The organism is Scytonema sp. UIC 10036 (assembly GCF_009725235.1).
Map to the genome: position 1 here is coordinate 1 of NZ_WJFC01000048.1, position 57,671 is coordinate 57,671.

Annotated in this window: 48 protein-coding genes, 1 pseudogene and 2 riboswitches (1 of these 51 running past the window's edge); of the genes and pseudogenes, 21 read left to right on the forward strand and 28 right to left on the reverse strand. The window is 42.0% G+C overall.

What is annotated here, in order from left to right; translation table 11 throughout:
- Positions 1–153: 153 nt before the first annotated feature.
- Positions 154–654 carry a YbjN domain-containing protein gene (locus F7734_RS22500; protein WP_155746797.1) on the reverse strand — a complete coding sequence of 167 codons (501 nt, stop codon included), beginning with the start codon at positions 652–654 and terminating at the stop codon, positions 154–156.
- A 510-nt stretch (positions 655–1,164) separates the two neighbouring features.
- On the opposite strand from F7734_RS22500, the gene F7734_RS22505 reads away from it, so the two are divergent.
- A complete protein-coding gene (locus F7734_RS22505) occupies positions 1,165–1,593 on the forward strand; it encodes a type II toxin-antitoxin system VapC family toxin (protein ID WP_243147024.1) in 429 nt (142 codons plus the stop codon).
- 165 nt (positions 1,594–1,758) lie between these two features.
- Positions 1,759–2,955 (forward strand): protein kinase, encoded by a 1,197-nt coding sequence (locus tag F7734_RS22510; protein WP_155746748.1) that lies wholly within the window; start codon positions 1,759–1,761, stop codon positions 2,953–2,955.
- Between the two features lie 64 nt (positions 2,956–3,019).
- On the opposite strand, the gene gndA is transcribed toward F7734_RS22510, so the two are convergent.
- Entirely contained in the window at positions 3,020–4,450 is a 1,431-nt protein-coding gene (gene gndA / locus F7734_RS22515) for an NADP-dependent phosphogluconate dehydrogenase (RefSeq protein ID WP_155746749.1), read from the reverse strand.
- Between the two features lie 332 nt (positions 4,451–4,782).
- Here gndA and F7734_RS22520 point away from each other — a divergent pair, with 332 nt between their 5' ends.
- Positions 4,783–5,538 (forward strand): Ycf66 family protein, encoded by a 756-nt coding sequence (locus F7734_RS22520; RefSeq protein ID WP_243147025.1) that lies wholly within the window; start codon positions 4,783–4,785, stop codon positions 5,536–5,538.
- A 321-nt stretch (positions 5,539–5,859) separates the two neighbouring features.
- On the opposite strand, the gene F7734_RS22525 is transcribed toward F7734_RS22520, so the two are convergent.
- Positions 5,860–6,732, reverse strand: coding sequence for a hypothetical protein (locus F7734_RS22525; RefSeq protein WP_166482073.1), 873 nt, complete (start codon positions 6,730–6,732; stop codon positions 5,860–5,862).
- A 616-nt stretch (positions 6,733–7,348) separates the two neighbouring features.
- Between F7734_RS22525 and F7734_RS60825 the strand changes: the two genes are divergently transcribed.
- Both F7734_RS60825 and ileS read left to right on the forward strand, forming a co-directional pair.
- Positions 7,349–7,516, forward strand: coding sequence for a hypothetical protein (locus F7734_RS60825; protein ID WP_207714176.1), 168 nt, complete (start codon positions 7,349–7,351; stop codon positions 7,514–7,516).
- 261 nt (positions 7,517–7,777) lie between these two features.
- Complete coding sequence (gene ileS, locus F7734_RS22530) at positions 7,778–10,690, forward strand: isoleucine--tRNA ligase (RefSeq protein WP_166482074.1); 2,913 nt, start codon at positions 7,778–7,780, stop codon at positions 10,688–10,690.
- Positions 10,691–10,751: 61 nt separating this feature from the next.
- On the opposite strand, the pseudogene F7734_RS22535 reads toward ileS, so the two are convergent.
- Positions 10,752–10,874, reverse strand: a pseudogene (locus tag F7734_RS22535) (type II toxin-antitoxin system RelE/ParE family toxin); the annotation flags it as partial.
- A 97-nt stretch (positions 10,875–10,971) separates the two neighbouring features.
- Positions 10,972–11,910, reverse strand: a complete 939-nt coding sequence (locus tag F7734_RS22540) for a ParA family protein (protein ID WP_155746751.1) — start codon at positions 11,908–11,910, stop codon at positions 10,972–10,974.
- A 709-nt stretch (positions 11,911–12,619) separates the two neighbouring features.
- Here F7734_RS22540 and F7734_RS22545 point away from each other — a divergent pair.
- Both F7734_RS22545 and F7734_RS22550 read left to right on the forward strand, forming a co-directional pair.
- Positions 12,620–14,629: a response regulator gene (locus F7734_RS22545; RefSeq protein ID WP_155746752.1), complete on the forward strand. Its 2,010-nt coding sequence runs from the start codon at positions 12,620–12,622 to the stop codon at positions 14,627–14,629.
- The gene (locus F7734_RS22550) at positions 14,613–15,656 is read left to right on the forward strand and encodes an LD-carboxypeptidase (protein WP_155746753.1); all 1,044 of its coding nucleotides are present in this window, start codon (positions 14,613–14,615) and stop codon (positions 15,654–15,656) included. The genes F7734_RS22545 and F7734_RS22550 overlap by 17 nt, the downstream gene beginning before the upstream one ends.
- A 73-nt stretch (positions 15,657–15,729) precedes the next feature.
- On the opposite strand, the gene F7734_RS22555 is transcribed toward F7734_RS22550, so the two are convergent.
- The 4 genes from F7734_RS22555 to F7734_RS22570 form a co-directional block, all read right to left on the reverse strand.
- The gene (locus tag F7734_RS22555) at positions 15,730–15,978 is read right to left on the reverse strand and encodes a hypothetical protein (protein WP_155746754.1); all 249 of its coding nucleotides are present in this window, start codon (positions 15,976–15,978) and stop codon (positions 15,730–15,732) included.
- Between the two features lie 54 nt (positions 15,979–16,032).
- Positions 16,033–16,230, reverse strand: a complete 198-nt coding sequence (locus F7734_RS22560; protein ID WP_155746755.1) for an NblA/ycf18 family protein — start codon at positions 16,228–16,230, stop codon at positions 16,033–16,035.
- A gap of 239 nt (positions 16,231–16,469) precedes the next feature.
- On the reverse strand, positions 16,470–16,832 hold the full coding sequence (locus F7734_RS22565; RefSeq protein ID WP_207714177.1) for a hypothetical protein: 363 nt from the start codon (positions 16,830–16,832) through the stop codon (positions 16,470–16,472).
- Positions 16,813–17,865: a hypothetical protein gene (locus F7734_RS22570; RefSeq protein ID WP_155746756.1), complete on the reverse strand. Its 1,053-nt coding sequence runs from the start codon at positions 17,863–17,865 to the stop codon at positions 16,813–16,815. Before F7734_RS22570 ends, F7734_RS22565 begins: the two co-directional genes overlap by 20 nt.
- Positions 17,866–18,348: 483 nt before the next feature.
- Between F7734_RS22570 and F7734_RS22575 the strand changes: the two genes are divergently transcribed.
- Positions 18,349–19,026, forward strand: a complete 678-nt coding sequence (locus tag F7734_RS22575) for a cadmium resistance transporter (protein ID WP_166482075.1) — start codon at positions 18,349–18,351, stop codon at positions 19,024–19,026.
- 121 nt (positions 19,027–19,147) lie between these two features.
- Here F7734_RS22575 and F7734_RS22580 read toward each other — a convergent pair whose 3' ends face one another.
- Together F7734_RS22580 and F7734_RS22585 are read right to left on the reverse strand one after the other, a co-directional pair.
- Complete coding sequence (locus F7734_RS22580) at positions 19,148–19,942, reverse strand: tetratricopeptide repeat protein (protein ID WP_155746757.1); 795 nt, start codon at positions 19,940–19,942, stop codon at positions 19,148–19,150.
- 88 nt (positions 19,943–20,030) lie between these two features.
- Positions 20,031–20,957: a ribonuclease D gene (locus F7734_RS22585; RefSeq protein WP_155746758.1), complete on the reverse strand. Its 927-nt coding sequence runs from the start codon at positions 20,955–20,957 to the stop codon at positions 20,031–20,033.
- A 239-nt stretch (positions 20,958–21,196) separates the two neighbouring features.
- Here F7734_RS22585 and F7734_RS22590 point away from each other — a divergent pair, with 239 nt between their 5' ends.
- Positions 21,197–22,909 carry an HAD-IIB family hydrolase gene (locus F7734_RS22590; protein ID WP_155746759.1) on the forward strand — a complete coding sequence of 571 codons (1,713 nt, stop codon included), beginning with the start codon at positions 21,197–21,199 and terminating at the stop codon, positions 22,907–22,909.
- 176 nt (positions 22,910–23,085) lie between these two features.
- Here the strand turns inward: F7734_RS22590 and F7734_RS22595 are convergent, their stop codons facing one another.
- A complete protein-coding gene (locus tag F7734_RS22595) occupies positions 23,086–25,707 on the reverse strand; it encodes a response regulator (RefSeq protein WP_155746760.1) in 2,622 nt (873 codons plus the stop codon).
- A 43-nt stretch (positions 25,708–25,750) separates the two neighbouring features.
- Entirely contained in the window at positions 25,751–25,945 is a 195-nt protein-coding gene (locus F7734_RS22600) for a hypothetical protein (RefSeq protein WP_207714178.1), read from the reverse strand.
- A 609-nt stretch (positions 25,946–26,554) separates the two neighbouring features.
- Between F7734_RS22600 and F7734_RS22605 the strand changes: the two genes are divergently transcribed.
- Complete coding sequence (locus tag F7734_RS22605; RefSeq protein WP_155746762.1) at positions 26,555–27,112, forward strand: SRPBCC family protein; 558 nt, start codon at positions 26,555–26,557, stop codon at positions 27,110–27,112.
- A gap of 5 nt (positions 27,113–27,117) precedes the next feature.
- Positions 27,118–27,693: a DUF924 family protein gene (locus F7734_RS22610; protein ID WP_155746763.1), complete on the forward strand. Its 576-nt coding sequence runs from the start codon at positions 27,118–27,120 to the stop codon at positions 27,691–27,693.
- Positions 27,694–27,731: 38 nt separating this feature from the next.
- Here the strand turns inward: F7734_RS22610 and F7734_RS22615 are convergent, their stop codons facing one another.
- Positions 27,732–27,992, reverse strand: a complete 261-nt coding sequence (locus F7734_RS22615) for a Nif11-like leader peptide family natural product precursor (protein ID WP_155746764.1) — start codon at positions 27,990–27,992, stop codon at positions 27,732–27,734.
- A 268-nt stretch (positions 27,993–28,260) separates the two neighbouring features.
- Positions 28,261–29,973: an FHA domain-containing serine/threonine-protein kinase gene (locus F7734_RS22620; RefSeq protein ID WP_155746765.1), complete on the reverse strand. Its 1,713-nt coding sequence runs from the start codon at positions 29,971–29,973 to the stop codon at positions 28,261–28,263.
- Between the two features lie 648 nt (positions 29,974–30,621).
- Between F7734_RS22620 and F7734_RS22625 the strand changes: the two genes are divergently transcribed.
- The 5 genes from F7734_RS22625 to F7734_RS22645 all read left to right on the forward strand — a co-directional run bounded on the left by F7734_RS22625 (position 30,622) and on the right by F7734_RS22645 (position 35,461).
- Positions 30,622–31,023 (forward strand): hypothetical protein, encoded by a 402-nt coding sequence (locus tag F7734_RS22625; RefSeq protein ID WP_155746766.1) that lies wholly within the window; start codon positions 30,622–30,624, stop codon positions 31,021–31,023.
- A gap of 196 nt (positions 31,024–31,219) precedes the next feature.
- Complete coding sequence (locus tag F7734_RS22630; protein WP_155746767.1) at positions 31,220–31,855, forward strand: IS607 family transposase; 636 nt, start codon at positions 31,220–31,222, stop codon at positions 31,853–31,855.
- Between the two features lie 61 nt (positions 31,856–31,916).
- On the forward strand, positions 31,917–33,551 hold the full coding sequence (locus F7734_RS22635; protein ID WP_155746768.1) for a transposase: 1,635 nt from the start codon (positions 31,917–31,919) through the stop codon (positions 33,549–33,551).
- 288 nt (positions 33,552–33,839) lie between these two features.
- The gene (locus F7734_RS22640) at positions 33,840–35,075 is read left to right on the forward strand and encodes a hypothetical protein (RefSeq protein ID WP_155746769.1); all 1,236 of its coding nucleotides are present in this window, start codon (positions 33,840–33,842) and stop codon (positions 35,073–35,075) included.
- Positions 35,076–35,134: 59 nt separating this feature from the next.
- Positions 35,135–35,461, forward strand: a complete 327-nt coding sequence (locus F7734_RS22645) for a class I SAM-dependent methyltransferase (protein WP_243147026.1) — start codon at positions 35,135–35,137, stop codon at positions 35,459–35,461.
- Positions 35,462–35,690: 229 nt separating this feature from the next.
- Here F7734_RS22645 and F7734_RS22650 read toward each other — a convergent pair whose 3' ends face one another.
- The 3 genes from F7734_RS22650 to F7734_RS22660 are packed head-to-tail and all read right to left on the reverse strand — an operon-like array spanning position 35,691 to position 39,163.
- The gene (locus F7734_RS22650; protein ID WP_155743525.1) at positions 35,691–37,070 is read right to left on the reverse strand and encodes a hypothetical protein; all 1,380 of its coding nucleotides are present in this window, start codon (positions 37,068–37,070) and stop codon (positions 35,691–35,693) included.
- 43 nt (positions 37,071–37,113) lie between these two features.
- Complete coding sequence (locus tag F7734_RS22655; RefSeq protein ID WP_243146673.1) at positions 37,114–37,707, reverse strand: IS607 family transposase; 594 nt, start codon at positions 37,705–37,707, stop codon at positions 37,114–37,116.
- 52 nt (positions 37,708–37,759) lie between these two features.
- The gene (locus F7734_RS22660; protein WP_155746770.1) at positions 37,760–39,163 is read right to left on the reverse strand and encodes an amidase; all 1,404 of its coding nucleotides are present in this window, start codon (positions 39,161–39,163) and stop codon (positions 37,760–37,762) included.
- Between the two features lie 90 nt (positions 39,164–39,253).
- Here F7734_RS22660 and F7734_RS22665 point away from each other — a divergent pair, with 90 nt between their 5' ends.
- Entirely contained in the window at positions 39,254–40,111 is an 858-nt protein-coding gene (locus F7734_RS22665) for an oxygenase MpaB family protein (RefSeq protein WP_155746771.1), read from the forward strand.
- Between the two features lie 46 nt (positions 40,112–40,157).
- On the opposite strand, the gene cas6 is transcribed toward F7734_RS22665, so the two are convergent.
- The 3 genes from cas6 to F7734_RS22680 all read right to left on the reverse strand — a co-directional run bounded on the left by cas6 (position 40,158) and on the right by F7734_RS22680 (position 43,417).
- Complete coding sequence (gene cas6, locus F7734_RS22670) at positions 40,158–41,273, reverse strand: CRISPR-associated endoribonuclease Cas6 (protein WP_155746772.1); 1,116 nt, start codon at positions 41,271–41,273, stop codon at positions 40,158–40,160.
- 153 nt (positions 41,274–41,426) lie between these two features.
- Positions 41,427–42,098 carry a polysaccharide deacetylase family protein gene (locus F7734_RS22675; RefSeq protein WP_155746773.1) on the reverse strand — a complete coding sequence of 224 codons (672 nt, stop codon included), beginning with the start codon at positions 42,096–42,098 and terminating at the stop codon, positions 41,427–41,429.
- A gap of 161 nt (positions 42,099–42,259) precedes the next feature.
- Positions 42,260–43,417 (reverse strand): ATP-binding protein, encoded by a 1,158-nt coding sequence (locus F7734_RS22680; RefSeq protein WP_155746774.1) that lies wholly within the window; start codon positions 43,415–43,417, stop codon positions 42,260–42,262.
- 249 nt (positions 43,418–43,666) lie between these two features.
- Between F7734_RS22680 and F7734_RS22685 the strand changes: the two genes are divergently transcribed.
- Positions 43,667–46,030: a prolyl oligopeptidase family serine peptidase gene (locus tag F7734_RS22685; protein ID WP_155746775.1), complete on the forward strand. Its 2,364-nt coding sequence runs from the start codon at positions 43,667–43,669 to the stop codon at positions 46,028–46,030.
- Positions 46,027–46,809 carry a nucleoside phosphorylase gene (locus F7734_RS22690; protein WP_155746776.1) on the forward strand — a complete coding sequence of 261 codons (783 nt, stop codon included), beginning with the start codon at positions 46,027–46,029 and terminating at the stop codon, positions 46,807–46,809. The genes F7734_RS22685 and F7734_RS22690 overlap by 4 nt, the downstream gene beginning before the upstream one ends.
- Before the next feature lie 39 nt (positions 46,810–46,848).
- Here the strand turns inward: F7734_RS22690 and F7734_RS22695 are convergent, their stop codons facing one another.
- Together F7734_RS22695 and F7734_RS22700 are read right to left on the reverse strand one after the other, a co-directional pair.
- On the reverse strand, positions 46,849–47,631 hold the full coding sequence (locus F7734_RS22695) for an MBL fold metallo-hydrolase (RefSeq protein WP_155746777.1): 783 nt from the start codon (positions 47,629–47,631) through the stop codon (positions 46,849–46,851).
- A 91-nt stretch (positions 47,632–47,722) separates the two neighbouring features.
- Positions 47,723–49,171: an RNA-guided endonuclease TnpB family protein gene (locus tag F7734_RS22700; protein WP_155746778.1), complete on the reverse strand. Its 1,449-nt coding sequence runs from the start codon at positions 49,169–49,171 to the stop codon at positions 47,723–47,725.
- Positions 49,172–49,240: 69 nt separating this feature from the next.
- On the opposite strand from F7734_RS22700, the gene tnpA reads away from it, so the two are divergent.
- Entirely contained in the window at positions 49,241–49,642 is a 402-nt protein-coding gene (tnpA, locus tag F7734_RS22705) for an IS200/IS605 family transposase (RefSeq protein WP_155746779.1), read from the forward strand.
- A 67-nt stretch (positions 49,643–49,709) separates the two neighbouring features.
- On the opposite strand, the gene F7734_RS22710 is transcribed toward tnpA, so the two are convergent.
- From F7734_RS22710 to F7734_RS22730, 5 genes are all read right to left on the reverse strand, one after another.
- Positions 49,710–50,147, reverse strand: coding sequence for a hypothetical protein (locus tag F7734_RS22710; RefSeq protein WP_155746780.1), 438 nt, complete (start codon positions 50,145–50,147; stop codon positions 49,710–49,712).
- Between the two features lie 34 nt (positions 50,148–50,181).
- Positions 50,182–51,525: an allophanate hydrolase gene (gene atzF, locus F7734_RS22715; RefSeq protein ID WP_155746781.1), complete on the reverse strand. Its 1,344-nt coding sequence runs from the start codon at positions 51,523–51,525 to the stop codon at positions 50,182–50,184.
- Positions 51,522–55,124 (reverse strand): urea carboxylase, encoded by a 3,603-nt coding sequence (uca, locus tag F7734_RS22720; RefSeq protein ID WP_155746782.1) that lies wholly within the window; start codon positions 55,122–55,124, stop codon positions 51,522–51,524. The genes atzF and uca overlap by 4 nt, the downstream gene beginning before the upstream one ends.
- Positions 55,125–55,200: 76 nt before the next feature.
- The gene (locus tag F7734_RS22725) at positions 55,201–55,842 is read right to left on the reverse strand and encodes an urea amidolyase associated protein UAAP2 (protein ID WP_155746783.1); all 642 of its coding nucleotides are present in this window, start codon (positions 55,840–55,842) and stop codon (positions 55,201–55,203) included.
- Between the two features lie 101 nt (positions 55,843–55,943).
- Positions 55,944–56,699: an urea amidolyase associated protein UAAP1 gene (locus F7734_RS22730; protein ID WP_155746784.1), complete on the reverse strand. Its 756-nt coding sequence runs from the start codon at positions 56,697–56,699 to the stop codon at positions 55,944–55,946.
- A gap of 88 nt (positions 56,700–56,787) precedes the next feature.
- Positions 56,788–56,894, reverse strand: a riboswitch (guanidine-I (ykkC/yxkD leader).
- Between the two features lie 415 nt (positions 56,895–57,309).
- A riboswitch (guanidine-I (ykkC/yxkD leader) is annotated at positions 57,310–57,416 on the forward strand.
- 99 nt (positions 57,417–57,515) lie between these two features.
- On the opposite strand from F7734_RS22730, the gene F7734_RS22735 reads away from it, so the two are divergent.
- A protein-coding gene (locus F7734_RS22735) for an ABC transporter substrate-binding protein (protein WP_155746785.1) crosses the window boundary here: on the forward strand, positions 57,516–57,671 show its 5' portion. It continues 930 nt past the right edge of the window; 156 of the gene's 1,086 nt are visible here — the first part of the coding sequence; the start codon lies at positions 57,516–57,518; the stop codon falls past the right edge of the window.

Here is a 57,671-nt window from a genome sequence, read left to right on the forward strand (position 1 = left end):
CCTTCCGCATTAGGCCTATTCCATTATCGAATTTCGAATTGGGACTGCGCGATTTTGTTCGTTGGTTTTTGGAATTGGGATTTTGGATTTGAGATTGGGGGATTTTAAGCTAACTTCCAATCTAAAATCCAAAATCTAAAATCTAAAATCTCTTTAATGACCAAACTCAGATTGTAACGCTTCGTCGTTGTTATCAGCGATCGTTGCTACCACTGTAATCAGACGGGAAACCTCACTAGGGGATAAATCTGTTAAAGTGCGGGTTCCCATAACAACCACTTGGTTTTCAATGATGGCAAAATGAGATTCAAAGGTACTCGATGCATTCATTTCCAAGAGTTGTCGCATTAACTTTGGTTCATCCTTAGCAGGCAATTTTAGCACTGCCGACCAAACCGTTATGGTATCCTCATCTGTTGTACCAGTCAGCTGGACAAAGACTTCTACACTACCATAGTTAAACTTCCAACGATAACCTCCTTCTGAAGGATGACTTACCATTGCGCTGTCATCTTGTTCTAAAGTATCGATGACGTTTTCAACGATCTCTACATAGTTGATACTCGTTGTCTCAGCGATAAATTCGTTGATGAGTTCCGCATCTGACACGGATTCAGTTACGGACTTTTCTTGCTGTGATTGGTAGCTTGTCATACAGATTTTTGCCTCAGCAGCATCATTATTACATCTAGACATACTTTATAAAGGATAAAGGATGAAGGCTAAAGCATAAAAACTGCTGACTTTATACTTCATACTTTATACTTCACGCTTTATCCTTTATACTTCATACTTCATCCTTACTTAGGTGTGAGTTTATCTACCCTGTTTACCAAGCATCTCGATTTCGAGATGCTCTTCAGCTAAATCTTAATCTCACTCACTAGTATTTGGTAGCTTCTAACAATGGGGTAAATACTCAGTTTATAGGTATAATATAATAATTAAACAAACCGTTCTTTAACTCACTTGGCGTTCCTAAATAAGAACATTTGAACTATATTGCTCCAGTTTCCGTCATTCACTCTAAAGCGCACTATTCTTATCTAATAAAAACCCGATTAATATGTAACACGGGCAGCTACATAAAATTTGCTGACGATCCTAAGTCAGTAGATGAGATGTTAGCAGAAGTTATGAAGGATAGGGCAGCACACTCACTCAATGAACGTTTTGGAAAAAGCACTACTTGACACGGATATTTTTTCTGAACTTTTAAAGGGCGTTAATCAGAGAGTTGCGGCTAGAGCTTCAGCTTACCATTCTGCACTTGGTTGCTACACAATCTCTACCATCACTGTGTTGGAAATTGTCAAAGGTTGGCATAAGCTTCAACGTGAAGACAAGATTCAGCATTTATTTTCTGAAATTATTAACGTAGAAGTGTTAGCACTTGAACTAGGTGATGCTCAATTAGCAGGACGCATTTACGCTGATTTGGAACGCACTGGGCAACCGATAGGACTCGCTGATGCTATGATTGCTGCGATCGCAGTACAAAAGAATTTAATTTTAATTAGTGGTAATTTGTCCCATTCTCAGCGAATTCAAGGGCTGGGTTACAGCTTAAAGCTGGATAATTGGCGAATATAACAGTGCCTTTGCCAATTTCTGAAAAGCTCCACTCTTCTAGAGTGACAGCATTTTGGCAAAGGTATTGTATGAAGCACCATTTTGTTTGGCATGGCAGAATAAAGATAACTGAGAGCGGACTCTAGATATAACTAAAGAAGTTCGCCACTGTAAGATCGCCTTAACATGAGCTATTGCCTAAATCCTGTTTGTCCGAACCCCCAGCATACCAATGATGGCAAGTTTTGCTTAACTTGCGGTTCAAAACTACTCCTGAAAGAACGATACCGTGCTCTCAAACCAATAGGGCAAGGAGGTTTTGGTAGAACCTTCTTAGCTGTGGATGAGGATAAACCGTCTAAACCACGTTGTGTGATTAAGCAATTTTATCCCCAAGCCCAAGGTACGAGTACGGTGGAGAAAGCGGTTGAGTTGTTCACTCAAGAAGCAATGCGCCTTGATGAGTTGGGGAAACATCCACAAATTCCAGAACTGCTTGCTTATTTTACTCAAGACGATCGCCAGTATCTTGTACAAGAATTTATTGATGGGCTAAATTTGGCTGAGGAGTTGGCGCAAAGGGGCGCTTTCAATGAAGTGGAAATTCGCCACTTACTCAACGACTTACTGCCCGTATTGCAATTTTGTCATGAAAGACAAGTCATTCACAGAGATATTAAACCAGAAAATATAATTCGGCGAAGATCGACAGCCTCAGCCATTGGGAATGTTGTTCTGGTAGACTTTGGTGCTGCAAAAGCAGCAACTTATACTGCCTTAAACAGAACTGGTACCAGTATTGGTAGCCCGGAATATGTTGCACCCGAACAAATGAGAGGAAAAGCTGTTTTTGCCAGTGACATATTTAGTTTGAGTGTAACTTGTATTCATCTCTTGACTCAGTGTTCTCCCTTTGACATATACGATACTTATAATGCGACTTGGGTTTGGCAACAACATCTCAAAACTCCCGTAAGCAATGAGTTGAGACGCATTCTTGACAAAATGTTAGAACCTACTGTTGCCCAACGCTATCAAACAGTCAATGCCGTTCTCATTGATTTGAATCACCAACAGCAAATAGCGATACGGCTTCAGCCGTTAGGTGCTTCGCCTATCGCATCACCAACACCAATCACTCCTGTCAGTACAGCGACCAATACACAGAAATCTAATTCTGTCAATACTGGGAATGACCTTATTGATAAAGAATTACAAGAAGTAAAATCAAAGCTTTTGGGGGGTAGCAGTGGTGGGAACTCAAACAATGTAAGTAAAAATACTCAATTTCAGTCTGTACAAAAACCTCAGCCATCTGGCAAAAGTATCATTGATGAGGAATTGGAGGAATTAAAAGCTAAGTATAAAAATGAGAATGGTTAGTAGGGGCGCAATGCATTGCGCCCCTACATGGTTAGTGTTTCATTCCTAAAAAACAGTTTGGAATTTAGCTGTTCTTTTCGGTAATGGGAACCCACTCAGTGTGGAAAGTACCGGGTTTGTCCAGACGTTCGTAGGTGTGTGCTCCGAAGTAGTCGCGTTGTGCTTGAGTCAGGTTTTGCGGTAGGCGATCGCGACGGTAGCTATCAAAGTAATCCAAGGAAGCGCTGAACGCTGGGACTGGGATACCTAGTTTTGCTGCGGTTGCCAAAACATCCCGCCAAGCATTCTGCCTGTCAAGAATTGTCTGTTTAAATTCAGGCGCTAAGAGCAGGTTGGGTAAAGATGGATTTTCGCCAAAGGCATTCTTAATCTTATTCAAAAATCCAGCGCGAATAATACAGCCACCCTTCCAAATCCGTGCCAATTCACCCAGTTTTAGACCCCAATTATATGTTTGGGAAGCTTTGGATAGCAAAGCCATTCCTTGAGCGTAGGAACAGATTTTTGAGCAGTAGAGAGCATCCCGAACTTTGTTGATAAACTCTTTGCTATCACCCTGATATTTACCTGTTGGACCTGTGAGGATCTTAGATGCTGCAATACGTTCTTGCTTGTAGGAAGACATGATTCGACCATTGACTGCGGCGGTAATGGTCGGAATGGCAACACCCAATTCCAAAGCAGTTTGTACTGTCCAACGTCCGGTTCCCTTTTGACCTGCTGAGTCAACAATCAAATCTACCAATGGTAAATTTGTGTCTGGGTCAATATAGGGGAAGATATTAGCAGTAATTTCAATCAAGAAAGAATTTAGTTCGTCGGTGGTATTCCACTCACTAAAAACTTGATGTAGCTGATTGTGGTCTAGCCCTGCAGCGTTTTTCAGCAAATCGTAGGCTTCTGCAATCAGCTGCATATCACCGTACTCAATGCCGTTATGCACCATCTTCACGTAGTGACCGGAACCACCGGGACCTACGTAGGTTACGCAAGCACCATCATCGACTTGAGCAGCAATTTTCGTAAAAATTGGCTCCAAATACTGGTAAGAGCTTTGTGTCCCTCCTGGCATGAGTGAAGGACCATTAAGTGCGCCTTCTTCACCACCACTAACGCCCATCCCAATGAACCGAAAACCAGCAGGTTCCAATTCTTGAGTGCGCCGATCTGTATCTTCAAACCAAGAGTTGCCACCGTCGATAATGATGTCGCCTTCGTCTAGCAAAGGTCTTAGCTGGCCAATCACTGCGTCTACAGGCTTACCAGCTTGAACCATAATCAAAATTCGTCTGGGACGTTCCAAGGCAGTTACGAACTCTTCCAGAGAAAACGCGGCTTTGACGTTTCTTCCGTTAGCACGCTCCGCCATGAATCTATCGGTCTTGTCGCGCGAGCGGTTGTAAACTGCGATTGGAAAGCCGTTTCGCTCAACGTTTAGAGCGATGTTCTCTCCCATGACGGCTAGACCAATCACACCAAAGCTTTGCTGTGTCATAAGTTTTTTGGCTAACTCTTGCAGATTCTCTTTATCTTTAGGTTAGTCCGAGATTTTCGCTTCTCTCCTAAAGAAGACATTAAGACTTCACAAAGAGAGCCAAAATACACAAAGATACAAATAATAAATTTAATTGTATCGTCTCAACCATTCGACAAATTTTGCAAAGTGGGGATGGAGGTAGGGGTAGGGGTAGGAGGTAGGGTAGCGAATAGAAAGTATAATATCTTTCCTCCAATGCCCATTATCCAATCCAGTCTAACCCTATCCCCCCTATCCCTAATCCCTAGTCACAAGAAGGATAACCACAAGATCTGGCACACGTCCTAGCGTTGACAGTCGGTCTGGGTAGTATAGCGCTTTACTTAGCAGCTTTCTTCTTCCCAGAAATCCACCGTAAGAATGATTTTATATTGAGTGGTGTAGGGCTGTTCTACGCCTTGGTTTTATGGATATTTGCACCACGCATTACTGGAGGTCTTTTGCTGGGTCATGTGGCTAGTGTCGCTCTTTTGGGGTGGTTTGGCTGGCAAACACTCTCATTGCGCCGTCAACTGACGCCTACGGCTCAACAAACCCAAATACCAAGTGCTGATGAGGTCAAAACAAACCTTCAAAGCTCAGTTTCTCAGCTGTCACTGCAAGAACGACTCGCCCCGTTGCAACAGTGGTTCAGCCGCACCTTCTCTCGTCCAAAAGATAAGGTTCAACACACTGGGGTAACAAAGACCTCCGAAACTTCAAAAGCCGCAGTATCTCCTACAGCAGCACCAACGGTTGAAATTGTTGACCAACGCAGCGCGACGCAAGAGCACCCTACCACTGACACTGAAACCGCAACTCCAACATCAGGACAACCAGCAGAAGCAGTCGCACCTGTTGATTCGGAAGCAAAAACAAAGCTAGCCACAGAACCAATTCCACCAAATCCTCCGTCTTGGCAATTGGTAGAAGCAGCTCAAGAGAGTTCAGAGGATAAAACACCGCCTCTTCCTGTAGTAGAAGTCGCTCCCGATGCTGAACTTGCTCCTCCAGCTGAAGCACCTCCCGAACAACTTCCATCAAATCCTCCAACTCAAGGTTCTTAAGTAGCAAATGTTGCTAGCTAGAGGCGATCGCATTCCTAAAAATGGCGATCGCCCCTAATTTTGTTCAGATTTTCGTAATGGAATTTTAGATCCTATTGGATTTAAACAATACTCTACTGTTAAATCTTCCCATTTCACTGCATCCACTTTATATCTCTTGTGGTCACTTTCACTTGTTGCAATTATTGTATGTTTTCCAGTTTCTAAGCTTAAAACTATTGAATGTGCTGCTAAGATAACGTCAATATCAGTATTTTTTATCTAGACTTATCAGGACGAAGGCGGATCATCTTCCTCCTGCCGTTATGAGAACACTAACATTTACGCTACGGTGTAGCCACTGACTTGAATCAACCGATAACCCTGAGCAACTAGCTGGTTGAAGGTGGCTTGATATTGTTGCGAGGTCAAACCATGTCGTGCCTGCCATGCTGAACCAGTTGACTGTTCCCAGATGGCGGCGTACCTATCTTGTCCGCCCACGCTGTAGCCACTGACTTGAATCAACCGATAACCCTGAGCAACTAGCTGATCGAAGGTGGCTTGATATTGTTGCGAGGTCAAACCATGTCGTGCCTGCCATGCTGAACCAGTTGACTGTTCCCAGATGGCGGCGTACCTATCTTGTCCGCCCACGCTGTAGCCACTGACTTGAATCAACCGATAACCCTGAGCAACTAGCTGATCGAAGGTGGCTTGATATTGTTGCGAGGTCAAACCATGTCGTGCCTGCCATGCTGAACCAGTTGACTGTTCCCAGATGGCGGCGTACCTATCTTGTCCGCCCACGCTGTAGCCACTGACTTGAATCAACCGATAACCCTGAGCAACTAGCTGATCGAAGGTGGCTTGATATTGTTGCGAGGTCAAACCATGTCGTGCCTGCCATGCTGAACCAGTTGACTGTTCCCAGATGGCGGCGTACCTATCTTGTCCGCCCACGCTGTAGCCACTGACTTGAATCAACCGATAACCCTGAGCAACTAGCTGATCGAAGGTGGCTTGATATTGTTGCGAGGTCAAACCATGTCGTGCCTGCCATGCTGAACCAGTTGACTGTTCCCAGATGGCGGCGTACCTGTCCTCCTCCTCGGTTTGGGCAAGAGTCTTACTGGCAAAATTTCCGACTGTAGCTATTGCTGTACCTGCGACCATTAGCTGACAGAACTGCCGACGTGCTAACCTCTTGTGCATATCTACAACTCCAAAATTCTGATTGACTGACAAATTCCTGGTGAACACCTTAACCTAAGTTCGGGATAAAAAGGAGAACTACCCTTGTGAAGCAGGGTGAGTTAATTGACGATGAACTATAAGTCAAAAGTCAAGTTCAAAAATTGAGCCAAAAAATGATTAGATAAGACTATTCATGTTGATTTTCCTAAAATAGATAGTTTATAATAATCGTTGAATATTAGTAATATAGTCGGTTTATGAATTTTTAGTTAAAAATAAATAATTTGAAACATTTATTGTTAAATTAAAAAAACATTCTTTTTGCTCATCATACTGAGGCTGACAACATTTCATCATGGCGGAGATGTTTAAGTCCTATAGGGCAATGGCATCAGCTTTTTTGACTATCTTTTTAGCTAGTTACCACTGATAAGCGTGGCGTTTGGTAACTATACGATGTTGAAAAAGTCAGTAAACCAAAAAGTTTTTCCCAAAGGCGATCGCCAAGAACAAGCTACGTGTATTAAGTGATTTGCGATACTTATTTTATTAGAAATACTTATCATAGTAGAAGGATGTGAAAATTTGCCCATAGAAACACAAGCAATTCATCATAATACCTATCTTTAAGGAAATGAGCATTGCTGAGCTAAAACAATACCTTTCAGCTCATAGAGATGACGATGAAGCGTTTAGCGAAGCTTTAGGAGAATTAATCACTCGTAATCGTGGTGCAGTTCGCTATCCCGCAAATTTGTCTTTGGAAGATGTGGGAAGAATTGTTCGAGAAAAGTTGAAGTAGACTACTCCTTTCCTGCTAGAAGAATACCTAATTTAATGAACCGCACCAGGCGCAGAGGACACAGAGGAAAGAGGAGAAGAAGCTCGGTAATCTTATGGCGAAAAGGGAGTAAGAGCTTTAAACTCACGCAGGTGGGTTTTGCCTGTATAGCCGTGAATTCTATTCACCTGGTCGATAAGAAATATCGGCTCTCAGTAGATGACCTGAGAAAATCTCGTTGATAATGGTGAGAATAACGTTCTATTTACTCAATTTAGCACTGTGACAGAACCTGGAAGCTACAAAGACACTGTAAATTTACCCAAGACTAACTTCGATATGCGGGCAAACGCTATCAAGCGTGAACCTGAAATTCAAAAGTTTTGGGAAGAAAATAAGATTTATGAACGCCTGTCTGAAGAAAATCCAGGCGACTTATTTATACTCCATGATGGACCACCTTATGCTAACGGTTCCCTGCATATCGGTCACGCTTTAAATAAAATTCTTAAAGACATTATTAATCGCTACCAACTGCTGCGTGGTCGTAAAGCTCGTTACGTACCGGGTTGGGACTGTCACGGCTTGCCTATTGAACTGAAAGTCTTGCAGAATATGAAGCAAGCAGAACGGCAAAACTTGACTTCTCTGCAATTGCGTCATAAAGCAAAAGAATTTGCCCTGTCTACAGTCGATGAACAACGGGACAGTTTCAAACGATACGGTGTTTGGGGTGATTGGGAACATCCCTATCTCACGCTCAAGCCAGAATATGAAGCGGCTCAAGTTGGTGTTTTCGGTCAGATGGTACTTAAGGGCTACATCTATCGGGGATTAAAACCAGTACACTGGAGTCCTAGTTCCAAAACTGCTTTGGCAGAAGCTGAGTTAGAATATCCCGAAGGTCACACTTCGCGCAGTATCTACGCTGCTTTCAAAATGACAAGTTTGTCAGAAGCTGTGAAACCAATTTTAGGTGAGTTTTTACCTGAGTTGGCTGTCGCTATCTGGACAACCACACCTTGGACAATTCCAGGTAACTTAGCTGTAGCACTCAATCCAGAACTCAATTACGCAGTGGTGGAAATATCACGCAAAGACGCCAAGACGCAAAGTGAGCTTAGCGACTTAGCGCCTTTGCGTGAGGAAAATTTCAAATATCTCATTGTTGCAACAGATTTGGTGGAACGTCTCTCTACAGTTCTGGAAGCGCAACTCACTGTAAAAGCAACAGTTACAGGAAAAGATTTAGAACATTCTACCTACCGTCATCCTCTCTTCGATCGCGAAAGTCCAATCGTCATCGGTGGAGATTATGTCACCACTGACTCCGGTACTGGATTGGTACATACCGCCCCCGGTCACGGTCAAGAAGACTACATGGTAGGTCAACGGTATGGTTTACCTATCCTCGCACCAGTAGATGATAACGGTAATTTTACCAAGGAAGCGGGAGAGTTTGCAGGGTTAAATGTTCTTGGTGATGGCAATCAGGCAATTATTGATGCGCTGACTGCGACTGGTTCCTTACTGAAAGAAGAAGCTTATGTCCACAAGTATCCCTATGATTGGCGAACAAAGAAACCTACTATTTTCCGGGCGACGGAACAGTGGTTTGCTTCGGTGGAAGGATTTAGGGATGAAGCGCTAAAAGCGATCGCCTCTGTAAAATGGATTCCAGCCCAAGGAGAAAATCGCATCACCCCCATGGTAGCGGAACGTTCTGATTGGTGTATCTCCCGTCAGCGCAGTTGGGGTGTACCGATCCCCGTATTCTACGATGAAGAAACGGGAGAACCTTTGCTCAATGAAGAAACCATTTCTCACGTCCAAGCAATCTTTGCCGAAAAAGGATCTGATGCTTGGTGGGAACTACCAGTAGAGGAGTTGTTACCAGAACAATATCGCAGCAACGGTCGGTCTTACCGGAAAGGAACTGACACTATGGATGTGTGGTTCGACTCCGGTTCTTCTTGGGCGGCTGTGGCGGAACAGCGATCGCAACTGAGCTATCCTGTTGATATGTACCTCGAAGGTTCTGACCAACATCGCGGTTGGTTTCAATCGAGTTTGCTCACAAGTGTAGCAGTTAATAATTGCGCTCCTTATAAAACTGTATTAACCCACGGTTTTGTTTTGGACGAACAAGGTCGTAAAATGAGTAAATCTCTTGGTAATGTAGTAGATCCAGCGACCGTTATCTTGGGAGGCAAAGACCAGAAGAAAGAACCAGGTTATGGTGCTGATGTTGTGCGATTGTGGGTTTCTTCTGTAGATTACTCTGCCGATGTGCGCTTGGGTAATAATATTATCAAGCAACTAGCAGATATTCGTAACAAGATTCGCAATACAGCACGGTTTTTGCTGGGCAATTTGCACGATTTTGACCCAGAAAAAGATGCAGTACCATTGGAAGAATTGCCTTCTCTCGATCGCTATATGCTGCACCGGATGACAGAAGTTTTTCAGGAAGTGACGGAAGCGTTTGACAGTTTCCAGTTTTTCCGCTTTTTCCAAACCGTGCAAAATTTTTGCGTAGTGGATTTGTCTAACTTCTACTTGGATGTCGCAAAAGACAGGCTGTATATCAGTGCGCCCAATGCATTCCGCCGCCGCAGCTGTCAGACAGTACTGAGAATTGCTTTGGAAAATTTAGCACGTGCGATCGCCCCCGTGCTGTGTCATATGGCAGAGGATATCTGGCAGTACCTCCCCTATAAAACACCTTACAGATCGGTATTTGAAGCTGGTTGGGTGGAATTAGAGGAAGGATGGAAAAATCCAGAATTAGCAGCATTATGGCAACAATTGCGACAACTCCGCAATGATGTTAATAAGGTGTTGGAAGAAGCTAGGGTAGCCAAAACGATTGGTTCTTCCTTAGAAGCCAAGGTATTGCTACACATAGTGGATGAGCAGTTGCTACTTGCTGTAAAAGCACTCAACGCTCACCAAAATGGAATAGATGAGTTACGTTACCTGTTTCTCACTTCTCAGGTGGATTTACTCGATTCGCCAGAAACAGCTCAAAGCTTGAAGTACAACCTACAGTCAGATACATGGGTTCTAGGTGTAACTGATGCAGATGGACACAAGTGCGATCGATGTTGGAACTACTCCACTCGTGTAGGGGAATTTACCGAACATCCTCTCATTTGCGAACGTTGTGTTTCCGCTTTAGCAGGGGAATTTTAAATTTACCCCCCTTAATCCCCCCTTGTTAAGGGGGGAAACTAGATTTCTTATTCCCTCCCCTTTACAAGGGGAGGGTTAGGGTGGGGTAAAAAACATCTTTCCGATGCTTACACTGCAAAATTTGTACTCTTTGATTTTCATCATCAACTTCATAGCGAACTCTATAATCACCAATCCGGATACGATACTCCTGAACAGAAACGCATAAACGGTAGCCGTCGTTTGCTCATCGCAAAAACTCCCCTACATTCTAGAGTTAGGAGAATGCAGGGGTAGGAAATTTAAGTTGTAGCAAATTGTAAGTTACCTTGTTGCTGGTTTTCCACCTTAGCTTTTTCCAGCTTCTGCAACAACTCTTGTGTGAGTTGAATAAACGCTTTTGAACCTGATGATTGAGGAGTGTGTAAGACAGCTGGCATAAAAGTATCAACAGCCTTAGCAACATTCACATCAGTTGGTATTTGTGTCTGACAAACTTTTGCTTCACCAAAATCTTGATGAACGCGTTGTATAACTTGTTTATAGTATCTACCACTGAGAAAATTAGCGTTAGACATTGTAAAGACAATTCCCAGCATTTGTATACCTAGATTTACTTCCTGTTCGTGACTTTCTTTTAGCTGGGCAATGCGCCGTTCTAACAATTGAATTCCCACTACAGATAAGGGTTCTGGTTTAGCAGGAAGTATGTAGAAGTTACTGGTAGCTAAAGCACTGCGAGTCAAAAGATTATATCCAGGAGCACAATCTAAGAGAATAAAATCATATTCTTGAAGACTAGGTTCTAAAACTTTCCCTAATAAGACTCTTTCAAAACGATTCCAAATATTTTCAAAGTCGTTTTCACCTAAGTTAACTGTTTGCTGATGCAACATTTCCGAGACAGCAAATTCATCATACAGATCGATATCTCCTGGCAATAAGTCCAATCCTGGTAGATTGCAAACCTGACGCTGAATAATATCTTGAATTGTTAATTTTGTTCTTTGTGATGGATTGATGATTTGGTCAAGCAAATACCTGAGTGTTCGTTTTTGCTTTCGGAGCTTGGCAAAGTCTATAGGCGACATTAGACTGAGTGTAGCGCTGATTTGGCTATCCAAATCCAGAACAAGCACTCGCTTACCATGGTGTTTGGTTAAGCAAGTCGCCATATTGACTGTAAGGGTGGTTTTGCCAACGCCGCCCTTCATATTTGCAGTAGCAATGACATATCCCATTTGTTTTTTCCTCTAATAGCTCATCAGCCCTATTTGTACCCGCGTCGTCTTTTGCCTTTCTATAAATCGCGCATTCTTTGCGATTTTACAGTAGTGTCAACATTTCATCATTTTTAATACAAAATTTTAATTTTTTTCACTATGGCTCTACAACCCATTTTCCAAATAAAGTAGTCAGCATTATAGCAGCCTCAGGTATGTTATTGCGCGATCGCCTAACAAACCTCATTGATTCTTTGTCATTGCTTGAGATTTCAGCTACAGTTACATTCCTTAATCTAGCTGTTATTATTCCCGTTTATCCATCTTATGAGACGTGAGTCCTCACCCGTTCTGTATAAGTGGCGGGCTGCGAGCAGCATACCACAAGAAATCTTAGGATATTGTTTGATTTGGAAGCTATCTAGCGCTCTGTCTCATCAATTTTAATGAGTAAGTTTGCTCAGATACCCAACTTTTTAAAGAGGAGAACAAAGAACTTTTAACCCCTGTTCCCCGTTAAGAGTTCCCCGTTCTCTTTTTTTCGTAACTTTACTTTTAGTTACAACATTTATTATGTATCCAAGGAAAATGTAAAAAATCGATCGCACACCCAAAATTGAAGAATAACAATTTAGGATGGAAAGTATAACTTTTAAAGTGGAGGTCACAGAGAATAATCATATTGAGCGTTGGAAATAAAAAACTATTGACAAGTGACAAATGACAAATGACAAATGACAAAGATTCTACTGATAAGGGTGCGATATTAATTGTCGATGACACACCCACTAATTTAGAAATACTGTTTGATTTGCTATCCAACTCCGGGTTTACGGTTTTAATTGCTGAAGATGGCGAGAGTGCGATCGAAAGAGCGGAGTATGCTCCACCGGATCTCATTCTCTTAGACATTCTCATGCCAGGAATGGATGGCTTTGAAACTTGCCGTCGTATAAAAGCCAATTCCTTAACAAAAGATATTCCTATAATTTTTATGACGGCACTGTCTGAAGCAATAGATAAGGTGAAAGGTTTGAGGCTTGGTGCAGTGGACTACATCACTAAACCTCTCATCCATGAGGAGGTTTTAGCCCGGATCGAACTCCACTTAAGACTTCGGAATTTAACAAAGACACTTCAGCAGCAAAATTTGCGTTTGGAAGAGGAAATTGCCGAGCGCAAACAAGCAGAACAGAAAATTCACGAACAAGCGGCTTTATTGGATATTACCACAGACGCAATTCTTGTTCGAGGTTTAAATAATGAAATTCATTATTGGAACAAAGGTGCAGAACAGTTGTATGGCTGGACAGCAGTAGAAGCAATAAGTAAAAATGCTAATGAGCTTTTGTATCAAGTAGAAAGTTTATCTCAAGTGCAAGCAATTCAAAAAAAGCTAGCTGAAAGTGGAACGTGGGAAGGTGAATTGACTCAGGTTCATAAACATGGTAAGCGCATTGTTGTTGCTAGCCGTTGGACGCTGATACGCCATAAAGATGGGCAACCCAAGTCAATTCTTGTAGTTAACACTGACATTACAGAGAAAAAACAACTAGAAAGCCAATTGTTACGCGCTCAAAGACTGGAAAGCATTGGAACACTTGCAGGTGGTATTGCCCACGACCTGAATAATATATTTACTCCCATCTTGGCTTCAGCACAACTACTACAGATTAAACTCCCGAATATTGATGAACGGAACCTGCAAGTTCTACAAATTATCGAAAATAACACCAAACGAGGTGCTGCTTTGGTTAAACAAGTGCTGCAATTTGCACGCGGAGTTGAAGGCAAGCGTACAATTGTGCAAATTAACTCTTTGTTTGTGGAAATCGAGCAGATCGTTCGAGAAACGTTTCCCAAATCTATTGAATTTTCTACAACTGTAAAACCAGACCTCTGGGCTGTTTTTGGGGATGCTACACACCTGCATCAAGTTTTGATGAACTTAATTGTAAACGCTCGTGATGCTATGCCCGACGGAGGTGTTCTGAGTCTTTACGCCGAAAATCAATTTATTGACGAACATTACGCTCGTTTTAATTTGGAAGCAAGTATTGGTCCTTACGTTGCGATCGCAGTGACTGATACAGGAATTGGGATGTCATCAGAAATTGCAGACAGAATATTTGAGCCTTTCTTTACCACAAAAGAGTTTGGCAAAGGAACAGGGCTGGGTCTTTCAACAGTCAGGGGTATCATTAAAAGTCATGGTGGTTTTGTCACTGTAGATAGCAAGGTCGGAGAAGGAACTGATTTTAAAATATTCTTGCCTGCAGTAGCAGTGACTGCAACCCCATTTGTAGAGGAAGTCGAATTACCGAAAGGAAATGGAGAATTGATTCTTGTTGTCGATGACGAAGTTAATATTCTAGAGACCACCAAAATCTCACTAGAAACTTATAATTACAAAGTGTTAACAGCTAGCAATGGAATTGATGCGATCGCAATTTATGCCCAACAGAAACATGAAATCAACTTGGTGTTAGTGGACATGATGATGCCATTGATGGATGGTGCAGTCACTATTCGCGCAATACAAAAACTGAATTCAAATGCTTTGATTGTTGCAGTCAGTGGTTTATCGGGTGATAAATTAGCAGGGATTACTGGAGTGAAAGCATTTATTTCTAAGCCTTACATGGCTGAAGAATTATTGCAAACTCTACACAACGTTCTTTGCCATAAATCGAGACACTCGATTTCATCCCAAAACTCTTATGATAGATCGCCGTAACTTTCTTATTGGACTAGCTGCAAGTTCTTCCGTATTAGCTTCTCCGTTAAAGTTGGGGAGAGCAGCTAGTCAACCACTGTTAAAACCCAAACGCTTGCAACCCGGATCTATTGTAGGAATAGTTAGCCCTGCCGGTGCTACATTTGTTCGAGAACAACTTAATATTGTTATAGATGCCGTTAAAGCTTTAGGATTAGTTCCCAAACTCGCACCTCATGTTTTAGAAAGATATGGTTATTTAGCAGGTAAAGACAAAGATCGTGCTGCTGATATCAATCAATTTTTTAACGATCCTTCTGTAGCCGCTATTTTACCAATTCGCGGTGGGTGGGGATGCAGCCGAATGTTGCCTTATCTAGATTACGATCGCATTCGCAAAAATCCCAAAATTGTCGTTGGTTTCAGCGATATCACATCATTAATTCTAGGCTTGAATGCGAAAACTAATCTTGTAACATTTCACGGTCCCAACGGGCTAAGTTCTTGGAGAACAACTCAAACCGAATGTTTTCGTCGTGTTTTATTTAATGGTGAAACGGTCACTTTTAAAAATGAAAAAGATGGCGGTGATTCTGACCGTTTGATGCAGGTTAAATACCGAGTTCAAACTATTTCTTCCGGTAAAGCAAAAGGCAAACTTATTGGAGGCAATCTTTCTGTTCTATCAGCAATTGTCGGCTCACCTTATTTACCAAATTTTAATGGTGCTATTTTATTTTTAGAGGATTTGAACGAGAATGTATACCGTATAGATCGGATGATGACTCAGTTAAAAATAGCAGGTTTATTGGATAAACTCTCTGGTTTCGTTTTTGGGCAATGTTCCGATTGTTTGCCTGATGCCGACTATGGCTCTTTAACCTTTGAAGAGGTTTTATGGGATCATATCAAACCTCTGGGCATTCCTGCATGGTCTGGTGCTGCGATCGGACATATTGAAAATGTGCTGACATTACCTCTTGGTTTAGACGTAGAAATAGATGCTGATACTGGGACAATTCGGATGTTAGAAGCTGCTGTTCAGTGACCAGTGACCAGTAGGTAGGGAAGACAGCCCACCAGGATGGAATGGTAAGCTGTCTTCCCTACCTACATTAGTTCTAAACCATCACTTGATATGTGAGAGCAGAATTTGAAAGTGCAAACTGTTTAAGTTGGTCCTTTATTCTTGTTGGGAAGGAATTAAAAGCACTACCCCGCCACCCTGCTGTATCTTGATATTCTAGGTATCCACAATACATATCTCTTTTGTGAATATGCCATCCCCAGTTAGCTGGAATCACTTCATATCCACTTAAAGTTTGTGTCAAGTATAGTGTTAAGTCCTCAAGGTTCTGTTGAGTTTTCATAGCTGTTGACATTATTTATGAATATTTACTTCTTAAACACAGAGTGCAGTTGCGTTACACAGACATTTGGTCTGCATCAAATCCCCAGTCTTGCTTTAGCAAAGTTTTGTACATATTTTCCTTGAGCATCATGTGCTCGTGCAGCTCGATCAGAAAGTCCTGTGCTTGTTCGCGAGACATCTGCCGTACAGAGTCTTCAAAGATTCTCAGGTTAAATTGTTGCTCCAGAGATAATTCCATGGACTGATTCATCTTGAACCTACCTTGTCAATGATTTTTTTACAAATCTCAATATTTATATCTTGATAATAGTCTCTCTTAACATCACAATGACCTGTCTAGAGGTTTAAACTGGAGGCCATCTTAAGGATGATTATCGTGTGAAAAATTTGTCTGTGGGAATACATGAATTAATAACGGGCAGCATACCGCTAGCAACAAGCTGTGAATGTGAAGCAAAGAATCTTAGTTAACGCAACTTCCAACTTCAACTAAGACACGGTTTTATCAATGGAATTTGTAGATGAGTGCGTATTTCCTGTGGTATCAAGCGGTAAAGTAGCTGACGGCTCTATAATTCCTTGTTGTTGTAAAATCTCTTCATATTTCTCTCGACTTAGTGGGCAATCCACTAAATCCAAAAACTGAGATTTTGTTAGGTGGCACTGTTTTGCCATCTGACTCAATAAATGATCGGGAAGGTCTTTAATCTTCTTGGTATGGCTTGTCTTAGTCTTAGTGGCAGTCTTTTTACCGTCTTTGGTAAAGTAAACGAAGTAGTGATGGTCGTTTTGAGTTTCCTGAAACCCTTTAGATAGCAATGCGGATTCTACTTTAGCCTTTTGTCGCGGCACTCGATACCTCTTCTAACTTTTCTAGTAGTGATTCTCGTAATTGTCGCGCATCTAACTCCAATTCATCCGAATCGGCACTTGCATACTCGTCCCACATCATAAATATTTGGTCATTAATCTCGTGGATGAGTTCATCGCGAGTGTACGCGAATACGTGAAGACCGATCTGAGGTTCTTCCACAACCAAGAGTTGCTTGCTTTCTTCATCCATTTCGGGCGTCAACACAAGATGCATTTTTAGCCGCAGTTTTCTATCTTCCCTAGAAATTTCTCTAATATTGATCGGAGATAAATCGAGAAATTCTATTCTGGTTACATCAGTTAATTTAATGGGATGTCCCTCGTCGTTCAACGTAAATTGCCCTGTAACCTGGATCATCTGCCGACGATTTTCAATCATAGAATCTTCTAATTCTTCGCGGTAGATACACTCAATTTCCTGATGAGTGGGAGGATACCGCAGAACCACAAGGTGTTTATCAAAATCTATCCGAATTAGCTCACCAGTCAATGTCATAACAGCATCTTCTGGTATGTCTTGAGTTAGCCAGGTATTAATAGCATCAATTGATTTGTGCGTGAGTGTTAATTCTTTAGCACTACCATCTCTAGAGAAAGCCAACTGCCATGTTTCATCAGCTTTAGGTAAAAACCTCCTAGTTTCACGCAAAGCGCGATTTCTGAGTTTTGAATCTGGAATAATGTCTTGAATATAATTGAAATTGAAATCGCTGAGGCATGATAAGAAACTTTCTAAATTCCTCATGACATCCAAGCTGCTTGGATCCGAAGGCAGCATAACTGGCACGGCATAGCTTCCTGGTTGAGGAATGCTTGCACGTAAGCTATAAAGTTGCTGCATTTCTGCTGGCACTCTAAAGCGCTGTCCTACACTGCGTTTTTCCCGTGCAGTGGCAAGTAGATAAACGATTTGCTGCATTCCGTCTAACACGCGCACCAAAATGTTGACGGGAATCTCATTCTCTATTTCTTGCCCGCTCATGCGAATTAAGACCTTGGCTTCTTCCGACATTTTCCCCGCGCTCAGACATATTTCTCTTGATTGTAGCCTTTGGGATATCATTTCTCAACAAAATGGGCATTGCCCACCTTGTTGATTCATTCCTCAAGTTTCAACAACGAGCTAATTATATCCGTGTTTCGCACCCGATAGCTTTGCTCGCCCAAATTTCCCATTGCTGCTTATGCCATATCAGTACTCAAGGGAGCCTTCAAAGAACACTGTCGCCTAGAATAAAAGTAGACTTTCCATTTTAGGAAAACTAACTTCACCACTGACGGTTAAACTCCTATCAAAACTATTAGTTGAGTGAGCGTTATCCACTTCAGTAGTACTTAATTCCTTGAGTGATTTCTTAATAACTTTTTTTTATCATTTTGAAAAAAAAGAATATTTGCATTGATTTTATGCAAGACATAAGATGAAGACCATGCGCTGCTAAGGTACCTGGCGGAAAAAAACACTGTCTTGATTGAATCATAGCGAGTAATAACCGTGAATTGGCTAATTAGTACACTAATTGTTGGGGTTTCTGCTGCTTTTGCAACTACCTTTGATGACAATTTATATCTGACGGCTTTCTTTGGAAAAGTCAATTACGCTTTTCGCCCGAAGCATATCATTCTCGGCGAGTTTGTTGGATTCACTGCATTAGTGATGGCTAGTCTACCCGGTTTCTTTGGCGGTTTAATCCTTCCTGCAAGCTGGATTGGGTTACTGGGTTTCCTTCCAATCGCTATTGGTATCAGTCATCTATTGAGTCGAGAAAATGGGGACGAGGCAGTAGAATCTATAGCAGTTAATTTGTCATCTTCTCCTGCTCGATCGAAGCACCACAAGAAATCACTCTTAGCAACTCTACGCGATCCTCAAACCTATAGAGTGTCTGCAGTTACTATTGCAAATGGAGGCAACAACATTGGAATTTACGTACCTTTGTTTGCTAGTAGCAATCTGCCAAGTTTAGGAGTCATTTTATGTATTTGCTACCTTACTGTTGGGGTATGGTGCTGTCTCTCATATTTCCTGACTCGCAATCCTCTTATGGCACCGCTTTTAGCTCGTTATGGTCGCAAAGTCTTTCCCTTTGTCTTAATTTGGTTGGGACTCTCTATCCTGATAAAGAGCGAAACATATCAACTCATACCTAATCTGGCTATGTTTCACCACTAAGTATGTATGCGATCGCGCTCCATGTGATATTTTCTAATTTTTGACTGAGGCGTCATTGCACCAAGATGGATAAGTTGTGCATCATTGCCCAAGCAGTATCAAACGTTGTTCTTAAGTTTCGCTATTGTCCAAGCTCTTTCATATTATTCATGACTTCTTGATACAACTGCTGATTGTTTTGTTTTTCAAAAATTTTTGCTGCTCGCTGCAAGTCAGCTATAGCACCCTCTTTATCTCCTAATGCAGCGCGAGCATTACCCCGATTATTGTATGCTGCAGCAAAGTTGGGAGCGAGGCGAATGGCTTCGTCGTAGTCTGCAATTGCTCCTTCTCTATCTCCTAAAACAGTGCGGGCGTTCCCTCGGTTATTGTATGCAATAGCGTATTTGGGATTGAGGCGAATCGCTTCACTGTAATCATCTACTGCTGCGTTTCTATCTCCTCTTGCTGCTCTAGCATTTCCTCGGTTATTGTATGCTTCAGCATAATTGGGATTAATACGAATAGCTTGATTGTAGTCAGCGATCGCCTGTTGTGTTGCTCCTTCTGCCAGATAAACATTACCCCTATTGTTATAAACTTGAGCATCATTGGAATTTATTTGCAATGCTTGGTTGGAATCCGCGATCGCTTGCTGTCTGTTTCCTAACTTAAAGTAAGCCAGCCCTCGCTTATTGTAAGCTTCCCCATAATCAGGATTAAGACCGATTGCTTTGTTATACGCAGCGATCGCGCCTTGAAAGTCTCCTTTTGTTTGCCTGTACTCACCCTGAGTATAAAAGTCCCTAGCACTAGATGGTTTAGCCACTGAACGCAAGACTGGACGAGATTGAATATCTGTTACAAATACATCTTTGGTATTATTACAAGCAACAATTACCACAGACACAAATACAGCTAGCAACAGATTTTTCATTCTTCATCCTTTCTACTTTAAATTGGGCATCGGGCATCGGAAATTGGGCATTGTTAAAACCATTCATTGCCCATTGCCTATTGCCCATTTATTCTTCATCCTTCCCTTCATCAGTTTCCTGATTTTTAGATGCCAGTCGCCAATAAGTTTTTGTCTCAACCTCTACTGACAATTGTTCTAAATTTTCTCCTAAATCTTTTTGTAATTTTTGAGTCAATGTGATAGGAAAATCAAAATTAACATCTTGATTTTGCACCAACTGTACCAGTTCCATAAACGCCACTTTTACAGTTTTGCGTTCGGAAGAAGACAGCTTAAAAAATGGAGTTTCCGATACATTTTGCAATTGCATAGCTTTTTTGATGCGCTCTTGCAAATGCTCGTACTCTGAATTGAGCAGTTTCCAGTCTTCCTCAATCTGCAAGTATCTTGCATTTAGGGCTGCTATATTTTCCGCAGCAGGTTCTGGATTGATTTCTTGATTTAATTCTATCAAATTTAAATAGACTTGAGCAAGATAAATACAGTCTAAGTAAGCATACTCTAATTGGTCTTCAGTTAAAGGACGCCGCCCCCAATCACTTTTCTGTTCTTGTTTGTCTATCTCCTGAAAATTACAAAGTTCTTCAGCTAACGTTTTCAGTTGATAGTTAGGAACTGGTAAAGCATAATAAGGAATTTGTTTCGCTAATTCTAAAGTACAAGTAATATTTTTTGCTTTTTTTCCACCTAAAAGTTTTAAATCGTAGCTAGCATTATGAAAAACTTTTTCAATTTTGGAATTAACCATGATTTTGTCAATAAACTCAGAAACAGTGTGAGGCTGGTTGAGAACATCCAAAAGAAAAACGCGATCGCCACTTAAATCTGTTGGCTCGTCTAAGACTTGAATCAGCGATAACCTGGGATTGCGAGTGTTGTACTCAGCAACTTCCGTATCAATCCATAAAGTGCTGGCTTTTGTACATTCCGCAATCAATGAACGAATCATACTTTCTGAAGTCAGGTAAGGCATTTGTGAGCTTTCCTCAATAAGGACAACAGTCAATTCAGTTATAACTTTCCAAGGTAGCAGTTTTCAGCCCAGTGTAAGAAAATAGAGAACTTCAGAAATCAGGTATGTTGCAGATATCGAGAAACTCGATATCACCAATGATTGAAGAGTATTTATTTCCTTGGCTGGATGTTTTCAGTATCAGACTCAAGTCATTTTATGTAAGTACTCATGTGTTTTAAATCTACTTCTAATTAACTATGCGCTACTTTGTCTTAGCCACAGACTATGATGGTACGCTTGCTACTGACGGTCGCGTGAGCGATGAAACTATAGAAGCCTTAAAACGCTTGCGCCTTTCTGGTAGAAAACTCATATTAGTTACAGGTCGCGAACTCGAAGATTTGCAGCGTGCATTTCCAGAATTGGATTTATTTGATTGTGTGGTGGCAGAAAATGGCGCTTTGTTGTACTCTCCTGCGTCACGACAGGAGAAAGCATTAGGCTCAAAACCCCCCGAAGAGTTTATTAAAGCATTACGCGATCGCAAGGTTGACCCTTTGTCAGTTGGTCGAGTTATTGTTGCCACTTGGCATCCCAACGAAACAACAGTACTGCAAACAATTCGCGAGTTAGGGTTGGAATTGCAAGTCATTTTTAACAAAGGTGCAGTTATGATACTGCCTTCCGGTATCAACAAAGCAGCAGGGCTGACTGCTGCTTTGGATGAAATGAAGTTATCACCACATAATGTTGTAGGTGTGGGTGATGCTGAAAATGACCATGCTTTCTTAGAACTGTGCGAGTGTTCTGTTGCTGTTGCAAACGCTTTGCCAATGGTAAAAGAACGAGTCGATTTTGTCACTCAAAACAGTCGCGGTGCTGGTGTCGTCGAGCTGATCGAACAATTGCTGGATTCAGATTTGGCTGAAGTAGATACCCAAAGAGAAAAACACAATATTTTACTAGGTACCAGAGAAGATGGTTCTGTCGTCAATATGAGGGCTTACGGTTCAAGTCTTTTACTGGCTGGAACTTCTGGTGGTGGTAAATCAACTTTGGCAACGGCTATATTAGAGCGTATTGCAGAGCAAAATTATCAATTCTGTATTATCGACCCTGAGGGCGATTACGAAAACTTTGAAGGTGCAGTTATTTTGGGTGATGCCAACAGAGCACCAAGGATACAAGAAATTTTAGATCTACTAGAGCAACCGCATCAGAATATCATTATTAATTTACTGGGTATTGCTCTGGCAGATCGTCCCGCATTTTTTGCCGAACTTTTACCCCAATTACAGGAATTAAGAGCACGTACAGGTCGTCCTCATTGGATAGTGGTAGATGAAGCCCATCATCTCATGCCTGCTTCTTGGAATCCTGCATCCCTAACACTACCCCAAGAGCTTGATTGCATGATGTTTATTACCGTTCATCCCGACCAAGTTGCCCCCGCAGCATTGTCTTTGGTAGATGCCATAATTACTGTAGGGTTGTCACCAGAGAAAAATATTGAACAATTCTGTTCGATTGTGAATCATTGTCCCCCACAACTTGCTCCTCAAGAACTCGAACCAGGAGAAGCGATCGCATGGTTCCGTGAATCAGAAACCGAACCATTCCGCTTCCGCATCACTCCCGGACATACAGAACGTCGGCGTCATGTACGTAAATATGCTCAAGGACAACTGGGAGAAGATAAAAGCTTTTACTTTGTAGGACCCTTGGGCAAACTCAATCTCCGCGCTCAAAACTTAATTTTGTTCACCCAAATTGCTGAAGGAGTTGACGACGAAACCTGGCTGTACCACCTCAAACAGGGAGATTATTCCCGTTGGTTCCAAGAAGCAATTAAGGATGACTCTTTAGCAGAGGAAGCTCAAAAGATAGAGAAAACGGCTAATGGTTCAGCCAGTGAAAGCCGTGCTGCTATTAAAGCTGCAATTGAACAGCGTTATACCCTACCTGCGTAACTCAATACAACCTACCACTGCCGCGATCGTCCGTATTATCCTTACGGACTTCGCGATTATCATAAATCTTCACATTATCCTCCTATTGCTTGCATACTGTCTGCCAGCTCCACAACTTAACGAAGATGACTGTAGAAAACATCTAGCATGAGAGTTATGCACAAAGACTGAAATGCTTATAAATTTCCGGATAGTGCCAAATCAGTCAATTGCATGATTTTTTCAAAGTAGAAGTTGTAAGCTAAATCAGTTAAAGCGGATGCTAATAGAACGTATTCAGTAGGAATCTGCTCTATCAATTTAAAAATCAACTCATCACTACATTGAGCTGCCGCAAGATTTAACTCTCTTAACCAATCAGGGGACATCTGAGATAAATCAAGAAACAAATCCTCTGATACTTGATTATTTATGTCCTCTACAGCGCTATTGTCTTCTTTATAAAGGTATTGCAGCCCCAAATATTGCCGTAATTGTTCTAGTAGGAATTCTTCTCGAAATGGCTTTTTAATAAAATCATTACAGCCCGCCTGAATCATAGATGTTTTTTGTTCCTCGAAGGCACTAGCCGTGAGGGCAATGATAAGGGTTGGGGATTTTGGATTTTGGATTTTGGATTTTGGATTTGGGATTGGCGATTGAGAATTAGCATTTGTGAGTGCTTTTTCCCTTGCCTTAATCTGTCTTGTTGCTTCATAGCCATCCATACCGGGCATTCGCATATCCATTAAAACTACATGTGGATGCCAAGATTCCCACTCCAAAATAGCTTGTGTCCCATTATTTGCTTCACGGACACTAAATCCGATAGCTGACAGTAATTTCACTAATAATAAACGACTGTCGATCGCATCATCTACTACTAAGATACGGTACTCCGGTTGATTGGGTGCTAAACCAATGACTCGGTTTGGTACTGGGCTAGTCATATTTTCGCTTTGACTAGTTAACTCAATAGGAATGTGAAAAGCAAACGTACTACCCTTTCCTAAAGCACTGCTCACGCTAATCTTGCCACCCATAAGATGTACGTATTTACGGCAAATAGCTAACCCCAGCCCCGTTCCTTGTTGTGATTCTCTGCCAGTTTCCGTTTGCCCAAATGCTTCAAACAGCAAATCTATTTCATGAGGTGCAATCCCAGCTCCCGTGTCTTGAACCTCAAAGAGTAGGGCATTGGGCATTGAGAATTGGGCATTGGTGTTTTCCCAATTCTCCATGCCCATTTCCCCATACCCCATTTTTACACGCAATGTTACACGACCACTGTGAGTAAACTTGATAGCATTGCCTAAGAGATTGAGCAAAACTTGACGCAGCTTACTAGCATCGGTTTTTACGTTTTGGGGAAGATTTGCATCTAACTCAAATACGAGTTCTAAACCTTTTGAAACTGCACGTAAATGCAGCATTTGTTGCAAGTTATCTAATAGGTGATGTAAGTCAAAAGAGTTAATGTTGAGCGTTGTCCTACCTGCTTCAATTTTGGACATTTCTAGAATATCATTGATTAAATTGAGTAGGTGTTCTCCCGCACGATTAATAATCTCTAGATTTTGCTGATTTTCTTGAGATAAGTTGCGATCGCGACTCATCAATTGGGTAAAGCCAAGAATAGCATTGAGTGGAGTCCGCAACTCGTGGCTCATGTTGGCTAGAAATTCACTTTTGGCATGATTGGCTGCATCAGCAACAATAACAGCTTGTTGCAATGCTGTTGACTGTTGTTGAGTTTTTGCCAGTAACTCTGCTTGCTGTAGTGCTACTCCCAACTGATTCCCTATTTGCACAACAATATTAATTTCTCCTGTTTTCCAATTGCGAGGACTGGAATTTTGATAACTCGCAAGAAGTCCCCAAAGTTGTTCGCCACAAAATATGGGAACAGTAATATAAGCTTTGGCTTGAAAGCGTTCTAACAGATTCACGTAACAAGAGTCAAAATTAGCTTTGTAAATATCAGTAACACACAAGAAACTTGTACCACGGCTGTATACACCACCTTGAGTTTCTTGCATATAAGTATCTAAGACTTGGTTATCTTGACTGTTAAATAGTTGAACAATACAATATTCGTTTTCTAAAGTATTTTTAGTAATGTCGGGGTTATTTTTATGTGCTTCAATAATAGATGTCCAGCTTTTGCCTACAGACTCCGCGATAAATTCTCCACTCCAATCTGGATTAAAACGATACACAACAACGCGATCGCAATTCAGCACTTGACGCAATTCTTGTGTTGTGGCAGCAAAAATTTTTTTCATATCTAATGATTGCCGCATACTTTGAATCACTTGGGATATGGCTCGCTCCCTTTCTGCACTTTCCCTTAATTCAATTGCTACAGACTCGCGAGATTTAATTTCATTTTGTAGTTGAACATTTTTCTCTTTTAGCTGTTTTTGCCATCTTTGAGTGTTCATTTGATTTTCTATACGCAATAAAATCTCTTCTTCAGTAGTTGGTTGCGTAATATATTCAAAGATTCCCAATCTCAAATATTTTAATTTTTCTTGAATATTATTGACGATAGTAATCAAAATAATTGGAATATTTTGAGTTTTTTCATCTGATTTTAACTGTTGGCAGATTGTATAACTTTCTGTTTCTGGAACTGTAATATTTAAGACAATCAGTTCTGGTAGTTCAAGAAGAGCATCCTTAAGTGCTTCTTCTTGTAGAAAGCTGATTCTTTGAACTCTGTAACCTTTATGGATAAGGATGTTAAATAGCTCGTGCAGCTGTTCCGCTCGATCTTCAAAAACTAAAATTTTTGTATCCCGAACATCCTTTTCCATAAAATTAAGTTTTTCCTTTCTTAAGGTTATAAAAAAAATCTGGTTAGAATCGCCACCAAGTCTTCTGCACGTAACTTAGAATACCCATAGCCACTGCGCCCAGAAGCAACAGCCAAATGATTCCTCCCGGAAGAAAAGTAATCACTCCAAAACCTCTCAGAACCCAGACAGCGATCGCAACACCAAGAAAAATGCCAAGAGATTGGTTTAACCTGCGATTTAATTTAGACGAATTCATGAACAGTCCTCCAAAATTAGAAGCTTGCTTTTGTTGTAACTTAGCTTTTTTTATTTTATCTTGACAAGATTTTACAAATCCTGAAAGACTGATAAAGTATATAGTATCAGCGCTCAGGGCTTAATTCTCTTTTATTATTTTTGGCTAGAAGATTTCAGTATTTACACTGAATGCAATCAGTGAAGACTCGTGAACAATTTAAAAATACATTTGAAAAGTTTTGGGCGAAGATAATTTGCCCTTTGGGTATTTTTAATGCCCAAAGGATGCAGAGCTATACGCTAGCTCTTCAAGTTGGGAAATCTGCCTGCTTTCCCCAGACCAATCATCTGGGTGGACTAGTGGATTTTAACCCGTTTTGGTAGCTAGTGGGAAATCTGATGCTGGGGGGAGCAATAATTATATGAAATGAGAATGCTAAAAACTTTAATATTAGCGATAAGAAGAGTCTCGTTTTTATGAAGTTTTGGTAATAATGGCAAACACGCGATTATTTCCGGAAAACTTGTATATGGAATTGGAACTAAAATTGGCATATTTGACTCACTTGAGTTCAATAACCAGTTAAACCTTATAGTAGTGGATGTTTGAGGAGTGATTGGACGTCATATGAGTGCATCGTTCAGATCGGATACAGTTATGACTGGTTCAAATATGGTTTGGAATCAAGACCAACAAAGATTGTTGATGCAAGGCGAAATTTTGGTACAGACAAGCTCGCATACTGCATGGGGCGGTGCTGTAACAGCCACAATGTACGTGCCATTGGTGCGATCGCAAGTGTGGCAGCAAATCACGGATTATCCCCGTTGGGTGCAATATTTTCCTGATGTTACCAAAAGTGAAGTTTTACAACGAGGAGAAGTTAAGCGTCTGTATCAAGCAGCACAAAAAGCTTTCTTATTTTTTACGGCTCAAGTAGAAATATATCTTAATGTTGTAGAAGAAATTGGACAGAGGATTCAATTCCGGTTGGAAAAAGGAACGTTCCACGATTTTACGGCTAATTTAGAGTTAAAGGATTGTGGGAACGGTACGTTACTAACTTATGGAGTGGCAGCAACTCCGGCTATACCCGTACCATCAATTTTTATACAACAAGCAATGAACTTTGAATTGCCAACAAATATGCGTAAAATGCGACAAGTGCTTTGTAAGGGTCAGTAAAAGTGATGTCACAAGCAACTGAAATTTTAGATTTTTGGTTTGGCAAACCAGATGAACCGGGTTATGGAAAACCAAAATCTTCATGGTTTAGTAAAAAACCGGAATTTGATGAAGAACTCCGCATCCGGTTTTTAAGCGCTTATCAAAAAGCAGCCGCAGGAAATCTCGACGAATGGCTTGATGCTCCCGAGAGCTGTTTGGCTCTCATTTTGCTGCTCGATCAATTTCCCCGAAACGTTTTCCGAGATACTCCCGAAGCCTTTTTAACGGACTGGGAAGCACTTTCAGCAGCGCATCATGCCGTTGCACAAGGCTACGACAAGAAACTTCTACCTGTCCAAAGGTGGTTTATTTATCTCCCCTTTGAACACAGTGAGAACTTGGAACATCAGCGTAAGTCAGTTCAGTTGTTTGAGCAACTCACCAACGATCCTGACAGCGCCAGTTGTATTGATTATGCTATTCGCCATATGAAAGTCATTGAGCGTTTCGGTCGCTTTCCCCATCGCAATGCGATTTTGGGAAGAACTTCAACACCAGAGGAAAAAGAGTTTTTGAAACAGGCAGGTTCTTCTTTTTAACACTGACCAGTAACCAGTGACCAGTGACCAGTCACGGGTCACTGAAATACGTACTGTTTATATTCTGATAAATTTATTGAATCTTGAAAGGCAATTGGTTCGCTACCGAACAAAACTGCTTCTAGTTCGCTTTCCGTGAAAGAATAGCCTAAAGTAGTAGCAAAATTAACAATTTTTGTTTTATCCCAATCCCAGATACCAAATATTCCCCGAACGCAGCACTGACGGTAGTATTGCTCGTAAATTGCTCGATCCGACATCAATACGTCATAAAAAGCATTCACTTGCTCTAGTGCCATAGCATTTCATCTCCCATTAGTATGATTTGTAGCATCTAGAAAAGCTACACAGATCTACCAGTTAATTCCGGTTACATACATTATTCACAAGGTTTGAGTCACAGCAAGGATAAATTTAGAAAAAGCGATCGGGGATTGGGGACAAGGGGGACAAGGGGACAAGGGGGACAAGGAGGACAAGGGGGACAAGGGGGAATTTGCTACCTTGTCTACCTTGTCTCCTCCTCTCCTTGTCCCTAGTCCCAGTCCCCAGTCCCCAATCCCTTCTTTATCCTTTCTTTGATGCAATGCAAGGTCGGATCTCATCGCCAAAAAGCCAGCCTTGAGTACCATCAGGTAGTTGAACTTCTGTAAAATCACCGCGCGATCGCAAAAACAAAACCCTATCGCCTAGCTTGAGTTGTTTCATTGCGCCAACTTCTGTTCCTGGTTCGGGGCGTAATTTCGCTATTAACCTACCACCAGGAGGGGAAATAATACGACAAAGTTGGGGTTTTTCGGATAACCAACTCTGTTGTGCGTTACTTCCGCTTGTGTTGTCAGCGTTAAAAAAGACCAATCCACCGATCGCACTTGCACACACAGCAAAACTCACTCCCAAGAGACGTGGTACTTTGCTGGGTATTGAGGCAATTGTAGATCGACCCGATCGCAAAATCAGCTTTGAATGTTCTTTAAGCTTGTGAACTTTGGGCATACGTATAGTTTTCACAACAGGCTGTTCCGGGGTTATCGGTACAAGTGCGAATTCAATCGGAACATATCCTGCAGGATAATCCTTGCAAGCGATCGCACTCACCCTAACATTAAGTTGTCCCAAACGTATACTGCTGCCAATAAAAAGAGGTATTTCACCAGCTAAAAGCAATTGACCATCAACAATAGGAGGGTTCCTTTGGCGTAAATTCCGCAAATAAAACCTTTCCTTGGCTTGATGAAAAAAGATTTCAATATGCAGCCCTGACACGGTTGGATCGTTCAAGACAATATCGCACTCTTCGGGATTGCGACCAACACGAACTCTACCGGGCTTCTTGCTATGTTGTTTCTCAGTAATTTTGCGATTCTTAGCTAATTCTCCTTCTTCCCATTCCAAGGTCAGTTCGTGTAGAGTCGTGGTTGTAACCGTCGCTTCAACACTTGAAAGTTGGTTGGGGTAAGCCGCTAATTCTCGAAGCGCACACAAAACTTCTGTTGCTGTCTGATAGCGATCCTTAAAGTGATAGCGTGTCATTTGAGTCAAGACAGCAGTCAATCCCGGACTCACACAAGCCAGATGCTGCCACAAAATTTCTCCCGTGTTCGGATCGTCTTGGAGTTTGTGCGGATACATCCCTGTAAGTGCTTGAATACCCATCATCCCCAAAGCGTAAATATCACTACTAGGACGGGGTAAGCGTCTAATTTGTTCGGAAGGCATATATCCGCGAGTTCCCACGATCAGAGTGAGATTGTTATGTCCTGTCCGAGTAGCTGTTTGACTTCGCAATTGTTTAATTGCCCCAAAGTCAATCAGAACTAATTTGTTATCTGAAGCGCGTCTAATCAGATTGCTAGGTTTAATATCACGATGAATCACCCCTTGGCTGTGGACAAACTCCAAAATACTCAGTACCTCAATGAGCAATTGGATAACTTGTCTTTCCGTCCATTTAAGCCCCAAAGTTATTTCTTTGTTGAGAGAGTATCCATCAACAAATTCTTGTACCAAATAAAATTCTTGATTCTCTTCAAAGTATGCAAACAGTCGGGGGATTTGGTCGTGATTACCTAACTTTTGCAATGTTTCAGCTTCTTTTTGAAATAGCCTTCTAGCAGTTTCTAAAATTTCCGGGTCGGTACTAGAAGATTTGAGATGTTTGAGAACGCATTTAGGGTTTCCAGGGAGGTGAGTGTCCTCAGCAATATAAGTTTGCCCAAAACCTCCTTCACCCAATACTTTAAGGACTTTATAATGCCCTGCTAGTAACTGCCCAATCATGTTGTGACGGTGATTGTAAAAAGATTTCCGCAATGATTCCCCACGTAAAGAAAGGATAAAGGATAAAGGATGAAGGATGAAAAGAAGAATGAAGAATCAAGGGTCATAAATCACGACTTTTCATACTTTACACTTGAGACTTCACACTTTATCTAACATATTTTTCTGAAAAATAGGGAATTCAAAATAGAGAACAAACTTGTATGGTTTGTTGCACTTTTCTTGAAGTGATTTAGTGTCGCTTATTCGGTAGATATCAATAAAACGACCCCAGTACATAAATGAATATCAAATCTAATAAACCATTGTTGCCAGTTTGGCATATTTACCCAAAAAACAATTCATTTTTTGAAAAAAAATCATTTCTTCATTTTGTCAAATTCCTATCATTTAAAATTAGATTAACAGTCTACTTTGAGCCAGAATAACATATAGTTACAAAACCAAAAGTTTAAAATAAACATTAATAGTTAAGTCATAAAATCCTTTAAAAAGTTAGAGCCTATACAGACATAGAAATATGTTTCTGTATGAACTAAGTACAACGCATTACAAAAGTTACTTTTATAAAAATTTTTAAAAAAAGCTTTTTATACAAATAATTCTACGGTAAAAGATAATTTATGTCTGAATGAGGGCATCCCTATTATGAACAACTCTTTTCGGTTAGAATTTGGTACAATTTGTATCACTATACTCTTGACATTGTGTGGATGTGTATCTTTAAAGGATTTAGATAATGTCAAATTTGAATTGCAAGATACGCAACAACAGCTTCAAGACGCACAGAAGCAGCTTAAGGATAGAGAACAACAAATCCAAATTCTGCAACAGCAACTCAATCAAAAAAACGCTGATATTCTGATAATGAATACTTGTTTGCAAGGTGTTGGACGAGCGTTATCTGATATGGGAGATGGTAACAGTTCTGGGGCTTTCGTGAATTTATCGTCAGTAGCGAAAGAATGCCGTCAATCCGATACTATTGCAGAAAAAGTGCGTGTTGAGAAAAATAAAATATCTACCATCACAGTGAGGAGCGATCGGTAACCCAAAGTGTGCAAGGCTGTTTCTTCCCCAAAGTTGGTCAAGATTGCGTCAGTTAGTACAGGGAAAGTTTTCGAGTAATCTAGCCAGCTTTTTTCTATACCAGATGCTTTAAACAAAGTTTAATTTTTTTAAAGCGTTATTGACAGTTGTTGCTAAATCTAGTGAAATCTCAACATAACTCCTTATACAGTCAATTATGTTGAGATTAGAAGATTTAGTGCAAATAGGTGAAGCAGCAAAAATCAAAGGTGTATCGATTGAGACGCTAAGGCGTTGGGAAAAAGCAGGGAAGCTAAAACCTGTATACCGCACAGAGGGGAATCACCGTCGGTATCGAGTCGCGGATCTACTAAAAATAGACAACCCTAATATGCGGTTTACGGTGATATATTCTCGTGTAAGTACCATACAACGTAAAGATAATTTAACAACTCAAACAGCAGTCTTGAGTGCTTACTGCTCAAATCAAGGGTGGGAAAATATATATTCATTAAGTGATATTGGGTCGGGATTGAACTACAAAAAGAAAGGTCTGTTAAAGTTAATTGATTTGCTCCAAAGGAACGAAGTTGAGCGACTGGTAATTACCGATAAAGACAGGTTGCTGAGATTTGGTTCTGAATTAATTTTGGCATTATGCGAAGGAAATAATACGGAAATTATCATACTGAATAAGCCAATGGATATTGAACCCGAGCAAGAGATGTGTGAGGACATTATGGCAGCGATCGCGGTGTTTAGTGCCCGGTTGTACGGAAGACGCTCGCGTCGTAATTTAAAGGCGATGCAAGCCTTACACGAAGCTCAAGAAAAATTCTTGATGAGGTATTGAAAACAAAATCTTATTAAAGGTAGTATGTGTTGAGATTTAAACCCATAAAAGTTTCTAATTCATGCCAAAATTACTAACTAGCAAACCCAAAAAGACAGCAGCGCAAATTAAAGAAGCCAAAAATCAAACAACTCGTTTGTTAATTATTGCTGGTGTCTACTTGGATTTCTGGTTTGTGATTAAACTAGAATCGGTATTGAGAGTTGAGCAGACAGTAGTTAATCCAGTAATCGAATGCTCAGATGAGTCAACAATTAATGGTTTAATTGAAAAATTGTTCACCGTAAGAGCAAATACTTACAATGTTTTAGGGTCGGCGGCTTTCTGGGGTGAATCTTGGATGAAAACTCAGAATATTATTGCTGAGAAATTTGGTCAACCAGATACTTATAAGATCAACTCCTTGCCATTGCCAGCCAAAATATTTGAATGGACTGTGCAAGATACTGCCAAAAATATACTAGCCCAACAGTCAGCGGCAAAAACTGCTATTATTAGTCGGATATACAAACGCTTTCCTTTGCATCAAGGAGAAAATCTAACAGCCGAACAAAAAGCCAAAAATCAAGAATCCCAAACAAATAGGGATCTAGCTATCAATGCTCTAAAATCATTTGAAACTATCAAACAGATTCCTTGGCTACATCGTTACTTTAGAGAAGAGTACAAACGTGGTCACGCCAAGCAAAATAGACAAATTGTGTATCAGCCTCAAGCATATAATTGTACTCGAATTTCTCGTTACCTGGTAAGATTAGAGGTACAAGGGCTAACACGAGGAAAAAGAATATCTTTAATAGTTAAGTCAAATCGAATCATCACCGGGAGAATCCGATTAATCCGCAATGCATCTGGGAGTTTAGAAATTCACAGCTTTGTGACACTGTACAATCGGGATTACGGTAAACTCATTAATAGAGAAAAAGTTAAAGCAGTAGATAGAGGATATACAGAAGTTTTTTATACAGATGACAATCAGTTGCTTGGTAAAGGATTTGGTCAACAATTAAATAAAAAAACTGAGAGAATTACTCGGAGCGGACGAAATAAAAACAAACTTTGGGCATTAGCTCATGTACGCTACAAAGAGAATTCCCAAAAATCGCGCTCTATTAGAGAAAATAATTTGGGGAATCAAACAGAATTAAAACGACGCCAGCGCGATGACGCATACGTGGAAACAGTGGTAAATCAAGCTTGTCGCTCCATCACATTTCAAGCTTATACACTAGGCGTCGAAAGTTTAGTCGAGTCAATACGCTCAACTAAAAAGCTATCTAAACGAGCTAAAAATCGTTTAGAGAAATGGGAAAAAGGCACTGTTGCAGATCGTCTTACCCATTGGTCGGCACGTAACAGAACTCATATCTGCTGGGTTTCTGCTGCGTATACATCGCAGATTGATAATCGGAATGGTACGTTACTGGGTACACGTTGTCGAGATCAATTCTTCACCTTTGATGGGGTTGTATTTCACGCTGACCATAATGCCGCTTTGAATGTGAGGCATCGTATCACTGATGAAGTGATTACGCAGTTCATGCCTTACAAACAAGTTCAAGCTGTTTTACTTGAGAGAACTGCTCGTTTCTTGAATGCAAAGGGTCTGACATTACGGGATGCTGTTGACCTTCATTGGTTAGACATTAAGCATACCAAATGTGAGGCATTTCAGAAACTCCTACACGGATTGTAGGAACGTCTAGTTAAGGAACAGGGGGAGAGGAAGCCAACCTCGTTATTGACTCCACAGTTTCAAGTGAGTCACTCACCCAACCGTATCAGACAGCAATTAAAGGAGAGTTAAGGTTTTCTCTCCCAACACAAACCTTCGCGCCTAGATACCTTGAGTAGAAATGTGTAGGTTTAGTGAATCCGTAACAAAAATATCTGGTGTTGCTGTATAATAAATAGAAATGTCCCCAAGGAGTTTGCAGCTCTTGGGGGGATAAGAGTCAAATTATTAAAATTTTAACTGAGTACTATGATAGCAACCTCAGCCCTCTTTTGCCAGCTCCCCCAAGAAAAAGATATTTCATCCTGGCTCGCCCAAATCCAAGAAGCCACCCTGGCACTCCTGGAAGCAGCATCAAAACTGACTCTCATCCAAAACAGTATTGGCAAAATAGAATTCAATAGGGAACTCAAACGCTACGAGCAGAACCCCAAAGATATTAAAGAATATTTAGAACTGGTACAAGCGTACTCAGAGTGCGACCACCAAGAAATTTCCGCACTCGGCATCCTCACCCTCAAGAAATTAACCCGTCCTTCCCTGACTCCTGTCAGAGACGCTTTAGAAAATTTAATCGAGATTACCCCAACCAAAATAGCAACCCTCATCAAAACTCTTTGCCAGCGTCAAAGAGAACCCAAGCAACTTCGGGAAACTATTTGGGGAGAAGGGGGTACCTTCTTCAATACGGGAGATATTTACGACCATCCCTCTGCAGGTGTTGCCTTGGAGCGCATGGCAAACAATGAGGGCAAGACACCCCAAACCATTGTTGCCCAATCCATAGAACTGCGACAGGAAGTTGTCAATGTTCTTGAAGCCCAATCCAGCGTCATGGAAATATCGCTTCAAGCAACTGTAGTGGAAGAAGATAGTTCATCCCTCAGCATCACTTTAGACCCGACGCTCCCCAAAGTTCAATTCCACTCCACAGAGTTTATCTTATTAGACCCAAGCAAAAAGTTGGTATTGGCACTCGCTCAACCTATGCCCTCTGCCATACACTCGTCACCAGTTTCCCTGGAAAATGCCGAGCGCCAAAGAATTATAGAGAAAATAACTCAATACCAAGCCAATCTTTCTCTGGCAGAAAATCCTCCCACAACTCCTCTATCAGAACTCTCCTCGGTGGAGCTAACAGCGGTAGAAGTCCTACTACAAGCGGCTATGGGACAAGCCGATTGGAACCAAATCAAACCTGCGATCGCCGAAATCACTGCTGAGAGAAAAGATAAGGTTTGGTTTGCCCTTTCTCAATCGCAACGTGCTTTAGCAGTAAAAGCCTTCCCACCTCACCACATTCTCCTCACCCAAGCCGTGAAAAACAACCTGATTTATGAATTTCAGGAAGACAAATCGGGTAGAACGATCCAACTGAGAATCCGCAACACAGTACCGTCCATGTTTGATGAATTAGTCTCTATTGAAAATTTAGAAGTTTTTTTAAATACCCTTTCTTCAAAAGATAAGAGTGCTTCTCGATAGTCTATTTCCTGCATGAAGTTCTACCCAGCGACGGTATAACCTTGAGCTACCTCAAAGACATGAGCAATGCTATTCTCAATTTCCAAACAGCAGCTGGACACCAAGTGCTAGCTGCTGTAGGTAAAAAATACCTACGTCCGGGTGGTCGATTAGCAACAGAGCAATTATTCCAATGGGCTAAATTTCAGCCTGGAGAGACAGTTTTAGAATTAGCCTCCAGTTTTGGCTACAGTGCAATTGCACTTGCAAAACGCTATAACGTTAAAGTTGTCGGTGTAGAAAAAAATTCAGAAAGTGTTGTTCGTGCTCGTGCTAATATCCGTAACGCTGGCTTAGAAAATCAAATCGAAATTATTGAATTTATCTGCTGTTTCCAAGCCAGCTAGTACACTAACTTGTGAAAGTTGTTCTACACTTGCCTGCATAATTGGATTACTAGTTATCCGTGTAATCGCATAGCGTAGTCAAACGGAGTCAACCATAGCTACTTGTTTCTTCTCTCCTCTGTGAGCGCGTTGCCCAGAATCAAGAGTCTTTGACTCAACCAGGCAGGCGTAGGATGGTAGGAAAGATAGGAGGTACTTACACAGCACCTTTGGTAAGGTTGGAGTACAGTTAGCCACTGACTTTGCTTGCAACGTTACCAAACCCAACCCTTACGGGTAGAAGGCTTTTTCTTGAGGCTGCCTTGCGCTCTAAAACGAGCTTGGGCTGTACAAACTTACGGGCTAAGAACTTGAGCCCAATGTTACGTGCGGCGTTTAATCCCGAACTTCCGCGTTGACCTGTAACTGTGGCAAAGCATTTGCCACCATATTGGTAAGGTTGACAAAACTCTAATAGAGTAGGCAAGTAATGGTTGCCTCTCCAGACTTCTACTGAGTTGACAGCACACAACCGAGAAGTATCTTTAGGATTGACTCTGGCTGTGAGAATAGCGTACCGTTGGTAAGCAATTCGACGCACGTTCTCGACAATCTTTCCTTTGAGCCAGTAAGCACGTTTTTGGTTGGAACGACGTGAGTAAGAGCCGCGCTTGGGCAAGAGGCTTCCTAAGTGTTCAAACACAATGACTTTGCATCCATGACGGTTGGCAAACTCAATAATTTCGTTTGAGACTCGCAGTCCCTCGTGACGTTCTCGTCGAGATATCTTCTGGAATCTGTGAGAAGCAAAACCTTTGTCAACGCGGACAGTCTTTTTCATCGCACGCGCAACTTTTCCTAAATCACGCTTCCTAAGACGGACGTGCTTGGCGTGACCTTTTACAGTCATACGGCTAATTTCTGTCACCGAGCCGTTATCTTTGCTTTCTAGGATAGTGCAAGTAGCGATGTTTCCGTCTAAATCTAGGTCAACAGAGCAGATACGTAAATCTGAGTGTTGAATGACTGTTTTTAATCCTCCTGTTGCTGGTACGTATTTTTCTATAGTGAAATCTAGGTATACCTTGCCACCTTTTAAAGTGACTGTTGGTGATGCTTTTTCCCACAGATCTCCTATGTCATAGCTTTGATACTGGAACTTAATCCAGACCCAAGTGTTATTTCTACGTACTTTGAGCATGATGCTATCGCCCGTATCTTCCTTCCACATGCCAGCGTAAAAGACTGGGTTGAAGTTGAAAGAACGTGGTTGCACTGGGGGTCGGTGTTTTCTGTGCCGAGTATGTCTAGATTCCCACTTGTCGTAATGGGTTTTCCATGACTTGTAAGCACCAATAGCTTTTTTGATGGCAGCACGACGGAACACGCAGGGTGCATCCATTGGTATCGGGTATTGAGCAGAATGTCCTACCGTCAACCCTTCGTACACTTTGTAGTGTTCTTTTGTCTTGGATGTTCCTTCTGGGTGGGTGCAAACAACAGCGAAATAGAATGACACTAAATCGTTAAAGGCAGTCTTAGTTTCATCCAAATCAATACCGTCTCTCAGTAAGGTAAACCTAGCTGTCTTGGACTCAATTGAATAACCTTTTTTGCGTTCTAATGCCATAACTTAACTACGCTGTTTCGACCTATTACTATTATACACTCTTTCACTCCGGTTTTTCGCAGTCATTTAAAATTTTTTCCTTGTATTTTCTAAGAAAATAGAGCTTTGAGCTAAAGCAGTGCATGATAGCCATAAAGTCTTGCATTAATTCTTGGTGAGGACTTAACTCTGTTTTTCCCAGTACTGTAATCTTGCACCCATTGAGCTTGCAGAACCATTCCACGAAATCAAACCCAAACCTACACAACCTGTCTTTATGTCCTACAACTATCTGCGAGACTTCACCTTCATGCACTCTGTGCATCAATGCCATGAACTTTTTGCGTTTAAAGTTCATTCCTGAGCCTACCTCCCTAATTACTTCAGAATCTGGTGCGCGTCTAGATAACTCGATAACTTGAGTATCCAAATCATCTTTTTGAGATTGGGTGGATACCCGGCAATAAAGAACGGTCTTTTCTTGAGGTTTAGCCTGTACTCTGGATTCTAAGGAGGACACTAAATATCGTCTTTGTCCCCCTGGAGTACGGATATACTCTATTTTTCCTTCATCCGCCCAATTGGCAAGAGTTTTGGGATGATAGCCGTAAAGTTTTTGTGCTTGAATTGGTGAAAGATACTTCATGGAATAAAACATCGGTTTACTCCATGATACTCCAAGATTCAGCTATCTAATGTTACGTCACTGGTCAGGTGCTCACTGTTATTGATGGACGATGCTGAATCCACGGCTTTGCAGTTTCCAGTTGTGCGGCTAAGCTAATCAGGGTAGCTTCTGCTGCGGGGCGTCCTATCAATTGCACGCCTATAGGTAAACCATTGCTGTCAAAACCTACAGGAAGTGCGATCGCAGGTTGTCCGGTAGCATTAGCTGGCGGACAAGGTGCAACCCAGCCAATAATTTTTTGGAATGTCTCTTCTGGGCTTAAGTCTGCCCATTCTCCGATGCGAATGGGAGAATGGAGGTTAACTGGCAACACAAGTACATCCACCGTGTCAAAAAACGCCACAATTTGTCGGGATGCAACTTGCATTTGATAAACTGCTTGTAGGTATTCCCCAGCAGAACCGCTTCTTTCAAACAACCAGCGAGTAAATGGCTGTAAAATCTCAGCAGGAAGCCCCGATGAAGCTGGTGCAGTTTGCCAAACAATTTGAAAGGGTTCCACTATCCCACTGAAATCTGGGCATTTTTCTTCCACAACATGACCGAGTTGTTCTAATAACTCGACTGTTTGCAAAACTCCTTGCTTGCAGTTACTATCTGCTTCTCCTATAGGAAGGATTTTCGTAGAATAAGCAATTCGCAGCCGCTCTGGTCTTACTTCAGTAGCAGCAAGAAACGATGGTTCGGGATCGGGAAGCCAGTATGGATCGCCCGTAACATAACCAGACATCACATCTAAAAGTGCAGCCGCATCTGCGACAGTACGTCCTATCGGACCATTCATTGCAATACCATTCATGCGATCGCCCACTGGTGCGTGAGTTACGCGTCCCCGTGATGGCTTGATTCCCACCAAACCACAACAAGCAGCTGGTCCCCGTACCGAACCACCACCATCAGAACCTTGAGCGATCGCACATAACCCTGCGGCTACAGCTGCTGCTGCACCACCACTCGAACCACCGGGAGTGTATTCCAAATTCCAAGGATTTCTAGCAGGAAGAAAGCCCCTCGGTTCTGTATAAGGACACGCACCTAGTTCCGAAGTTGCTGTTTTACCCAGAATAATAAATCCAGCGTGCTTAATGCGCGTAACCACACCATCATCGTAATTAGGAATATTATTCAATAATGCCGGGTTTCCGAAAGTACAAGGGACACCTGCAAGGGGGTTCAAGTCTTTGATAGAAATTGGCACTCCAAAAAATGGTGGCAGTTCGGAAGCATTTGCAAGAATTTCTGTTTTAGCTTTAGCATCCGCAATAGCCTGCTCTGCCAACACTGTAAAATAACTTCCCAACTGAGGATTCAACTGCTGAATGCGTTCTAAGTATACTTGTACCAAGTCTAGGGGCGACACTTCCCGACGACGAACTAACTGTGCTTGTTCTAGGGCTGGAGTAAAAGCTAGATCCACTTGATTCATTGTGTTGTTTTAGAAATTAGTTGTGTTTATTCCTAGCGTTTTCTATCATTTGTTTTACCACCAGTTCATTTTAGAACAGCCGACACTCTTATGCGTCTTCATCGTTACGACAATCTACATCTGATTCAGGAACTCAACCCACTGCAAGATCACTGTCAAATTTATCATCTGATGTTGGGCTACGAGTTTCCGTGGGACATAACGAGAGCATTGGAAGTTGCACTTATGAAAACTTATTGTGTTCCAAGTATTTCTAAGTTATTAGATAAAACGAGGGAGTTTCACAAACGTCCTCAAAAACGGTACGATGATACAGCAATCATTATTGTAGAGTTTTGTAAATGGGGTTATGGGAGCGAGCGCGGTTGTCAGGCAATTCAGCGCATGAATGCCATTCACTCTCGTTTCAAAATTGACAATGCTGATTTCCTCTATGTTCTGTCAACCTTTATTTATGAACCCATTCGTTGGAATGCCCGTTTTGGCTGGCGGCTGATGTCGGAACAAGAAAAGCTAGCCTCTTTTTATTTCTGGCGGGAAGTGGGCAATCGGATGCACATTGAAGGTATTCCCACAACTTATGAGGACTTGGAACAGTACAATATCGACTACGAACGAACGCACTTTCGCTATGCAGAAACCAATCGTCATGTTGGTGAAGCAACTCGCGATTTATTTTTGAGTTGGTATCCCAAGTGGATGTCCCCTCTTTTAAAACCTGCAGTATACGCCTTACTTGATGACACAATGCTTGATGCATTTGGTTTTGAGCATCCCGGACAATGGCTGCGTCGGAGTGTTGAAACGAGTTTGCAAATCCGGAGTAAAATACAGCGTTTCTTGCCGCCCCTCAAGCACTCCAAGTTTTTTATCGACTCTCCAACCCGCACTTATCCTCACGGCTATGAGATTGCAAATCTGGGTTCGGAAGAAAAAGTGATGAATTAAATATCTTCTACAACATCAAAACTTATTATCGCTTCGTAAAATGATATTACTCCTGCTCTTTTAAAGCCCGACGCGCTAATTTCGCATAAGTCTTGACAGTTTCGTAAGGCATATCCAAATCTTGTGCGACTACCTGCAAAGATTCTCCCATTTCCCGCCTTGCCAAAATAGTTGCCCATTTCGAGGCTATTTCATCCGCACGTTCTCCTCCAGTTCGCTTGCGTTGCGCCTTAAAAATTTCTACTAAATCCTCAATTCGTTTTGCCAACACACTTTCTACATCAGGTATATCTTGGATAACTTGAGATGACCAACCCAAACGTGTTTGTCCCAAACCAAAAGTAGTTTTATGACCGGTTCCACAATAAGGTGCGAGTTTGCCCAGAGCATAAAATAACTGCTCAAACTCTGGTTGTTGAGCTGCTTCTTTAGTCAAACTTAACTCAATTGCCCCAGTAAATCCCGTAACTGCACCTTTTTTACCTGCTAATACCTTTACAGTTGTCACCTGACAGCGATTAATCAAAACATTCTCATCTACCCAACTTAGAAAAGCATCTTGGTCAACAGGTATCCCAGAAAAGTCGTTCCAACGTCTTAGGTAACTGTGAAAGACATTAACTGGAACAGGTAAAGGCAGATGATGACCTTTGCGACGGAAACTAGTAGGGCTAAGAAATGTTAAAGAGACAGTTCCACCGTACTCAGAATCTAACAATTCGGCATAGGTTGTAGGAGGATGTGAAATTTGACAGGAAGCTATAGTTAAAGGGGCGTCCCGCAAATCAACTGCAGAAGGTAACTTTTTTACCCACTGTGCCATCCACTTTTGTACTCTACTAGATAAAGCTGTGATGTACCAGTGATAAGAAGTATTCGCAAGTAGTTGTATTTGTCTGCCACTACTTGTTATCTCTCCATCTAATGCTGAGATAGTAAAGGGCTTTTCAGATTCTCCATCATGCAGGTACGCTGAAAGTTCTGGATCTGTCGAACGTACTCGATCGAGAAACCAGGCATGAAGTCCGATAGTGTATTGGGCGTAAAGATAACAATCTTTTTGGGGAACTAACTCAAACATCAAGCCCATTAATTCTGTACCTGAAGACCATTTTAGGTGTGACTGAGGTTTGCTTAGCTTTTTTTGAGAGCGTTGGGGCATGATGATGTTTGAATTTTTTTGTATTTTATCTTACTTACATCCCCATAAGGGGATGTAAGGATAAATTTTTATTGACTTTAACCAAGGCTTCAGGAGTAACAACCAACAACCAACAACTAACAACTGTACGGGCGCAAGGCCGCCGCGCCCCTACTAACAACTAATCCCCCAAAATTTATCAATCGTCACAAATTGATAACCTTGTTCTATCAATTTCGGTATTAAAACTTCTGCTGTTTCGGCAACATCTTGCCCACCACAAGCACCATCATGCAAAACAATCAGTGAGCCATTGCACACCTGCTTTAAAACTCGCTGTGTAACGGTAGTGATACCCGGACGCACCCAGTCTTCTGGAACAACACTCCACATAACAGGGCGGTAATTCCATTGCTTTAGTAAGTTTAACGTTGTAGGTGTAAATAATCCATTTGGGGGACGGACATCACGTACTTGTTCGGGTTCTAACTGACAAGCATCATAAATAGCTGCTTGAGTTCTCTCTAAACTTTGCTTAAGTTCTGTTGGTGATAGCATGGGAAAATTTCGATGATCGTAGCCATGCAATCCAATCCAGTGACCGCGAGCGAAGATTTCTTGCGCTATTTCAGGCGATCGATTGACACAAGCACCCAGCCAAAAAAAACTAGCTACAATATCATGTCGATCCAAAACCTTCAACAGTTGCGCCGTGTACTGAGGATGGGGACCATCATCAAACGTTAGGGCAATAAACTTGGAACTGACATCCCCGCACCAAAGGCAATTAGGGAACGTGGGTTTGAGAATGCGGTAAAAGATTGGGAAAAGTGGAGCCAACTGCATACAGAATTGTGAGTCCCTGCTTATCATATCCGGTAGCATAACCATAATAAAACTTCCTTAATTTCTTAGCGCCTTTGCGTCTTTGCGTGAGCTTTATTCAGGGTATATAAACAGACATGATATAATTCCAGTAAGTAGACGCCTAAGCCCAAGGCAACTTCCTAGCTCAGGCGTCCAATCAGAGGGAGTTTAAGCACAAACTCAGTTCCTTCACCGTATACAGAATCACAAGTCAGTTCCCCATCATGTTTTTCCACTACAATCTGATAGCAAATAAACAATCCTAAACCTGTACCCTTTCCAGGCGGTTTTGTAGTAAAGAAAGGGTCAAATATTTTAGGCTGAACTTCCGGCTTGATGCCAACGCCATTGTCAGCAATGCGGACGAGCACTCGTGAATCTTTTGCTACTTCTGTACAAATCCGAATTATTGGTCTAAAGTCTTTGGTCAGCCGTTCGTCATGATTTGATTTTTTAGTGCTTTGCGATCGCTGACGACTGACAGCAAGCTCATCCAAGGCATCAATCGCATTGCAGAGTATATTCATAAATGCTTGGTTGAGTTCGCTTGGAAAACACTCTAGTTTTGGTAGTTGCCCATACTCTTTGATGACAATAATTTCTGAGTGTAAGGGTCGTTGTTTCAAGCGGTGTTGTATCAGAAGCAGTGTGTTATCTAGACCTTCATGAATATTTACTTGCTTGCGCTTTGCCTCATGACGATGGGAAAAGTTTTTTAAAGACATCACAATCTGACTAATTCGAACAGCACCATCATTCATTGACGCCAGTAGTTTTGGGAAATCTTGTTTTATGAACTCAAAATCGCTGAGTTTAAGTTGTTCAGTAATCTTTTTGACTGGGTTAGGGTAGTGTTGCTGATAAAGCTCTAAGAGGTTCAGAAGGTTTTGAACATATTCTGAGGCTGGTTCGATATTTGCGTATATAAAGCTAACAGGATTGTTGATTTCGTGAGCTACACCCGCTATCATCTGCCCCAAACTCGACATTTTTTCAGCTTGAATCAGTTGAGTTTGGGTGCGTTTCAATTCATCCAATGCCAGTGCTAGCTCGGTAACCTTTTCGCGTTCTCGCGTTTCCGATTGTCGTAGAGCTTCCTCCATTTGCTTGCGTTGAGTGATATCTCGTCCCACTGATTGGAATCGAACAAAGTTACCCTGTTCGTCAAAAATTGCTCGGTTCATCCATTGCATCCAGCGAACTTCCCCAGCAACAACCACTCGATGCTCAATCGTCCCAAAAGGAGTTTCCAAGTTCAGAGAGTTGAGGAGCTCGGCGACTTTTACCAATTTATCCATTTTTCAAGTCCTTTCACTGAAAAACTCCGGCAAACCACCATAAGTTTCGATTGATACTTAGTGGGACTGGTTGGCTCCATCTTTGTTTCACCCTGGATATTCCCCGCCAGGGGATTAAAACGGCACCAGCAGCAATTTTTTAGTTTCACGTTTTTATCTTGCTGACTGATGATTACCATAAAATTAAGTATAGAAAAGTTCGTAAAATGTTGTTAATTTGAGATTACAGGCAGCATTAATCGACGTACAATGGAAAACCCCTCAAGTATTGAACAAATCTGGCAGTCTCCCCCAGAACCGATCGCCCAAATTCTCAATGCCCCATCTCCACCAAGCATCCTGCTCTCTCCCAACCGTCAGTGGATGGTAGAGTTAGAAAAACCATCGTTACAGGCGATCGCTCATTTTGCAGAGCCAGAAATTCCATTGGCAGGATTGCTCTTAAATCCCAAAACTAACGCACTCTCTCGTTTGTCATTCTACCAGAACTTAAAGATTAGGGCAGTCAGTGCAGGCGAGAGCGATCGCACGGTGCCCCTACCCGAAAGCGCTCAGATTGGCTATGTTAAGTGGTCACCCAACAGTCAAAAATTAGCCTTTACCCTCACTCAAGACACGGGACTAGAACTGTGGGTTGTAGATGTCGATAGTCTCACCCCACAACAACTGACTGAGCCAATACTGAATGCTGCCTATGGAGAACCATACCGTTGGCTGTCTGATGAAGCACTGATTTGCAAAATCATTCCAACCTATAGAGGAGAACCACCAGCCAAACCCAACGTTCCTTCAGGACCGATCGTTCAAGAAAACTTTAGCGGTAAAAGTCCCAGTCGCACCTACACAAATCTCTTGAAAAACCCTCATGATGAGGCGTTATTTGAATACTACTTAAGCGCAAACTTAGAAAAAGTCACTTTAGATGGTCACCGCACCTTACTAGTATCAGAAAGCCTGATTTATGAGGCTGTACCCTCCCCAAATAGCAAATATCTTCTCCTGACTCAGCTGCATCGACCATTTTCTTATCAACTACCAGCCCCATTTTTTCCGAAAACCCTTCAGGTGATCGATGATACGGGCAAATTAATTTATGAAGTTGCAAATGTGCCACTGTTCGTGCGCCGTACAACAAAATTTGATGAAGTGCGGACAGGAAGAAGGGAAATATCTTGGCGGAATGATGCTGATGCAACATTGCATTGGGTAGAAGCTTTAGATAACGGCGATCCTACCAATGATGTTGCTAAACGAGATGCTTTATATGAATTAGAAGCACCTTTTACAGGTACACCAAAGCAACTTTGGCAATCTGAATATCGCTTTCATCATATTCTTTGGGGTAAGGAAGATGTAGCTCTAGTGTGGGAAAGATGGTACGACACTCGTAAAGAGCGAATTTGGCGCATCTACCCACAAACACCCGACTCACCCCCAAAATTATTATTTAACCGCAGTTACGAAGACAAGTACAGCGATCCGGGGTCTCCGATGACAACCTTAGGGCATCAGAGATACCGAGTTTTACGCTTTGCCCCCCAAAGTAATACCATTTATCTGAGCGGTCGTGGGGCATCTCCTAACGGCGTTCATCCATTTTTGGATAGTTTTGATTTAGAAACTGGGGATACACAACGCCTGTGGCAATGCCAAGACCCTTATTTTGAAGATATTTCCTACGTGCTAGATGATGAAGCAGAAACTTTGATTTCTCACCGCCAATCCAAAACTGAGCCACCCAATTATTTTTTGTTTCATCGGACTGACAACAAAATTTCTCACGCGCTTACTTATTATCAAGATCCCGCTCCTCAGTTAGCAGGATTGCAAAGTGAGTTAGTCAAATATCAACGTGCAGATGGCGTGCAACTCTCAGCAAAACTCTACTTACCACCTGGTTATGATGCCACTCGTGATGGAACTTTGCCAATTTTATTTTGGGTGTATCCACAAGAATTTAAAGATAAGGAATTTGCAGGGCAAATTAATAGTTCTGAAAATACCTTCAGCCGTCCGAGTTATGCATCTGTTTTATTTTTGCTAACTCAAGGTTATGCAGTTCTTTCCGGTCCTACAATGCCAATTATTGGTGAAGATAACATAGAACCAAATGATTCTTATGTGGAACAATTGATTGCAGGGGCAAAAGCCGCCGTTGATTACGTAGTTGAGCGCGGTGTTGCCGATCCACATCGTATTGGTATTAGCGGGCATTCCTATGGCGCATTTACTACGGTGAATTTATTAGCGCATACAGATTTATTCTGTATGGGAATCGCTAGGAGTGGCGCATATAATCGTACTTTGACTCCTTTTGGTTTCCAACAAGAGCAGCGCCATTTTTGGGAAGCGACAGAGACTTATATTAATATGTCTCCCTTTACTCATGCGGCTAAAATCACAGCCCCACTTTTACTGATTCATGGAGAAAAAGATAGCAATCCCGGTACATATCCTCTCCAAACTGAAAGATTGTATGAAGCATTGAAAGGTTTGGGCGCAACTGTTCGCAGTGTCATATTACCATTAGAAGACCACGGCTATTACTCTCGTGAAGCAGTTGGTCATGTACTTTGGGAAATGGTGAACTGGTGTGACAAATATCTGAAATGACGAACGCCACCTTATATCATATTGGGTTTGGACGAAATGACCTTGGGGAGACTCCACCAAGCATCGCTCTTTTGTCTGGCGATCCGGAACGGGCGAAGTTAATTGCCCATTCCTACCTGCATTCAGTGCGTCTTTTGTCGGAAAATCGCGGGCTGGATAGCTATGTGGGGATTTTACCCAACGGGCGATCGCTGTTGTGTGCAACCAGTGGTATGGGTGCATCATCTACAAGTATTGTTGTTCATGAGTTGGTACAAGTTGGTATTCGGCTCATTATACGTGTTGGCAGTTGTGGTTCCATACAAGAACACGTGGCAGTTGGTAGCACGGTGATTACTAGTGCTGCTTTATGCCGTCAAGGTGCAGCTAATGACATTGCACCTATAGAATATCCTGCCGCCGCAGATCCATTTGTGACAGTAGCCTTGGCTCATGCAGCAAACACTCTTAATGTCAAGTATCATGTTGGGATTACGGCATCGGTTGATACTTTTTATGAGGGACAAGAGCGATCGCAGTCAGTTCAAAGACCTCTGTTGCGTTCTTTACGTGAAATCACGGAAGAATATCGCTCTTTAAATATACTGAATTATGAAATGGAGAGTGGCACTTTGTTCAAGATGGCAGGTGTTTACGGTTTTCGAGCAGGTTGCGTGTGCGGTGTTGTTGCCCAACGCACGGTGAAGGAAGACATTGTGTTAGCAGAAAAAGATACTGCCATTGACAATGCCATTCGGATCGCTATCAAAGCAGCAGAACAATGGGAAGAACCGTATTGATTGGTCATTTGTCATTGGTCATTGGTCATTTGTCATTGGTCATTTGTCATTGGTCACTGATTGTTTTAACGGGACTTCAAAGCGAGCGCCAGGGGTTGGTTCAATCACCTGTACTGAAAGATGATTTTGTGCAAGCAAGGAACGAAATTCCGCAATACTACCAGTAGTTTGAAGTAAAGAATTTAGCAATCCTTCAAAAACCACATCGCCACCTGCTGCTGTATGAATCATCACTTGCGGTTGTAACCATTGAGCAACTTCTAAAGCGTATTTTCTGCCCCTAATAATAGAGCCAACTAACGGCAAACCCAAGTCATACTGTGGTGTAATAACAACGTCTATGGGAGCAGCTTCCTTGAGTGAGGGAGAATGATACCCATGAGGTTCGTAGTATAAAGTGAAGCCAGTTTCCAACTCTTTCAGAATGTAACCGTTCTCGACCAAAGTCGGACCGATTGAAGAACCGGGAGTTGCTGTAATTGCGACACTCCGCTCCAAATTAAATGTCTCCCCATGAGCTAGTGGGGTGATTTGTGTGTAATTTAACTGCGTTACGACATTGGCTGCATTGGGAGACGCCACAACAGGAATGTTGCGATCGAGTTGCTTGAGTGTTGGTGTATGAGCGTGGTCTTCCAAACCTTGAGACAGCACAATCAAGTCAATATTTTCTGGTATGGCGCGTTCTTGAGTCCGAAAACCTTTGAACAACCAATCCAAATTGCCAAAGATTAACGAACCAACTAACCAGGGATCGATGAGTATTCGTTTCCCGCCCATCTCAACTAACCATGAATTGTTATCTAACCAAGTTAAGTACATAAAATTTTGTAAAGATCACACCTAATTCTCATTATCCGGCAGATGAAAGACTCGCGAGTTGACACTCACCGCCCTAAAGGGTCGGTGATTCTTAAGACATTGCTGCCTTAATATCCCTATCGCTAGGGTTCCCAGGCTCAACACGTTTGCTCATAGAGCGTGCTGATGTCTCCTTGCGTTGTTTCGGGCGTTTAACTGTTCCTTCACTAGACTTGCTAGTGCTGGCAGATGGTTTCGCGAAGTCCTCACGTACCAAACTCAAAGTTCTATCTCGGATGGTTTTTGCAGCTCCTAAATCGGCATGATCCATGTGACCACACCGAACACAAATGAACTTTTCACCCTCCCTATTCGCTGCATCAATATGTTTGCAGTTTCTACATTCTTGTGATGAATGTTTTGGATTAACTTTAATTACAACCTTTCCTTGCTTTGCAGCGAGATACTCAATTTTTGAAGTTAACTCTGACCAACTAGCATCCGAGATAGATCTGTTTAAACCTTTTTTCCGGCTTTGTCCGTTCTTTAAAAACCTTCCTGTTTTCTCATCTACTTTGACCTTACAGCGTCGTAGCATCCCAGCAACGTTCAAGTTTTCCAAACCAATAGCGTCTACATTACGAGAGACTATTTTGTTGGCAACATACCATTGATATGCTAGACGTTTATCGCTAATTCTTTTATGTAATCTCCCAACTTTTTTAGCTACTTTTTTCCGGTTTTTACTACCTTTAACTTTGCGGCTAACTCGTCGCTGCCTGACTTTTAATAGATGCTTTGTCTTTTTATTAGTTGCAAACTTAGGATTATCAATTTGATGCCCATCTGATAGATGAACAAGCTTGGTAATCCCTAAATCGCAACCAATGACCTTTTCGACTTCTGTTAAAGGTTTTGAAATATAGTCAGGTACAGATTTATCTTCTATTCGGACAGAAATATACCAACCATCTTGACGCTTACGGACAGTTACAGCCTTGATAGTAAAACCATCAGGTATTAAGCGAGAGTTGTGGAATCTCATCCAACCTATTTTAGGTAGGTAGATTTTATTTCCCTGTACTTTTATTCCTACTGTATAGGTAAAAGACGTGAAGTTACTCCGGTTCTTAAATTGTGGAAATCCTCTTCCCTCAAAGAAGTTTTTGTACGCTACATCAAGACGTTTAACATTTTGTTGCAACACAGTAGAGTCAATATCAGCATACCAAGGTCTAGCTTGCTTCAGCATTGGTAGACTGGTTATCTGAATATCTCCTGCACTTCTTCTAGGATTTTTTAAATTTCCCTCTTTATCTAGCTTTCCATCTTTCCAAGGTTCTCCTGTAGCTCCATTCTTGCTAACAAAACAACTTATGGGACAAGCCTCAGCCTTAGTTCTTATATCGCAATAGTCGCCTTGAATGAATTGCTGATTGTATTGCGTAATTCTATCATTCAAGCACCAGTTGTAATGACTCCTGAGCATATCAACCCAGTTATCCATTTTCTCAGATTGAGAGACGTTAGGACGTAGCTTGTACACATAGTTTGTTAGCAAGTTGCTCACCTCCTTGTTTGTTGATATATTATTTATATCTACAATAATATATCGTAAGTTCCAGGAATTATGCAACAGTATCGAAGAAAAAATCATTCCGTCTCCCTGGTAAACTATCATTTGGTCTGGATACCAAAAAGACGGAAGAAGATTTTGATTGGAGATGTCGAAAACCGACTGAGAACAATTGTTTGGGAAGTCTGTGAAGAAAAAAAGTGGAAAATTATAGCACTAGAAATTATGCCAGACCATGTTCACTTATTTGTTAACGTTCCACCTGAAATAGCTCCACATCAAGTGGCTAACGCGATTAAAGGAAGAAGCTCTAGATTACTTAGGCAAGAATTTCCACATTTGCTGAAACTGCCTAGTTTGTGGACAAGTTCGTATTTTGTCTCTACTGCTGGCAATGTAAGTAGCGACACAGTTCGTAGGTATATTGAAGAGCAAAGACACCACGATACAACATGATGTCGCTGTCCCTAAAGTGCCACCCGGTGCCTACATCCACTGTCTAAAGCACATATGAAGCACTACGTCACACTTCGTGCTTCATATTCAGTGGTTTTGGCTCGCTCGATTTTTTATAATTGCGCCAACCACCGTATTGAGAAATATCTTGTGCATCGGAGATCGCATAAGGTTCACATAAAAAACCTTTAACTAATGTGCCGTCTTCCAGTTCTAAGGTGCCAATGACTAGGGGTGGTGGGACTGCGGCTACAAAGGTACCAAAGCCTTCTGCGCTCAAATTCCAAACCTCTACCTCAATGCTGAGGCCACCATCTAGAACTTTCACTAATCCGGGTTTTTGGGGTTGTGTATTGGCAAGGGCATATAAGCGATATGTGGCAGCGGTTTTGCAGGTTTTTAGCTTTGTTGCTAGGCGCTCTTGTAGCTGATAATTCAAAGGCTGTCCGGTGAGATGAGCGCCGACGACAGCAAGAGCAATTTTATTGGTGGATACAGTTGTCATTTACAACCTCACGGAAGTTATTTTGCCATAAGTGCTACCGGGCATGATGATAGCGATCGCCTAATTCACACAGGGCTACGTCTTGAAACGCTTGCCCTATTAAGGTAATACCAAAGGGCAAACCATTGTCGCGAAAGCCTGCAGGAAGTGCTATTGCACACAAATCCATTAAGTTTACGAAATTGGTATAGTAGCCTAAGTTGGTATTAAGATTGATGGGGTCAGCTTCTACTTGTGCTTTGGTGTAAATAGTACCCGTTGTTGGTAATGCCAAAATATCTATTTTTTCCCACTGTTTAGCAGTTTCCTGCTTTAATGCTTCTAGGGCATAAAAACCTTTAAAAGTATCGACTGCTGTATAGCGCGAACCGTTACTAATGATTTGGCGCACAACAGGATGAATGGCATCACCTTGGGAGTCAAAGAACGGTTGGATGGCAGCAAGCCGTTCTGCTACCCAAGGACCAGAGTATAGTAAGTCCGCTGCTTGGCAAAAGGGCTGAAAGTCTATTTCAACGCGTTTGGCACCCATTGCTTCTAATCGCTGTATTGCCTGCTCATACAATTCTGCTGCAGCTGTATCACCAAAGAACTTTAATTGATTTGGTTTGGGTACACCAAAGCAAAACGATGATGGAATTGCTTTGGTTGTTTGTGGAACGTTTCGAGAATAACTATCGCTATCATCATAACCTTTGGCAACTTGCCATACTCGTAGAGAATCTTGACAATTCAAGGTGAATATAGAAACGCAATCGAGCATTCGACAGGCAGGCACTACCCCGGATGTACTTAAAATACCACGGGTAGGTTTTAGCCCAATAATGTTATTAAACGCTGCTGGAACTCGCCCAGAACCTGCTGTATCTGTGCCTAGAGAAAAGCTAACTAGTCCTGCTGCTACTGCTACAGCAGAACCAGAACTAGAGCCACCGGAAATGTAATCGTTATTAAAAACACTGCTACAAGCACCATAAGGCGATCGCATCCCGACCAACCCCGTTGCAAATTGGTCAAGATTGGTTTTGCCAATTAAAATTGCTCCAGCTTTGAGTAATGATTCAACGACTGTTGCCGTTTTTGAAGGGGTGTAGCTGTAAGCAGGACAGGCTGCTGTGGTGGTCATGGAAGCTACATCTATATTATCTTTGACAGCAAAGGGAATGCCGTAAAGGGGCAGGTTATCCGGACTGTTTGCAGCAAGCGTTTGTGCTGCTGCTTGCGCTTTGGCTTCTTCTACTAAAGAAATCCAAACGCGATCGTTACCACGTGCGGCAATTCTACGGTAAACGTCCTGAATAACATCTGCTGGTTTTAATTTCTTTGTTCGATAAGCTATAAGTAGTGATTCAATGTCCAATGTGATGGAACCTATCATGACGCTCTTCCTCTGATAATTGCCAGAATTTGTCCGGCAGTGACGAGTTGCCCTGGTTTGCAGAGTACTTCTACTACTGTTCCTGGCTCATCTGGTAGCAATGTCATTTCCTGTTTCATCGCTTCTAATACGATCGCACCCGTATCTTCAGTGATGCGATCGCCCGGTTGAACTAAAACCTGCCAAACATTTGCTGTTGTTGGAGCGCTCAGTGCATAACAGTCATCGGGAATGGTTGTTGCAGGTGCCAATGGAGGTTCGCTGTCGGTGAGGGTACTATTATCTTGGGTTGTAGCTGTCCAGCGATCGCGCTCCTCACGAAAAGCTATTTGCTGGCGAGTTTTAAAAGTCCCTGCTTCGGGTGCAATCTCTTGTAAAAACTGCTGATAGTCGTGAAACTTAAAGGTAGTTTCTTCAATTTCTAGCTTGAACTTGCCTTCAATAAAATCTTCGCGATGCTGCATTAGCTCCGCGTGCGAAACAGGATAAAATCGAATCTGGTCAAAAAATCGCAACAGCCAGGGTTTGCCATCTTTGAAGTCTGCCGTTTGTTTGTAACGGTTCCACATTTGCACAGTGCGTCCGACAAACTGATAACCACCCGGTCCTTCCATGCCATAAACACACAGGTAGGCACCCCCGATACCAACTGCGTTTTCCGGTGTCCAAGTGCGTGCGGGATTATATTTTGTGGTGACTAAGCGATGACGTGGATCGAGTGGAACTGCTACTGGTGCTCCAAGATAAACATCTCCTAAGCCCATGACTAGAAAACTTGCATTAAAGACAATATCTTTGACTTCTTCGATGCTACCCAACCCATTAATGCGACGAATAAATTCAATATTACTAGGACACCAAGGAGCATCATTTCGCACCGACTGCATATATTTTTGAATCGCTAATTGCGTTGATTCATCATCCCAGGATAGTGGCAAATGTACTATGCGCGTCGGCACTTCTAGGTTGGAAATATCTGGTAGATGAGATTCGATACTTTGTAATTTATTAACTAAGTCTAATTGGGACAGGACGCGGCTATCGTAATGAATTTGTAGCGATCGCATTCCCGGTGTTAATTCTAAAATCCCATTAATAGGATTTTCGAGTAAATGAGTCATTAACTCATGCACTCGAAAACGCAATTTCAAATCCAGCACTAAATCACCGTATTCCATCAGCAAGTATTTATCACCTGCCTGACGGTAGGTAACGGCAATTTGATTATCCTTTGCTTGTATTTGTGTCAAAACTGGTTTTTCAACAGCATCATGAATTATCACTGAACGTGTTTCCCCAACTTGCAGCGTTCTGACTTGTTCATCTAACTGTAATTCTTGTTGTAATGCCTGGTTAAAAGTAAGACGACGAAATCTAATTGTGTTCCCCGGTTTGAGTTGCCCAATTTTCCACAACTCGGCTTGGACAATCGTGGCAGGACAGACAAAACCTCCCAAACTAGGACCGTCCAATCCTAGAATAATTGGCATATCTCCAGTAAAGTCTATTGTACCAACAGCATAGGCATTATCGTGTATATTAGAGGGATGCAACCCCGCTTCACCTCCATCTTGACGTGCCCAGGTTGGTTTTGGTCCAATCAGCCGAATCCCCGTCCGTGCGGAGTTGTAATGCACTTCCCAATCAGTGTTAAAAAAAGTTTCAATATCTTGTTCTGTAAAAAAATCTGGTGCGCCGTGAGGACCGTATAAGACTCCAATTTCCCAATGATTTGAGTAGGTAGGTATCAATTCGGGGGAAATAGATTGTGATGCCGTATGAGTCGATGGAGGATATAATTTTAAGACATCGCCGACCTGTAACGCTCTGCCACCATGTCCACCAAACCCACCCAGAGTAAAAGTTGAGCGACTGCCCAAATATTCTGGTACGTCAAATCCTCCTTGCACTAATACATAGGTACGGAAACCATCGCCTTGAATATTTCCTAAACGTAGCGTACTACCTGCTTTTACCGGAACTGGTACCCAATAAGGAATGCTTTGTTTATCTAAAGTGGCTTTCATCTTAGCACCCGTGAGGCAAATAACCGTATCGCAATTGAAGCGCAAAGACGGTCCAGATAGGGTACACTCCAATCCTGCAGCCGATTCTGGATTGCCTAAAATTTGGTTCCCCAACCGAAACGCTAGAGAATCCATCGGACCGGAGGGCGGTACACCAACATCCCAATAACCCACCCGTCCGGGATAATCTTGAATGGTGGTCATTGTACCAGCGTTACTCACATCTATTGTATTGGCATGGTACGTAAAACTATTGGTAAATTTTGTAGTAATATTACCTTGAGTAAAAGTTGGATGGGCAATAATTTGGCGCAGGTATTCCAGGTTGGTTTCAATGCCGTCGATGCGAGATTGAGCCAAAGCCGTTTGCAGGCGTGCGCTCGCGCTTTCTCTTGACTCAGAATGTGCGATCGCTTTAGCTAACAACGGGTCATAAAACGGTGATACTTTTGTTCCAGTTGAAATCCAGGTATCGCAGCGAATGTCATTTGCAAACTGCACCTGAGTGAGTTCACCGGAACTAGGCTGGAAATTTTTATTTGGGTCTTCAGCGTATATACGAACTTGAATGGCATATCCTTGCGGTTGGTACTGGTATGATTCTAATGACAGGGGTTCTCCTGCTGCTTGTCGCACCATCCATTCGACCAAATCCACACCAGTAATGGCTTCTGTAACGCCATGCTCCACCTGTAAGCGCGTATTGACTTCCAAAAAGTAAAATTGCTCGGTATCTACATCGTATATAAACTCAACCGTACCTGCCGATTGATATTCGATCTCCTGACCGAGTTTAATTGCGGACTCATACAAGCGCTGCCTGAGTGCATCACTAATGTTCGGTGCTGGCGCTTCTTCAATCACTTTCTGATTGCGTCGTTGTGTCGAACAATCACGTTCACCAAGAGCAACGATATTTCCCCGACCATCACCAAAGATTTGCACTTCCAAGTGACGTGCGTGCTCGATATATTTTTCTAAAAATACTCCGCTTTGGCTGAAGTTATTACGACTTAAGCGCTGCACATTTTCAAACAAGTCTGCCAAAGTATCTTCACTCCGGCACAATTGCATTCCAATGCCGCCTCCCCCCGCCGTACTTTTAATCATTACAGGATAGCCAATTTCTACTGCTGCCTGCTTGACTTGCGCCAAACTCTCTAGCAAATCGGTGCCAGGAACTAGGGGTACTCCTGCTGAAGAGGCAATTGCCCGTGCTTCATGTTTAAGTCCAAATCGCCGTAGTTGCTCTGGTGTGGGTCCAATAAAAGTAATTCCTGCTTCTGCACACGCGGAGGCAAACGCTACATTTTCGCTGAGAAAGCCATAGCCGGGATGAATCGCCTCGGCACCAGTTGTACGGGCTGCTGCTAAAATCGCATCAGTACAAAGATAGCTTTGTGCTGCCGCAGGTGGTCCCACACAAACGGCTTCACCTGCGGCTGCAACATGAGCAGCATGGTTATCGGCTTCAGAGTAGACGGCAACCGAAGCAATACCAAGACGGTCGAGGGTACGAATAATCCGGCAGGCAATTTCACCCCGATTGGCAATTAGGACTTTATTAAACATGAGGGCTAATGGCTAATGGCTAATGGCTAATGGCTAATGACCAATGACCAATGACAAATGACCAATGACAAATGACTTAAGCTGCATCCCAAACAGTCAAGCGAACTGGTGTCGGATTGTAAGCATTGCAGGGGTTATTAATTTGCGGACAGTTGGAAATTAAGACCATCACATCCATCTCCGCACGCAGTTCGATGATTTTCCCAGCTTCCGAAATACCGTCCACAATTTCTAATGTGCCGTCTTCGCTTACGGGAACATTCATATAGAAGTTTACATTGCTGACAAGATCCCGTTTGTTCATTTCGTATTTACTTAACTCTAGTAAGTAATTTTCAACACAAGCGTGCAAATGCTTCTTGTGCAGCCCATATCTTACTGAGTTACTTTCCATACTACAAGCACCGCCCAGTGTATCGTGTTTACCACACTCATCATGGATAACAGTCATCATCACGTTGCCTTCGTTGGAAATCAACTGAGTGCCTGTCGTGATAAAGATATTACCCTGGCGCACAACAGTATCGGGAGCGCTGTATCGCTCGGACATATCATGAGCGTTGTAGAACAATGTGTCAACAGCTTGATTGCCTAACAAATCGACAATCCGTAAAATTTGCCCTTTTTTAATTACTCGCGACCAAGGTTGGCGAGCAGGGAGTTCCTCATTATAAATTGCTGTGGACGGGTCACGTTGAATCGGTAAAGTCGTAACCATAAATATTTCCTCAATTTGTAGATGCTATGAAACAGATATGAATTAAACAGAGTTCTTAAAGCGATCGCGTGCTTTTTGCTCAACTCCCAAGTACTGCCTAACTATGATTGAGCAAACAACGCATCAGTGTTAATAAAACCGCGAATGACTTCTTCGTTTGCATTACGGCACAAATCATCTGGTGCTGGTGCTGGCGATTTCCAAACAGTCAGTTGAATTGGTTTGGGCTTATAAACTTTATCTGGGTGTAACACATGGGGGCAGTTGGAAATGACCACCAACACATTCATTTCAGCCCGAAGGTCAATAAAACTACCCGGTTTTTCACAACCTGTAACATATTCTAAGTCACCATTGGGACGCACTGCGACTCTGCTGAACAAATTGATGTTGGGCATCAAGTCTTTGCGCGTTAAACCGCGCTTGCCTAAAGCTTTCAGAAAATTGTTGCGCGTGTTATTATAATCGCTTTCGCCATATTTGTTGTAAGGACCTTCGCCATATTTAGCTGCGTTACCTGCAGCGTTACTGCATCCGCAAATTAAATCGTGATAGCCGTTCGTATCTTCTGTAATAGAGAACAGAATGCGACCCATGTCAGAGTAAATCACCATGCCCTTTTTAAGGAAGGCATTGAACTGAATTTTAGCGGTGTCTGCTACGTTCAGCCGTTCTATTGGGCTATCTGCGTTGTAGCAAATCATCGAAACGCCTTGAGAACCTTCCAAATCGGTTACGCGGAGGGTATTACCCCGTTTGATTACACCATGCCAATAGGCACCACCGGGTAGCTTTTCATCCACTAAGTGAAGGCTAGGATCGATTGTTGCTACCGGCGAAATAGATGCTTGCACCATAAAATTTTCCTAATGAGCCGTTTACGGGTCAACATTTCTGTTCAAATAGCAAAGCCCAGAAGATTCCCAATACGTCGATCGTGATTGGCTCTCCCGGGCTTTTATCCCGCCGTGTCACCAACTCTCCTGAGTTGGCTGCTTCTCTTGGACCAGTCATGATACCTTAGTGTCATCGGAACCCTAGAAGCGCTTCTTTATTTAGCTTGCAATTTTAGTTAACTAACTCTTTGCAATTTATTTTACAGAGTCTTACTCTTTACTCTAGCACGGTTTTAAATTTTTTACTACCAAATTTTGTGCAATTCGTTGCAAGCGATCGCGGTAAGTTCGTGAATAACCTCACCGACCTGACCTAATAATTGCAACAATAAATCCAACTTTAATTTTTCAAGCAAATTTGTAACTATTTATACAGTTAATGAATTTCCTTAATGTTATCCTCTTTGAATAAAATTACAAGTTACACAGTTGTTTAGTTAAGTAATCCTTAGTAGAGCATTATTTATTGATTTGTGAAAAATTGCCCAAATGTAAAGACGCGAAGTTAGGCGTCTCTATAGCTTTAATTTTCACGAATGATTCAAGAATAATATTTACCAATCATTCAAAATAAATAAGCTTCTAGGGTTCCGATTGCGCCAAGGTGTAATGACTGGTCCAAGAGAAGCAGCCAACTCAGGAGGGTTGGTGACACGGCGGGATAAAAGCCCGGGAGGTCGTTTTAGCGAGTATTTGCTGAATTACTTTCCGGGCTTTGTCGTATCTATGAAAGCAAATGTTTTAAAAGTCTTTTTACAAAATTGAGGCATATTGCCGATGAAACCTCGATCGCTCCTCACAGCTTGCCTACTTTTTATGGTCGCCATGTTTCTGGCTGTAGGCTGCAAAAACCCTGCAGTTTATATAAAAACTACAACTGAAGTTGAGGCAGCAGCAGTTGCTTTCTCCAACACTACAACCGTAAACTTAGGC

Coding starts and splice junctions, on each gene's coding strand:
- uca (WP_155746782.1), bottom strand. CDS start 55,124: ATGTTTAATAAAGTCCTAATTGCCAATCGGGGTGAAATTGCCTGCCGG.
- F7734_RS22695 (WP_155746777.1), bottom strand. CDS start 47,631: ATGTACTTAACTTGGTTAGATAACAATTCATGGTTAGTTGAGATGGGC.
- F7734_RS22645 (WP_243147026.1), top strand. CDS start 35,135: ATGAGCAATGCTATTCTCAATTTCCAAACAGCAGCTGGACACCAAGTG.
- F7734_RS22725 (WP_155746783.1), bottom strand. CDS start 55,842: ATGGTTACGACTTTACCGATTCAACGTGACCCGTCCACAGCAATTTAT.
- cas6 (WP_155746772.1), bottom strand. CDS start 41,273: ATGCCCCAACGCTCTCAAAAAAAGCTAAGCAAACCTCAGTCACACCTA.
- F7734_RS22570 (WP_155746756.1), bottom strand. CDS start 17,865: ATGTCGGAAGAAGCCAAGGTCTTAATTCGCATGAGCGGGCAAGAAATA.
- F7734_RS22650 (WP_155743525.1), bottom strand. CDS start 37,070: ATGGCATTAGAACGCAAAAAAGGTTATTCAATTGAGTCCAAGACAGCT.
- F7734_RS22660 (WP_155746770.1), bottom strand. CDS start 39,163: ATGAATCAAGTGGATCTAGCTTTTACTCCAGCCCTAGAACAAGCACAG.
- F7734_RS22555 (WP_155746754.1), bottom strand. CDS start 15,978: ATGAAAACTCAACAGAACCTTGAGGACTTAACACTATACTTGACACAA.
- tnpA (WP_155746779.1), top strand. CDS start 49,241: ATGCAACAGTATCGAAGAAAAAATCATTCCGTCTCCCTGGTAAACTAT.
- F7734_RS22540 (WP_155746751.1), bottom strand. CDS start 11,910: ATGGGATATGTCATTGCTACTGCAAATATGAAGGGCGGCGTTGGCAAA.
- F7734_RS22710 (WP_155746780.1), bottom strand. CDS start 50,147: ATGACAACTGTATCCACCAATAAAATTGCTCTTGCTGTCGTCGGCGCT.
- F7734_RS60825 (WP_207714176.1), top strand. CDS start 7,349: ATGAGCATTGCTGAGCTAAAACAATACCTTTCAGCTCATAGAGATGAC.
- F7734_RS22665 (WP_155746771.1), top strand. CDS start 39,254: ATGCGTCTTCATCGTTACGACAATCTACATCTGATTCAGGAACTCAAC.
- F7734_RS22615 (WP_155746764.1), bottom strand. CDS start 27,992: ATGGCACTAGAGCAAGTGAATGCTTTTTATGACGTATTGATGTCGGAT.
- F7734_RS22505 (WP_243147024.1), top strand. CDS start 1,165: ATGAACGTTTTGGAAAAAGCACTACTTGACACGGATATTTTTTCTGAA.
- F7734_RS22635 (WP_155746768.1), top strand. CDS start 31,917: ATGCCAAAATTACTAACTAGCAAACCCAAAAAGACAGCAGCGCAAATT.
- F7734_RS22585 (WP_155746758.1), bottom strand. CDS start 20,957: ATGCCTTACCTGACTTCAGAAAGTATGATTCGTTCATTGATTGCGGAA.
- F7734_RS22685 (WP_155746775.1), top strand. CDS start 43,667: ATGGAAAACCCCTCAAGTATTGAACAAATCTGGCAGTCTCCCCCAGAA.
- F7734_RS22560 (WP_155746755.1), bottom strand. CDS start 16,230: ATGAATCAGTCCATGGAATTATCTCTGGAGCAACAATTTAACCTGAGA.
- F7734_RS22680 (WP_155746774.1), bottom strand. CDS start 43,417: ATGGATAAATTGGTAAAAGTCGCCGAGCTCCTCAACTCTCTGAACTTG.
- F7734_RS22730 (WP_155746784.1), bottom strand. CDS start 56,699: ATGGTGCAAGCATCTATTTCGCCGGTAGCAACAATCGATCCTAGCCTT.
- F7734_RS22590 (WP_155746759.1), top strand. CDS start 21,197: ATGCGCTACTTTGTCTTAGCCACAGACTATGATGGTACGCTTGCTACT.
- F7734_RS22510 (WP_155746748.1), top strand. CDS start 1,759: ATGAGCTATTGCCTAAATCCTGTTTGTCCGAACCCCCAGCATACCAAT.
- F7734_RS22675 (WP_155746773.1), bottom strand. CDS start 42,098: ATGCAGTTGGCTCCACTTTTCCCAATCTTTTACCGCATTCTCAAACCC.
- F7734_RS22525 (WP_166482073.1), bottom strand. CDS start 6,732: ATGCACAAGAGGTTAGCACGTCGGCAGTTCTGTCAGCTAATGGTCGCA.
- F7734_RS22545 (WP_155746752.1), top strand. CDS start 12,620: ATGACAAATGACAAAGATTCTACTGATAAGGGTGCGATATTAATTGTC.
- F7734_RS22500 (WP_155746797.1), bottom strand. CDS start 654: ATGACAAGCTACCAATCACAGCAAGAAAAGTCCGTAACTGAATCCGTG.
- F7734_RS22580 (WP_155746757.1), bottom strand. CDS start 19,942: ATGAAAAATCTGTTGCTAGCTGTATTTGTGTCTGTGGTAATTGTTGCT.
- F7734_RS22655 (WP_243146673.1), bottom strand. CDS start 37,707: ATGTTTTATTCCATGAAGTATCTTTCACCAATTCAAGCACAAAAACTT.
- F7734_RS22605 (WP_155746762.1), top strand. CDS start 26,555: ATGAGTGCATCGTTCAGATCGGATACAGTTATGACTGGTTCAAATATG.
- F7734_RS22640 (WP_155746769.1), top strand. CDS start 33,840: ATGATAGCAACCTCAGCCCTCTTTTGCCAGCTCCCCCAAGAAAAAGAT.
- F7734_RS22610 (WP_155746763.1), top strand. CDS start 27,118: ATGTCACAAGCAACTGAAATTTTAGATTTTTGGTTTGGCAAACCAGAT.
- F7734_RS22550 (WP_155746753.1), top strand. CDS start 14,613: ATGATAGATCGCCGTAACTTTCTTATTGGACTAGCTGCAAGTTCTTCC.
- F7734_RS22595 (WP_155746760.1), bottom strand. CDS start 25,707: ATGGAAAAGGATGTTCGGGATACAAAAATTTTAGTTTTTGAAGATCGA.
- atzF (WP_155746781.1), bottom strand. CDS start 51,525: ATGATAGGTTCCATCACATTGGACATTGAATCACTACTTATAGCTTAT.
- F7734_RS22620 (WP_155746765.1), bottom strand. CDS start 29,973: ATGATTGGGCAGTTACTAGCAGGGCATTATAAAGTCCTTAAAGTATTG.
- F7734_RS22625 (WP_155746766.1), top strand. CDS start 30,622: ATGAACAACTCTTTTCGGTTAGAATTTGGTACAATTTGTATCACTATA.
- F7734_RS22630 (WP_155746767.1), top strand. CDS start 31,220: ATGTTGAGATTAGAAGATTTAGTGCAAATAGGTGAAGCAGCAAAAATC.
- F7734_RS22600 (WP_207714178.1), bottom strand. CDS start 25,945: ATGAATTCGTCTAAATTAAATCGCAGGTTAAACCAATCTCTTGGCATT.
- gndA (WP_155746749.1), bottom strand. CDS start 4,450: ATGACACAGCAAAGCTTTGGTGTGATTGGTCTAGCCGTCATGGGAGAG.
- F7734_RS22690 (WP_155746776.1), top strand. CDS start 46,027: ATGACGAACGCCACCTTATATCATATTGGGTTTGGACGAAATGACCTT.